The organism is Limnothrix sp. HT2024 (genome assembly GCF_059138625.1).
Genome location: NZ_CM181121.1, coordinates 2,216,806 through 2,274,476, shown reverse-complemented (window position 1 = coordinate 2,274,476; position 57,671 = coordinate 2,216,806). Strand labels below are relative to the sequence as shown.

Below are 57,671 nucleotides of genomic sequence, written 5' to 3'. Positions count from 1 at the left end.
CTCCCCTGGCCACCCAGCAGGCCCGCAAGGATTTGCAAGTCCAGATTGAGGAATGGAGCGGATTGCTGTTGGTGGCGGGCGGTGCAGCCATGGCCACGTTCAGCGGCTATTTGATGTATGTGATGGTCTCGGAAATTCGTGAGACTTGTCTCTATTGCTTGGGGTCGGCGTTCTTTTCCCTGTCGCTGTTTGGCCTGGCCCTCAGCAGTCGCCGTTGGGATGATTTAGGGAAACCGATTTTCACGGCGATCGGGCTGGCCATCATCACGCTGGTGGGAACCTTGGGGGTTTATGCCACTCCCAGCGGATCCAGTTCCAACGGATCGGAAATGTTCACCATCAAGACCAATTCCGGCCCAGCGGAAATTGCTTTAGCCGAGCATCTCACCCAAACGGGGGCGCAGGAATTCGGAGCCTATTGGTGTCCCCACTGCCATGAGCAGAAAGAACTGTTTGGCAAGGAGGCGGCCGCGAAGTTGCCCTACGTGGAGTGTGATCCCAACGGCAAGAACGCCAAACCGGATCTTTGTCGGGCGGCGGGTATTCGCAGTTTCCCCTCCTGGAAAATTGGTGGCAAGCTTTACGAGGGAGTAACGCCGCTCGATCGCCTGGCGGATTTGTCCGGCTATCAGGGCGATCGCACCTTCCGCCAAGGAAGCCTTCAGGAACTGCCGAACCGCGCCGCCCCGATCCCAGAACCCGCTCCTAGTCCTTAAACCCCAATGCCCTTTAGCCCAACACCTGAGTTCAGGAGGTTGGGCGTTTTAGATTTTGGGGGCCATGATGGGGAATTGGGCCTGGAATCTTGAAAAATTTGCAAATGCTTCGCCGGATCAGGCAACTTTTCGCTAGAAAAGCTAAAACAGACGGCATTTGCGTCAGCAGCGGCTAGTTAGCTTCTCCTTAGTCCCCCTTAGCACCACTGAGCTAGTGTCCATCTCGGTGGCACTGGACGCGGAACGTGGCGAACTCCAAAACTGGTTTCCGGTGCTGGGTTCCGGTGCTGGGTGCAAATGCCATGCGATCGCGCGTAGGAGACTGGAGCTGCCCCAAATTGGCTGGGATTGTCACGATCAAGGTTCGTTCCCCGAAGCCGTTAATTAAGCCGTAACGAAGCCAATCCGAGAGAGTGAGGTATCTATCACGATCCGTAATCTCTGAAGCGTTACGATTGAGACCGGGAGCAGTCGGCTAGAATCCAGAAAAGATCGTCAAACATCTTGTCGGGGGCGGCCACTTTTGACCTGGCCCATTTGGCTTGACTCGATCCAGTATTTCCGATCAGGGTGGCGTGCCAACGGCTATTCGCGATGTTCTGTTTAGGCATTTTGTTTAGGCGTTTCGTTTAGATGCTCCGTTTAATAGTCCTCGTGATTTGATTGCTCGATTTAATCACCCAAGCTTGATCACCCATCGATCAACCAACCCTGATCACTCTTGAGACCTCTGACAGTGGCTGCTATGCAGATTTGTCCCCAGTGCCAATGTGAAAACCCTGATGACAACAAGTACTGTCAGCAGTGTGGTGCCTCGCTCGATCGACTGCTCTGTCCGGAATGCGGCACTGAGAATCCCGTCGGTCAGCTCACCTGTAGTGACTGTGGCGAGGTGATCGGGACAGTTCTGCAAGCTCTTTTGGTGCCGCCGGAGCCGGATGCCGCTTGGCCAAATCCCCCCGAGACCAATGATCCCGACCAGCCTTTTCTGCGCTACAAGCCCTTGACCCCGATTCGGGCAATTGATGCCAGCGCCCAATATCAAACCCAAGTGCTGGATCAACAGCCCTATCGACTGCGATTTTTCGATCGCTGGTTGCACCAACCGATCGAGGGCGATGCGGAACCCACCTTGCCCCCCAGCTCTCAACCCGCACCCAACGAACTCTCGATCGAGTCCCAAATTCCATCCATTGCCCAACCCTATCTGCTGCTCGATTCACAACTGGGCCAACGCTTGCCCCAGGTCTACGACACCTGGCAAGGAGAAGGCTGGCAAGTGCTGTTGATTGAGGATCGATCGGACTGGAAATCCCTGAGCGATCTGTGGCGAGATCCCGACACACCCACCCTGCAAGTCCTGCACGATCTCTACGAAATGCTCGACCTTTGGGAAGAGCTAATTCCCGTGCAATGTACCGCCAGTCTGCTGGTGCTCGACAACCTGTGTGTTGACGAAGACAGCGTTCTGAGCCTCAAGCGTCTGCATGACCCTACCGCACATCCGGAGCAGCCCACCGCCGCCAGCAGCCTCACACACTTGGGCGAAGCCTGGCTACAGTTACTGACCCAGGCAGAACACCCAGGAGCCGACTCCCTGATCAACCTGGCTCAACTGATTGCTCGGGGTCAATTCACTAGCCCCGACGTGGTGCGCCAGCACCTGCGGCTCATTGCCGACAACTTGGAGCAAAAATCCCCCGTAGCGGCGATCGCCGCCACCAGCCTGAGCGAAAGCGTGGCCATGCCTTCTGGCTCGGTTGTTCCCAACGGTGGCAACCCGCTCGCTAATCTTCCCCTCAGTAGCCTGCGGGATGACGATGAGGACGATACACCCACGATCGTCCTGCCCATGAAGTTGTCGAGTCTGGATGAAGCGGGGCGCACCGATATTGGTCGCCAGCGCGATCACAATGAGGACTACTTCGGCATTTACACCAACTTCCAGCGCCTGGAAACCCCCAACGGCAGGACGGTTCGGGCCCACAATCTCTACATCCTCTGTGACGGGATGGGGGGCCATGCCAGCGGGGAAGTGGCCAGCCACTTGGCGGTCAAAACCCTTCAGGACTATTTCCAAACCCATTGGCAAAATGAAATGCCCCCGATCGAGGCCATTCGAGAGGGCATCTTCATCGCCAACCAGGCAATTTACGACGAAAACCAAAGCGAACAGCGATCGGGCAGTGGGCGGATGGGCACCACCCTGGTTTTAGTCCTTGTCCACAATTCCAAGGTAGCCGTGGCCCACGTGGGAGACAGCCGGCTCTATCGGCTCACCCGCCGTCGGGGTCTGGAGCAAATCACCACCGACCACGAAGTCGGACAGCGGGAAATTCAGCGCGGCATTGATCCCGATGCCGCCTACAGCCGCCCCGATGCCTATCAACTCACCCAAGCCCTGGGGCCCCGCGATAACACCGGAGTGGATCCAGAAATCCAGTTTTTGGATCTGGATGAAGATGCTCTGTTGTTGCTCTGTTCCGATGGATTGAGCGACAACGACTTGGTTGAAACCCACTGGCAAACCCACTTAGCCCCACTGATTAGCTCGCGCGCCAATCTTGACCAAGGGGTTTCGCAACTGGTGGAGCTGGCAAATCAGCACAATGGCCATGACAACATCACGGCCCTGCTGATTCGAGCGAAGGTGCAGCCCAATATGGACAGCATGTTGATGTAGAGCTGGGCGCTGATTGACGTAGAACTGAGCACTGAACTGAGCAGTCGGCCAGGCTTCCTAAATGGTTTAACCAGCAGCCAGGAAGCCATGGTCGATCGAACGGGGAGCGAGCTGAGTTCCTAAAAGCTAAACTCCTAGAATAGGGTGATTTTGGGGTTTTCATCGATGCGAACGGTGAGCGATCGCTCGATTTGCCCCCGGTACTGGAGTTTCGAGATCCCATCCTCAGGATGAGTGACCGATCGCGCACGGATAGTCAACGAGGGCTGCCCCCCCACTCGTCCGGGGGAGTAGAGGTCGATCGCCGCTTGCTTGAGGGTGGCCACCAACGCCTCCGCTGATAAATCTGGCGAAACGGCGATCGTGGCGAGGGTTGCCCCCGTGTCATAAACCAGGTGGTAGGCGGCAGCTCCCTCAATGCGCGGCCGTTCCCGGAGGCTGAGGCCAAAACCAAATAGCCCCGCTGCCACCACGATCGTGAACGCGGTGACTCCCACCAGTCGAAACCGCCAGGCCCAGCCCAGCACAAACGCCAAAATCGTCAACAACAAAAACAGACCATCGGCCGCCAAAGTCCACTTGGCCCCCTCGATCGCCAGTTCCGTCAGCCCTTTGCCATCCAGAAGTTGACTGAAATCCATCGTTTGAATTCTCCTTACCTGTGCTGTTTTTGTAGACTGGCTGTTTTTTTAGAAATTGATCTTTGATTGTTGATCTTTGATTGTTGATCTTTTTGATCTTTGAGCGGTGTTTTGGCGATTGACGAGGATGCCTGAGAAGTAGCCTGAGGGACTAACCAAGCGCCAACAGTTGTGGGGGCAAGGAGCTTCCGCCCCTTGTCTGGGCCGGTTGATGAAACCCACAAAGCAGTAGTTTTGGCTTTTCAGACATCCTCTGATGGGATCTTTGAAAAGTTGGGAATACCCAAAAAAAGGGGTGGCTCACTGTCCACCCCTCAGACTCTATCGGTTTTGCTTCCATCGATGCAAGCGCACCACATGAGCGCAGCCGAATCAGCGCAACCGATTAGCTCCTCTGCATCCTGGCGATCGGGAACCGCTCTGCGATTTGGCCCCAATCCCCAATGACTGAGTTTTTAATCATCATCATCGTCATCGCCCTTGCCGAAGCGCTTGCCAATGCCGGGGGGCAGGGTGTCAAACGTCCGCTTGCCACCAACGATCTGTTTCGCCAATCCGGGCGGCAGGCCCAACAAACCACCACCCAAGTTGATGTTGGTGATGTTGGTGATGTTCGTAATATTGGTGATGTTCGTCACGTTGGTAGTAGAACCGCTGAGGCTACCACCCGTAGTGCCGCCGCCCGTGGTGCCGCCTGTGCTGCTGCCGCCGCCTGTGCTGCCGCCCGTGTTGGTGTTCGGCAGGCCAAAGATGCGGAAGTTGCTGGCAACCAATTCTGCTTCGGAGTAGATCTTCAGCGAGAAGCCCGAGGAAACCTTGACGATCGAGAAGAAGTTGCCGTCTTCGTCGCGGCCCTTTTGGGTCACGGCTTTCAGCACATCGCCACCGGACTTGAAGCCCAAGTTCGCCGCCAGGGCAATTCGATCGTCCTTCGTTGAGAAGTCATAAATCGTCGCTTCGCCGGTCAAGGGGTCGATCGAGCTGCTGCCCGTCGTGGAACCGGTTGTGCCCGTGCCCGTCGTACCTGTGCCCGTTGTACCCGTGCCCGTCGTACCGGTTGTACCTGTGCCAGTTGTACCTGTGCCCGTCGTACCGGTGGTGGTTCCGAGCGTAGTCCCCGTGGTGGAAGTCGAACCCGTCGTGCTGCCCGTGGTCGATCCGCTCGTGCCGCCCGTTAAAGAATCGGAACCCGTAGTGGCCGTCACATCCAACTTGCCAAACAGGAACACATCCTTACCAGCGCCACCCCACAGGGCATCCTTACCGTAGCCACCCTCGATCGAGTCGTCACCTTCGCCACCCAGGATCGAATCATCGCCCTGATCGCCCACCAGGATATCTTTGCCAGCACCACCGACAATAAAGTCATTGCCATCGCCGCCAAAGATCAGGTCATCCCCAGCATTTCCCGTCAGGATGTCATCGCCACCGAAGCCAAAGATCTTGTCATCGCCACCCAGGCCATTGAACACATCTTTGTTGGAACCACCTCGGAAAAAGTCATCTCCCTGGCTCGGCCGGTCAGACAAGGGCGAATTCGTGAAATCCGCGTCCCGTTTTTCCTTGATGCCGAATTCCAGGAAGTGCTTAAACAGGTTCTTGACCTGTCCGCCCTTGAAGGCCTTGGAGAGGTCTTCGTTGAAGTCTAGGTAAAGATCTTGGTTGAACTTGGGTGAAGGGCTGAGACCCTTAGCAAAACCAACCGCTTGGAAGTGGGCAAAGGCGCTGCTGAATTGGCCGCTGGCGACCGCCGCTGCGGCATCCGGATTAGCTTCCAGATAATACTTACCATCAAAAAATGTGCCGCTGTTGCGTCCTTCCTTGACCCCAACAGTCAAGAAGTGCTTGTAGCTGTAGGAAAACGACAGATTGTTGAACAGAATGAACCCGTCAACATCACCGTTGGTCTTCAGATATTCATTGGGGTTGAAGAAGTAGCTGCCCACCCGCCGCTCTTGAACACCGGCTTTGATGAAGTGCTCAAAGGCGCTGCGGAAGCCGCTGGCTTTCAGCGAAATCTTCAGGTCAACGTTTAACTCCAGATATGCCTTTGGATCGAAGACCAGCGAAGGGGCGCGATCTTCAAACTGCCCAACCGTTAGAAAGTGCTGATAGGCGCTCTTGATGGAGCCACTTTGCACAGCGGCGACCACATCCGGATTTTGATCCAGATAGAACTTTTCGTCGAAGCAAAGGGACGGGTCGATCGCGGCTCCCGTTGTGGTTCCGGTGGGGTCGGGGGTTGTACCCGTGGTTCCCGTCGTGCCCGTGGTTCCCGTCGTACTGGTGGTTCCCGTCGTACCGGTGGTTCCCGTCGTACCTGTAGTTGTACCGGTGGTTCCCGTTGTACCGGTGGTTCCCGTCGTACCCGTAGTTGTACCGGTCGTACCGGTCGTACCGGTTGTTCCCGTGGTTCCCGTGGTTCCCGTGGTTCCCGTGGTTCCGGTCGTTCCCGTGGTTCCGGTCGTGCCCGTGGTTCCCGTGGTTCCCGTGGTTCCCGTGGTGGTTCCAGTCGTACCGGTCGTGCCTGTGGTTCCCGTGGTTCCCGTGGTGGTTCCGGTCGTACCAGTCGTGCCCGTGGTTCCGGATGTGGTGGTTGGGGTGGTGGAGGTTGGAATAACCACAGTGTCCGTGGTGGGTGTTGTAGCCATGGTTTTTGATGTCCTCAGATATTGCTGATTAAGTCCCTAGATCTCGACTGGATGAGACAGATGAACGGGCTTGTTCACCTGCCATTTCGATCGCAGTCCATGGGCTGGGCAATCGTATTTCGAGCGATCGGGAAACAATGATTTGCTAATGGTGCGTTATTTCACAGCCCACAGCCTGCATCGAAATAATTGCGATACACCCAAGTGCTTAGGATTGAAATTTCCTATAGCCGATCGATTCAGTCCAGTTACTGAGTCGATCAGTTTGCTGTTACGAGCTTTTGGCATCTCTGCCTTGTCAGACGAAGGGTTCCCAAATTGGTTCCCGTTCAATTTCTAAAATTCTGGATATTTTTTTGCATGGGACTGTGACCATAATTTTTTTGAATTACTGTGAAATGCATGATAGTTCCCGCAAAAAGTTGGGTAATCTAAGGAAATTTGCAAGATTATTTTTAGCGGGATTTTTTAAGATCGCAACCACAAGACTGTGCTGCAAGAGAGCGATTCAAGCCTGGCAATAACTCCCAACTTCTACAGGATGATTGACTGCAAGATCGGACGCTTATGCCAGGTTGAAAACCGGCTAATGGCCCCGTGACTGTTGACCCCAATTTGCTGATCCCCATCTTTGCCCAAGCTGATGTTCTGAAGGGATGTTTGGGGTAGGGTGGAATGGGCAGTTAACCGGATGAGCCGGGCTTGTGGAGTTGCGCTGTGGATCGGTTGGACTATCGCGGAGCGCTGGTGGTTTTAGCAGATGGGATGGGAGGCCAGTTGGGCGCGTTTTACCGATCGCTCCTGGGAGATCCGGTGCGATCGATCGGTTCGGGCTATTGGGAATTTGGGCTAACGGGCGGTCTACGCTTAGGAATTTTTCGGCCCCAACCCGACCAGATGGAACGCTTTCAGGGCGCAACGGGGGGCTTTTGTCTCTGCTTGGAAGTGATGGATCTGGATCAAGCGATCGCCCTGGTGAGCGATCGGGGGGCCACCTTGGCGGGGTCAGTGCGCATTGCGAGCCACGGCCGGGAAATTGACGCGATCGACCCGGCGGGCAACCGTCTGATTCTCTATGAGCCGCAGGAGCCACGTAAGTTAGCCAGTTCGTAGATTGAGGGGCCTAATGAGCTGATCCCTGCGCCGCTAAAACCTGCTCGATCGCCCGAGCAGCCCCATCCTCCGCCACCGACGGCGCAACCCATTGGGCGATCGCCTTAACCGGTTCCGGTGCATCCCCCATGGCCACCCCCAAGCCGGCATAGGCGATCGCTTCCAAATCATTGAAGTTATCGCCCACAAACATCACCTGCTCCGGCCGTAAACCCAACTGTTGCTCCGCCAAATGCCGTACCGCATTGCCTTTGTTCACGTCCGGGTGCACCACTTCCAAAAAGGTGGACACAGACGTGGTGAGGTAAGCTTCCTGGGCACAGTAGCGCTGGCGTAGTTTTTCCAAAAGATCGCGGGTTAACTGGCGATCGGGACTGAGGGCCAACACCTTGGTGGGGTCAGGGCCTTGATCCAGCACCTGCCGAAAATCTCCCACCTCGATCGGGGTCACACCCGTGCGATCGGCATAGTCTTGGCTGGCCGGTGTCAGTTGGCGAATCAGCAAGCGATCGTTCACATACAAATGCACCGACAGGCGATCGCCCCAGGCCGGCTCCTCCAAAAAGTCAACCACCTCCCGTGCCAAAGTCCGATCCAGCGGACGGTGAAACAGCGGTTTGGACTTGGGGCGATCGGCTGGTTGGCTGTGGTCTGGTTGATCCATCCAAGCCCCCTGATAGGCAATCAGCGGCAGGGGGGTTTGAATTTCCCGATGAAACCGTACCGCCGAACAGTACATGCGCCCTGTGGCAATGGTGACAGCCAAACCCCGGGACTGAGCCGCTTGGATCGCGGCCAAAACCGGGGGATTAATTTGATTATTTCGACCCGCGATTGTGCCGTCAATATCCAACACAATCAACCGAATTGCACGGGCCAAATGATGGGGAAATGGCTGCTGTCCGCCACTGCCCGATTGCCAAGCTTCTGTAAACACCATCGGAAGGCCCCTCGCCCTGAAGTCACGGCTTGAACGCTCCAAAGTCTAACGCTCTCCCCAGGGCCAAACCTAGCCAAGAACGGTCTCTGGCAGGGGGAGAGCGATCGAAACTATGGAGCATTCAGCGACGACGCGCAGCCGTGAGACTAGGCCGCAATGGCGAATCGGGAATACATCAATGGTGAGTCTGCGAGTCCAAACAGTGGATTTGCCAAAAACCTAAACTTGGGTCGCCGCGCCACTCGCAACCATCCAAAGCCTTCGCTAAAGTGGTTGGTCGCGAAAATGGCCACTATTGCGGATTGGATCCAAAAGGTTCTTGGCCAACGCCAAGGTTTTCATAACTCCCTTCCAGGGAAGCCCACAGGGATTGCAGTTCATGAAAAGCTGCCTCGGGTGAGAGCTTGCCGTTGGTCTCCAAGTTGCAAATGAAGCCAACTCGTTGGGCAAACTCTTGGAGGTTCGCGTTAAAGACCAAATTCTCGGGGCGAACTACGCCGCGATAGGTGGAGCAAGGAGCGATAAAGGTCGCATGGTCTTTCATGGGATAACCTCCAGGTCATACACGATTTGTGAATGGACGAAGAGGCGATCGCGAGCTTCCGGAAGATGTTAGAGCAGAGGGTTAAGGTCTGATTGCACCTGGTTGGAGGATAACGCTTGGCGATCGCGGTAACGGCGTGAGTTGGGCGCGAACGAAGCTTTCTTAAGGGCTTCTTAACCTAAGTTTAACCTGGTTTTGGAATTTTGGGCCTGAATTTGGAAAATTTGTCAAGCACCTGACCTGGACTGGGTTGAGGTTTTGCACCCGATCGAGCAATCAATCCCTGAAAGGGAGATTAAGGAACCGATCGGAAAAATATCCGACCGCTGGAGGAATTGATTAGTTTCAGCATCCCTGAAATTACGGAGAAACACTGCGATCGCGATCGTCCCCCAGCCCGATCGACATCATCACGTCCCCCTTAGGATTTTGGTTTTGCACTCTGGGCTGTGCGCCCTTAGGCTTTTCTCCCCTCACTCCAGTCAATCAGGATCGTTCAAGACCTGATTCACCAACGCTTCAAGCGGCGTTTCCGTTAGGGTTTCAGGGCACGAAAAGCCGAGAACAATTAACCATCATGGAGGAAACCGTGGCTTTTCGATGGGCCTTGGCCCAGTTCCTTAAGGATTCGAGACGATTCGTCAAAAAGATTAGAAAGCTCGGGAATGATTCTGATTATTTCGGTTAACCGTGAACCATCACGGAGAGCCTTACGGGCCGTGGCGCTCCACTGAACTCAGCTCCCCGTTTGCCCTCCAAGGCTGTCCCATGGTCAATTAATCGCCGCCGAAATCCAACGATTGATGGCGACAGTATTTACAATTAGTAACTAAGTAACTGGTTCAGGCAACGTTCGCCATGACTTCAGCGATGACTCCTGTGTTTGATGCGACGGATCCCAAACGGGCCACGATCGAGGCACGGGCAGTAGCAGAGGATGTTTCCGCGCCGGTGTCGCCAAATCAGGGCCCCACCGACGACGAAGACATCGAGACCTATCGATCGCCCCACTACGACCCAGACGCGATCGACGCGGCCTATCGAGGACGCTGGTGGGCCGTGCTGCAACGGACGATCGCCGTTTTGTGGCCCTGCTTCACGTTTGCCTTTGCGATTTGGCGCGATCGCCAGAGCAACCAAGTCAAGCGCAACGAAGCCCGCCGCGCCCGCCAGTTACGAGAATTGCTGACCCAGTTGGGGCCCGCCTTCATCAAAGTGGGGCAAGCCCTTTCCACCCGGCCCGACCTCGTGCCGCCGGTTTATTTGGAAGAGCTGACCCAACTGCAAGATCAATTGCCGGCTTTTCCGAATGAAATCGCCTACCGGTTTATTGAGGAAGAATTGGGCGATCGCCCCGAGAATTGCTTTGCTGAACTCAGCGAAAAACCCGTCGCCGCCGCCAGTTTGGGGCAGGTCTATCGCGGCAAATTAAAAACCGGGGAAGCCGTTGCCGTCAAAGTGCAACGGCCCGGACTCACAGAGCAAATTACGCTCGACGTTTACATCATGCGTGGCCTGGCCAAATGGGCCATGAAAAACGTCAAGCGACTGCGAAGCAACTTAGTCGCCATTACCGATGAATTTGCGGCCCGCATCTTTGAGGAAATGGACTATTCCCAAGAAGGACGCAACGCAGAGCACTTTGCCAAACTCTACGGCTCCATGCCGGAAATTTATGTGCCCAAAATCTATTGGCAATACACCGGCAAGCGGGTGTTAACCATGGAGTGGATTTCGGGGACAAAGCTCACCAATTTGAAAGAAGTGGCCGCACAAGGCATTGATGCCACCCACTTGGTGGATGTGGGGGTGCAGTGTTCCCTGCGGCAATTGCTGGAACATGGCTTTTTCCATGCGGATCCCCACCCGGGCAACCTGTTGGCCATGCCCAACGGTCAATTGGCTTATCTCGATTTTGGGATGATGAGCCGAGTTAAAAAATATCAGCGCTACGGGCTAATTGAAGCGGTGGTTCACATGGTGAATCGCGATTTTGCTCGATTGGCGGAAGACTACGTGAAGCTGGAATTTTTGACTCCTGACACCAATTTGGAGCCAATTTCCCAAGCCCTATCCGGTGTGTTTAGCAATGCGTTGGGATCCAGTGTTTCGGAGTTGAATTTCAAAAACATCACCGATCAACTGTCAGGGGTGATGTATGAGTACCCGTTTCGGGTTCCGGCTTACTATGCTCTGATTATTCGATCGCTGGTGACCCTCGAAGGGATTGCGATCAATGTGGATCCGGAATTCAAAGTGCTTAGCAAAGCCTATCCTTACATTGCCAAGCGATTGCTGACAGATCCGGCTCCAGAACTGCGGGCTTCGTTGCAAGATTTGCTGTTCCGGGAAGGCGATTTTCGTTGGAATCGGTTAGAAAATCTGTTGCGCAATGCCAAGGACAGTGCTGATTATGATCTCAATGAAGGGATCGATCGGGCGGCGGAGTTTTTGTTTTCGGAACGTGGGGAATTTATCCGCCAACAGGTCGCCAATCGGTTGGTGGAGGCGATCGATGCAGCGGGCCAAAGTGCTTGGCGATCGCTCCTGGACAATTGGGGCAAGTTCCTGAACCGCAACCCAGGCAGTCCAGTAAGTTCCCAAGTGGGAACCAACTCCAGCAACCCGCGCGAAACCTTGGAGCGGTTGCAACGTATTTGGCAGTTGCTTCAGGAAACGCCGGGGTTTGATTCGATGAAGCTGTTGCAGTTGGCGGCGCGGATCCTGGTGCGGCCGGAAACCCAGCAGTTGGGCCAACAGATCGCCGGAGAGTTAGCCCAACGCGCGATCGCCCGGTTGATTCGGGAGGTGTTGGTGGCGCGATCGCCCCAGCCGATGACCGATTCCAAGGCGGCCGTCCCGATCGCGGCTTTGCGCTAGGCCATCATCGGGAAGATTTGGATCCCTTGGGACTGGTGCTCAGGGTTGCTTGAGGGTTACTTGAGGGGAAGGCGATTGCTCGATCGGGCGATCGCCTTCTGTTTTCAGGATGCACCCTCGAGAGGGCCGGCAACTCAGCATGAGTTGGCTCAGAAAGTCTGGAGCATCACTACTGGATTTGCTTTATAACCCAATAACGATAGAAAGATAAAAGACCATCAGCGGTTAAATTAAGAAACGGTTGACTGGCCGATCGCCCCCATTCCGGGAACCCGATCGCCCCAGCCCCAAAAACTGCACAATTAAATCAATTAACCGGATCCGATCCCAGATCGCTTGAGGTCGAATCGACTGAAATCGATCAGAAATCAACTGCAAGCACCTGTCATCACCCGTCATTGAGGCGATTGAGTGCCATTCGTGCCCCCAGCGCAACCAGCACCATTCGTGGGCTGGCGTTTGCATTTGAAATTGTTTTGAGAAAACTGGAGAAAAGGAGATTAAGCCGTGGTGGTTGCTGCACCCATTGGGGTTCAAGGAACAACGGATCGATCGGCGGCGATCGATGTGTTGATTGTCGGCGCGGGTTTAACGGGCTTGAGCGCTGCCCACCGCTTGGTTAATCACCCCGACAACCGAGGGCGATCGACCCTGGTGGTGGAAGCGCAAAACCGTGTGGGCGGCAACATCACCACCCGATCGGCCGATGGGTTCCTGTGGGAAGAGGGGCCCAACAGCTTCGCCCCCACGCCAGAGCTGCTGAAACTGGCCGTGGAAGTGGGTTTGCAGGATGAGCTGGTGTTTGCGGATGGCAAGCTGCCCCGATTTGTCTACTGGGACGGTCGGTTACAAGCCATTCCCATGAGTCCCGGCGCATTTTGGAATTCCACCCTGCTGAGCGATCGGGGCAAAGCCAGACTGCTGCTAGGTGCGGCGGGTTTTGTGCCCCCGATCGTGGGCGCAGCCATCTCGGCAAGGGGCGGCGAAGAAACCGTCCGTGAATTCTTCACTCGCCACCTGGGCCAAGAAGCCATGGAGCGCCTCGTGGATCCCTTTATTTCGGGGGTCTATGCTGGCGATCCCGATGCCCTCAGTGCGTCGGCGGCCTTCCGCAAAATGGCCGCCATGCAAGCGGTCGGCGGTGGTTTAGGAGCCGGGGCCGCGCGGATTCTTTGGGCCAAGCGCCAAGCGGCCAAGCAAGCTCCCCCAGCCGATCCCCGCTTACCCAAGCCCAAGTCCGGGGAGTTGGGATCCTTCCGCGAGGGGCTGCAAGCCTTGCCGGAAGCAGTGGCAAGCGGTTTGGGCGATCGGGTCAAGCTGGGCTGGCAGGTGGAGACGATCGCCCGCGATCCCCAAGGCAATTACCAGGTTGCGATCGCCAGCCCCGATGGCCCCCAACAGATCACCGCGCGATCGATCATTCTGGCCACCCCGGCTCCGGTCACGGCTCAACTGCTCGAACCCCTCGCCCCCCGAGCCAGCACCGCCCTCAACGCCATTCCCTACCCCGCCGTTGCTTGCGTGATTTTGGCCTATCCCGAAACCGCCTTTGCCCAGTCCCTGCGCGGCTTTGGCAACCTGATTCCCCGCAGCCTGGGCCTGCAAACCCTAGGAACCATTTGGGCCTCCAGCCTATTTGCGGGACGCGCTCCCCAAGGTTGGGCCCACCTGATCAACTTCATTGGCGGCGCACAAAACCCCACCCTGATCAACAAAACCGAAGACGAAATCGCCCAGATGGTTCATGCGGACGTGCGGCGGATTTTGCTGAAACAGGACGTGGCTCCCAAGGTGCTGTCGGTCAAACTCTGGCGACGGGCGATTCCGCAATACACGATCGGGCATGGGGCCCGCCTGGCCACCCTGCACCAGGAACTGCAACATTGGCCCGGCCTCTTTGCTTGCAGCAACTACGAAGGCGGCGTAGCGCTGGGCGATTGCGTGCGCCATGGTTGGGAACAGGCCGACGCGATCGAGCAATTCCTCGGCAGTCGGGTCTAGGCACTCAGTCCCCTTCCACCCGATCGGGGGTCTATTTTGGGATTGCGTTGAATTGCGTTCAACCATTTCCCAAAGGGCGCACAGTTCTCCTTTCGCTGCGCGCCCTTTGTCCTGAGACCTGTTTGTTGATGCCTATTTCAACGCCAGTTCGGGTTAAGCGGGCAGCTCAATCTCCAACGCAGCCAGATTTGGGGACGGTTTCTTGAGTAGACAATCAGCCGTTGATTAACCCACTTTGTCAATCATCAACATCAAAGAATTCTTGGCGTTGTGGTGGGTCTTGGCCAAAAACTGTAAGCCATAGTCCCGCCACTGCTGGCTTAACCACCCCGCCTTTCTTCTGCTTCCCTGATCCCGAACTGACGTAATGTTAAGTCTGGTGGGGGCTGGAGCCAGATTCCAGAATTGGCGGTGTATGCTGCCTTTATTCGCAAAATCGTTAGCTAACTTGGTGCAGTGTTGAAATCAGTTTTGGTGGCCCTGGATCGATCGGCATTATCCGAGTCAGAAATTGCCATGCTGCGATCGTTCAATTTGAACGAGCAGTGCAAAGTGATTTTGGTGCATGTGATTCCGCCCAGCAGCACCGATTTGGATCAGCCGCTCGATCGCCCCCAAGGGGCTGCACCGGATTTGTATCGCGAGATTGAAACCCAACTGACGGCCTACCAAAAGCGCCTACCCTGTCCCAGCACCATTGAAATCATCAGTGGCGAACCCGCTGCGGAAATTGTCCGCTTGGCCAATATCCATCGCACCGACTTAATCATCATTGGCAGCCGGGGCCTCAGCGGCATCGATCGAATTTTGCAAGGTTCCGTCAGCAGTGATGTGCTGGAACAAGCGCCCTGTTCGGTGTTGGTGGTGAAGGCCAAAACTGCCACTTAAGTTGCGCCCGATCGCGCTGGAACTTGCCAGGGCGATCGCCCGTTTTTAGGTTCGCCTGTTTTTGGGTGTTGCCCGTTTTCAGTTTTCCATCGCCTATCCCCGTTTTTTCCCGCATGTCTGCGTTTCTTGCCCAACTGAACCCCGCCCAGCGCCGCGCCGTTGAACATTACCAGGGGCCCCTATTGGTGGTGGCGGGGGCTGGGTCGGGCAAAACCCGCGCCCTCACCTTCCGGATTGCCCACCTGATTCAACACCACCGCGTGGATCCGGATCAGATTTTGGCCGTGACCTTCACCAACAAGGCCGCACGGGAAATGAAGGAGCGGATTGAAACCCTCTTTGCCCAACAGGAGGCCCGATCGCGCTTTGGCAAGCCCTTTGACCTGTTGCGGCCCGAGGAGCAAACGCGCCTGAAATCGCAGGTCTATAAGGACACCATCAAGCACCTGTGGATCGGCACTTTTCACGCCCTCTGTGCTCGAATTCTGCGGTTTGATCTGGAAAAATTTCAACATCCCAAAGGCTATCGTTGGACTAAGAATTTCACGATTTTTGATGAATCCGATGTCCAAAGCCTGATTAAGCAAATTGTCACCAAAGATCTCAATCTGGACGATAAAAAATTTCAGCCCAGACAGGTGCGCTTTGCCATTAGCAATGCTAAAAATCAGGGTCTGTCGCCGGAAGAAGTGGAACGCAACGACCCCACTTTTCGCGGTCGGACGATCGCCACGGTTTATGATCGCTACCAAGCGGCTTTGGCGGCCAACAATGCCTTAGATTTTGATGATCTGATTGGATTACCGGTGCAGCTTTTTCAGCAAAATGAATCGGTTTTGGGCTATTGGCACAGCCGATTCCGCCATATTCTCGTGGATGAATATCAAGATACTAACCGCACCCAATACGACCTGATTCGGCTGCTGGTAACCAATGGGGAATCTTCCGAAAGCTTTGACCAGTGGAACCATCGATCGATCTTTGTGGTGGGTGATGCGGATCAGTCTATTTATTCGTTTCGAGCGGCCGACTTCACAATTCTGCTAGATTTTCAGGATGATTTTGGCGATCGACTGCCCGATGACGACACGCGGACGATGGTGAAGCTGGAGGAAAACTATCGATCGCGCGAAAACATTTTGCAGGTGGCCAACGAACTTATTGAACGCAACACAGAACGCATTGATAAAGTATTGCGGCCCACACGCGGAGCCGGTGACCCGATCGCGGTCTATGAATCAGACCACGAAATGGATGAAGCGGAGTATGTGGTTCAGAAAATTCGCAAGCTGGAGCAACAAAACCCCGAATTAAATTGGGGCAGCTTTGCTATTTTGTATCGCACCAATGCCCAATCTCGTCCCTTTGAAGATGTGTTGTTGCGGTTGGGAATTCCTTACACCATGGTGGGGGGATTACGGTTCTATGACCGCAAGGAAATTAAGGACACCCTGGCCTATTTGCGCCTGCTCACCAATCCCAACGATAGTATTAGCCTGAAGCGGGTGATTAATGTGCCCAAGCGTGGGGTGGGCAAGACCACGCTCGATCGCCTAGAGAATGCGGCCGATCAGTTGGGCGTGCCGCTTTGGGAAATTCTGAGTGATGAAACGTCGGTGAAAACCCTGGCCGGACGCACGGCTAAGCCCTTGTTGGAGTTTGTGCAAATGATCCAAACCTGGCAAGGCCAGGTGGATCAACAACCCGCCGCCACAATTTTGGATGGCATTCTTCAGGGATCGGGCTACGTGCGGGAATTGCAAGCGGAGGGCACGGATGAAGCGAGCGATCGCCTGGCGAATTTGGCGGAATTGGCCAACGCCATGACCCAATATGCGGAAGACACCAGCGACGGATCCTTGACGAACTTTCTGGAAAATGCGGCGCTGGCTTCGGATTTGGATGATTTGAAGGAGGGCAAAAACGCCGTGTCCCTGATGACGCTCCATGCGGCCAAGGGGCTGGAATTTCCGGTGGTGTTTTTGGTGGGGCTGGAACAGGGACTGTTTCCCAACTTCCGTTCCATGGACGATCCCCGATCGCTCGAAGAAGAGCGCCGCCTTTGCTATGTGGGCATTACCCGCGCCCAGGAGCAATTGTTCTTAACCCATGCCCAGGAGCGGCGGCTTTGGGGAGGAATGCGCGAGCCTTCGGTTCCTTCGGTGTTTTTGGGTGAGCTGCCGCCGGAGCACTTAATTGCCGAGGGGCGGAGCAATCGTCGATCGGGGCCCACGGCCTTGGCGGGATCGGCCAATCGGCGATCGGCTGCGGCCCGACCCACCCCCAAACCCAATCCGCGCCCGACCAAAACCACGCCGCCCCAAGCTTGGGAAGTGGGCGATCGGGTGATTCACGACACCTTTGGCGAGGGTAAGGTGATACATGTGTTTGAAAACGGGCGCAAGGTCACCATTTCAGTGCGATTTCCCGGCTTGGGTCAAAAAATCTTTGATCCCAACCTGGCTCCTCTCCAGCGTTTGGATTAGGCCACTGCCCGATCGTCAGTGCCGGAGTTTTTCTGGGGCGATCGACCCAGGGAGGGATCCCCGAAAAATAGCGAAAACCGGTTGATTAATCCTTAGGAAAACTCGCTGGAAACCCCGCAAGCGCCTGATCGCCCATTGGGCCGTGCGCGATCGCCCAAATCAGCTAAGATGGCATCAACTAAACGTAACGTCGCTCTAACTTAAGGACAATACTGGGTGATTGACTTCGGACGAGTCATGACCGCGATGATCGTGCCGTTTGCCCAAGATGGCAGCGTTAACTACACGATCGTCGAGCAACTGACGCGCAATCTCGTGGCGCACGGAACCGACACACTGGTGGTGTGCGGCACGACCGGTGAATCGCCAACCTTAACCTGGGACGAAGAATACGAACTGTTTCGCATCGTTAAGCAAGCGGCGGGCAGCGCCAAGGTGATGGCCGGCACGGGATCCAACTCAACCCGCGAGGCGATCGCCGCCACCGAAAAGGCCGCGAAGCTCGGTCTGGACGGTTCGTTGCAAGTGGTTCCCTACTACAACAAACCGCCCCAAGAGGGACTCGCCGCCCATTTCCGGGCGATCGCCGCCGCCGTGCCCGAGTTCCCCCTGATGCTGTACAACATTCCGGGACGCACGGGCCAAAACCTGCTGCCGGAAACGGTGGCCCAACTGGCGGAATTGCCGAATATTGTGGCGATCAAAGAAGCCAGCGGTAACCTTGACCAAGTGAGCGCCGTCCGTCGTCTGACTCCGCCCACCTTCAAGATCTATTCTGGAGACGATTCCCTGACCTTGCCCATGTTGGCGGTGGGGGCCTCGGGGGTGGTCAGCGTGGCCAGCCATCTCGTGGGCGATCGGATTCAAAGCATGATTCGCGCCTTTGAAGCGGGCCAGGTCAACGACGCATTGACAGAACATTTGGCTTTGTTACCCTTGTTTAAAGCCTTGTTCTTGACCACGAATCCAATTCCCGTCAAAGCCGCGCTAGAACTGTTAGGCTGGGAAGTGGGGGAACCGCGCCTGCCGTTGATCCCTTGCCCGGATCCTGTTCGCCAAGCCCTGAAACAGGCAATGGCGGAGTTAGACCTGCTGCCACAGTGAACTAGCAACAGTCGCTGACAACCAACGGGTGATCGATCGGTGATTGCTGGGTAACTGATGGACAATCAGCGAGCGATGAACCAAATGCGCGATCGACCCTTTCTTGATCGCCCCACGCCAATAGACGAAGGACAGCCCTAGGGCGATTACTGCACAAGCTATTGGGTCAAAGATTGAGCAAAATACTAGGTAGAAAGTACTGAGTAGAATGTTAATCAACGACTTTCAACTTTGCTCAGAACCAGCAATATCAGTTCAAAAAATTGCAAGTTTGTTGCCTCGATGAAGCTTTAAGTTGGTTTCAAATCGTTGATCGTTGAGTCACGGACTCTTGGATAAAATAAACCGCCCGATCGCTCAAGCCATTAACTCACCATCATCCCGATCGAGTGGCATAGGATTAAGTCATCCAAATTAAGTCATCCAAATTCCAAAACTTGGATTAGACTGAGAGCAAATTGGCACTGCCCAGCCCTTCAAGATTCGAGGGCCGCTTAAAATTAAAGCACCAGATTCCGGATTAACTAAAAGCTCTGACTAAAAATTTTGAATCAGCAGTTTGTTAAAGCAACTCAGTGCAACCGGTTCATAAAACAGTTCCATTAAAAAAATCCACTAAGCGGCTCAACTAAAATCTCGCTCACAACCCATTGCAAACCCCAATTAACCCATTCAACAAGCCCATTGCCGTTAACCATGTTAAAAAACATCCGATCGCTCAGCATGACTCAATCATCGTTTTCTCAACAACCTGTGAAATCTGCAAAATTTTCAACGGCTCATTGCGAGCAGGGAGCTGCAAGCTAATCATGAATCCGGAATATCTGACAGTGGCTTGTTTAATAAGAATGGGAGTCCCCGCATTTGATTGCTCTTAGAACTGCTGAGGGGTTCGATTTTTTGAACAATCTTTTGAGCGCTCTAAATAATCCTCATTTGGAATCCTCATTTGGAATCCTCATTTGGAATTCCCATTTGGAATCCCGATTTTGAGAGCAATCATTGTGTTGAATTTAGACTGATTGGCGGTGGCGAATTGGATCGATCGAACGGATCCACCGACCGATCTTGAAACAAGTTTTTTCCCCAGATGGTTACCCCTTGATGCAATTCATGAGTTTGGTGAATGTGTTGAACCTAGAAGATTCGGCACAGCATTTCACAGGATTTTGCACAGCAGATTTGCACAGCAGAATTTTGTACAGCAGGACTTTGCGCCGCTTTTCAGAAAGCGTCTTCTTGAAGAACTTTTGAAAAACCTTCAAGAAGGTTCTGCCAGCTTCGGGCCCCAATCCCGACCCAAGTTTCCCGCAGCAGCAACCCACCGCCGATCGTGTAATTCGGCTGGGGATGACGGGTTGATTGAGACAACCAGCTCAATCGTTTAACAGGCTGAGTACCGCCCATCACTAACCATCAAAAATCAGGTTTGCTCCTTTCCCAATGAGAGGACATGACGGTACTCCCCCATTCGTTGCTAACAGTCTGGTGACCGGTTCCAACGCTAAATAGTGAAATTTTTGGAGGCAAATGACTCAAGTTAGAAAGCGAATTCGTCAGCAAGCAGATTCCGAATCTTCCGTGGCTAACGGTGGCGAGCTGGCCAGCGAGTTGGCCCGTGGAATGAATCCCGAAATTTCCGCAACCCCGATCGCCCCTGGAAGTAAAAACGTGGCAGCAAAAGACGTGAAAGATAGCTCCCGTGATGATGTTCGGCGCTCTGCTCCTGGCGTAATTCGCAAGCGAAACTCCAACTCCCAAGCCACCCCCAAGAAATTGTTGCAAGCAGATCATGCTGCGACCTTTGATCAATCGTTTGCTCAATCAACCGATCGTACCTTTTCCCCCTCTATCCCTATGAGTCAAAACCTCGTGACCGCTCCCCCCAGAACTAACTTTTCGGCTGCTCAACCTTCGACCCAATTCATCAGCAACGGCAAGCCCGGAACGCTGAAAATTATTCCTCTGGGTGGCTTGCATGAAATTGGTAAAAACACCTGCATCTTCGAATATGAAGATGAAATCATGATGCTGGATGCGGGGCTGGCTTTCCCCACCGATGGAATGCACGGCATTCAAATTGTGCTGCCGGATATGACTTATCTGCGGGACAATCGCGAAAAAATTAAGGGCATGATTGTCACCCACGGTCACGAAGACCACATTGGCGGCATTGCCTTCCACCTGAAGCAAGTGGATATTCCGGTGATCTATGGTCCGCGTCTGGCGATGGCGCTGCTGTCGGACAAATTGGAAGAAGCCGGCGTGAGCGATCGCACGGAAATTCGCACCGTGGGCCCGCGCGAATTTGTGCGAGTGGGAACCAAGTTTCTGGTGGAATTTATCCGCAATACCCACTCGATGGCTGACAGTTTTTCGGTGGCGATTCACACGCCACTGGGTGTGGTGATTCACACGGGTGATTTCAAGTTTGATCACACGCCCGTTGATGGTGAATATTTCGATCTTCAGCGGTTGGCGGAATACGGTGAAAAGGGCGTTTTGTGCCTGATCAGTGATTCAACCAACGCGGAAATTCCCGGTTTCACCCCTTCGGAAAAGTCGGTTTATCCGAATTTGGAACGGGCCTTTGCAAAAGCACCGGGTCGCCTGTTGGTGACGACGTTTGCGTCATCGGTGCATCGGGTGAACATGATTTTGGACATTGCCCACAAGCAAGGCCGGGTGGTGTCGGTGCTGGGTCGATCGATGCTAAATACGATCGCCCATGCGCGCAACTTGGGCTACGTGAAATGCCCGGATGATCTGTTTGTGCCGATTCATGAGCTGCAAAATTACCCCGATCACAAGGTGGTGATTTTGACCACCGGTTCCCAGGGCGAGCCGCTGTCGGCCCTGACGCGAATTTCCAAGGGCGAACATCGCCAAATCAAGATTCGCAATGGCGATACGGTGGTGCTGTCGGCGAATCCGATTCCCGGCAACACGATCGCGGTGGTGAACACGATCGACCGGCTGATGATGCTGGGGGCGAATGTGGTCTATGGGCGCGACAAGGGGATTCACGTTTCCGGTCACGGCTCCCAGGAAGATCACAAGCTGATGATTAGCCTGACGCGGCCCAAGTTCTTCATGCCGGTGCATGGTGAGCACCGGATGTTGGTGAAGCACGCGGAAATTGCCCAGAGCTTGGGCATTCCGGCGGACAACATGGTGATCATCGAAAATGGCGATGTGGTGGAACTGACCCAGGATTCGATCAAGATTGGCGATCGGGTTCCTTCGGGGATTGAGCTGGTGGATGCGTCTCGATCGGGTGTGGTGAGCGATCGGGCCCTGCGCGAACGGCAACAGTTGGCCAACGAAGGCCTGGTGACCGTTGCCGCCAGCATCTACAGCACGGGTCAGTTGGCCTGCGATCCCCAGGTGCATATGAGCGGTGTGGTCAGCAGCATTGACCCATCCAAGCTGGCAGGAGCGATCGGGGCAACCTTGAAAAACTTCCTCAGCAACCGATTTGAGCGTTTTGTCACCAATCCAGCTCGCCGCAGCGATGACGATATCGATTGGGGCGGCCTGAAGGTGGAACTGGAGCGCGAATTCCAGCGGCTGTTGCGTCGCGACTTTGTGGGCACGCCTCAGGTGGTGGTGTTGGTGCAGCCGATCGCGGCTCCGATTTCTGTGCGGCGCGATCGCCCGGCTCCGGCTGCCCCGACGGGCAACGCTGCCGTTGCCGCTGCCGCCGACTCGATCTCCTCTGAGTCTCCCGCCACGCCTTCGGGTCGCCGCCGCCGCCGCACGGCTGCCAGCGTTGCTTCCTAAGGCCAACACCTGAAATCCGCTGATCGATTGGAACTGATCGATTGAAAGTTGTTGAAAGTTGTTGAAAGTTGTTGATCGATCGCGGCAATTTCTAACTTTCTAACTTCTAGTAGCACAGTAAGCTTCAGTGGCTGACTTCAGAAATCGTCCAATTCTTAATCAATTTTGGTTGAGAAATGAGATGATCCAGCCCCCGAAGACTGCTGTGCTACTGCATTGTTGAATCTGTTATCAACCTGTGTCAGTACCCCAAAGCACTCCTCAAATATCCTCTCAGGGACTTCCATTTAAGGGGCTTGGCCAGTCACGCAGAACGTTAAAATTCCGAGAATCCGATCAAGCTGATTGAGGTAATACTCATCTAAATCAATTTCTAAAATTAGTCTGCTGTCGTGATCGCGTAGCCCTAAAAACTTCCAAGTGGTTCCGGTGGTCACCACTCCATAAATCGATGGAATCGGATCATTGGCCTGCTGATTGAATCGCCAAGCTGCGACCATTTCAGCCACACATTGCCCCAAACCACTATTGATGTTTTCACGCTTGGCTTCTACCAATACGGTTACGGGTGATTTCAAGAGCAATAGTTCGGGCGATCGCGCCACTAAAAAATCGCAACGGCCGTTCAATCCACAGCTCGGATCAATATCAAAATCAATCCCAGAAAATAAGCTAATTTGCCCCGCCAGTTGTCGCCGTAGCTCCACCAAGATAGGCGCAATAATCCATTCCGATCGGGCCTTTTCCGTATTACTGGCTAGGGCCAAAGGAACATTTTCTTGCAGCAGTTCCCGCAGGCGATCGCTCGGATGAATCGGCGGCACTGGCTCAAAATGATGAGGTCGATCGTATAGATTCAGGGAAAATTGGTCGATCGCCTGGGCCAAACTAAAGTCGCTGTATGCCATAACCCGCTCTCGATCGATGAGGTATTGCCGGCCGCAAGGGATTAGCTCCATTGCTCGCGCTGCCCCCTGTTGGCTCGTTCTTCAATAGGGCATGGTCACGATCGTACAGCGCTTCCAAAGGGTTGCGAGCCACCGTTGATCGCGAGTCATCGCCATACCTCACAAAGTTGCGGCTTCGATCGAGTTAGCGAGCTTATCCGCAATGCCCGCAATCCAGCGCTCGTCTTGGTTGGTGTAACTGCGGGGGGCGTTGGCTCCCAAAATCAACACGCCCCGATCGCCCAAAGGCTGCACAATCACGCCCTGGGTATTTTCGGGTAAATAGTCAAACTCAATCCGGCCGGGATAAACCTTCAAATCCACAAGGTAGATCGGCTGCTGTTTATCGATCGCCCGCTGGACGATCGGCCCCGGTTTGACGATCGCTTGCGGGCCCAAAACACCGCGCCGGAGCAATGTTTGCCCCGCCGCGCGATCGCCCCGGTAAACCACCACCGATCGGGTCACCGTGTTGGTTAGCAACAGGTGGGAAGCCCAGGCCAATTCCACCTGCAACGGGCGATCGAGATCGGGCGCTAGCTCAAACCCTTCCGACCCCGTTAGTGTCACCGCATCCGGCAACTTGGGTTGCACCCGCTGCCAGAGCAACCCGGTCAAAATCAAGAAAGCACAGGCGATCGTCCCTGCCACGTCCGATCGCGCCTGCCACTCGCTGATTTGAGGAGTCCAGAGCCGATTCACAAACAGCCCCACCCCGATCGCCATGCCCACCGCGATCGGCAAATTTTGCAGCCAACGATTGGTTTGCGATCGCGCCATAGCTGCCGGGGGCCCGCCGGGCCCCTAAACCTCGTTTGCGTCCAGGATGCGTTGGAACAGGTAACCCGTGCCCCGCGCCGTCAAGATCAGTTCCGGATTGCTGGGGTCTTCCTCCAGCTTGGCCCGCAGTCGAGAAATGTGAACATCCACCACGCGCGTGTCCACATGGCGCTCGGGCGTGTAGCCCCAAACTTCCTGCAAAATCTCTGCCCGCGAGAATGGTTCGCCCGATCGCGACACCAACAGCTCCAACAGGCTAAATTCCATCCCCGTCAGCCGAATGCGCTCATCGCCCTTGTAAACCTGGCGCTTATTGGTGTCAATGCGAATGTTGGCCACCTGAATCACGCCGGAGCTGGGAATTCCGGAGGCGTGGTTTTTGTCCACCCGTCGCAGCACCGAACGAATCCGAGCTTCCAACTCCTTGGGCGAAAAGGGCTTCACCACATAATCATCGGCCCCCAATTCCAGACCCGTGATTCGATCGGCCACATCGCCCAGCGCCGTGAGCATAATGATCGGAATATCCGATTCCTTGCGGAGTTCCTGGCACACGCCATAGCCATCCAGCTTTGGCATCATCACATCCAACACCACCAGATCCGGCCCCGCCTTCCGAAACACGTCCAGGGCTTCTTCGCCATCGGCAGCCGTGACCACCTCATAGCCAATCATAGACAGGCGGGTTTCTAGAATACGGCGAATGCTGGCTTCGTCGTCAACAACCAGGATTTTTTCTTTGTGACTATCCAAGGAGAGGCCTCCTCCAATGGCTTTAACTTCTGCGTGAACTTTTGCGTGTTTTTGAATCGCTATCTTTCGGCTTTTATCGCTTTATTGTACCGAGGACATTTAAAGAGGCAATTCTAACCGCCGTTTCTCTTCCGTTTTGGAGATTATCAGTCGATCGCGGCGCAGGTTGAGGGCTGATTTCGGCAAAATGGATTGACAAATTGCCCACTCTGATGTGCGATGGGAGCGCATTTGACTCCAATTCTTTGAAGTCCGGAAGTGTAACTGATTGGGAATGCACCCTTTATTAAAAACAAGCGGGGTGTCTGTCGCCATGTTGCAACGAAATTGAAACAATTGCAGAAATTTCTTAATTTGTTGTGCTTTTGTGGATTCTTCTTCCGTGGGTTGCCATTCTAGGGATGGCCATTCCTGGAGTGGCCCTTAAAAGGCAAAGGAATTACTAGGCTGGGGGAACTGAATTGAACCAGCGCCAAATGGGGTGAAAAACGGCCGCCAAGGGCTGGATCAAAGGGGAGACGATCGCATGGCGAAGGTAAAAACCCGCTACGTTTGCAGCGCCTGCGGAGGCGTGGAAGCCCAAATGTTCGGGCGCTGTCCCAGTTGTGGCCAGTGGGGCACTCTGGTGGAAGAGGTGTTGGCTCCGGAACCCAGCGCCACGGGCCGAGCCGCCGTGGCCGCCACCACCCGATCGCGCAAGGGATCTCGCCCCCAAGAGCCGGCCAGCCCGATCGCGGCTCGTACCTTGGCCGAAATTCGCGATCGCCCCCGATCTCGCTGGGCTTCTGGGTTTCGAGAACTCGATCGAGTTTTGGGCGGGGGAATTGTGCCCGGCTCCTTGGTGTTGATTGGCGGCGATCCGGGCATCGGTAAATCAACCCTGTTGTTGCAAACGGCTAACCAACTGGCTCGATCGCGCCGAGTCCTTTACGTTTGTGCCGAAGAATCGGGACAGCAGGTGAAGTTGCGGGCCCAGCGATTGGGGGTACAGGCTCCGGCGGCGGAATTGATCTCGGGCCAGCTCCCGGAGGAATCACCGGACGATCGCGCCGATTTATACCTGCTGCCGGAAACGGATTTAGAGCCAATTTTGGCGGAAATTGAAAGCTTGCGACCGGCGATCGCCATTATCGACAGCGTGCAGGCGATTTATTTGCCCGCGCTGGCTTCTGCACCGGGATCCGTGGCCCAAGTGCGGGAATGTACTTCGGCCCTGATGCGGCTGGCCAAGCGGCAGGATGTGGCCATGTTGTTGGTGGGCCATGTGACCAAGGAGGGGGCGATCGCCGGGCCCAAGGTGCTGGAGCATTTGGTGGATACGGTGCTCTATTTTGAGGGCGATCGATTTGCCAGTTTTCGCCTGTTGCGATCGGTTAAAAATCGCTTTGGCGCAACCCAGGAGTTGGGTGTGTTTGAAATGGTCGATCGGGGGCTGTTGGAAGTGGCCAACCCCTCCGCCCTCTTTTTGGGCAACCGGGATGAGCGCGTCCCGGGCACGGCGACGATCGTGGCCTGCGAAGGAACCCGCCCGATCGTGGCGGAACTGCAAGCCCTCGTCAGCCCCACAAGCTATTCCTCGCCCCGCCGCGTCACCACGGGCATGGAATATAACCGGCTGCTGCAAATTTTGGCGGTGCTGGAAAAACGGGTGGGCGTGCCCCTGTCGCGGCTCGATGCCTACGTGTCCACCTCCGGCGGCCTGAGCGTGGAGGAACCGGCGGCGGATTTGGGGGTGGCCGTGGCCCTGGTGGCCAGTTTCCGCGATCGCATCGTTGATCCGGGCACGGTGCTGATTGGCGAGGTGGGTTTGGGCGGCCAAGTGCGCCCCGTTTCCCAACTGGAATTGCGGCTCAAGGAAGCCGCGAAATTAGGATTTAAACGGGCGATCGTGCCCAAGGGTTCCGATGTGCGAATTCGGGGAATGGAACTGATCCCCGTGGGGCGGCTGGTGGATGCGATCGGGGCGGCCATGGCGCGATCGATGGCGGCCGATGCCGCTCCCGATCCGGAAACCAGCGATCTCAGTGAGCAGCCCGTGGGTTAACCCAAAGCGCCTAGGGGTTGGTTGCTGACCCGATCGCGCGGAATTTTGCGATCGAACAAACTGCCCAAAACGGCCGCCGGGCGAGCACTGTGGGGCCAAGCAAACGCATGGCGAAACGCTGCTTCTTGGCAGGCTTCCAACTGCTCAAAATCAATCACATCCAAGGTCAGCAGGGTTTCGTATTCAAAGGGTAACCGCACATTATGCAACCCCGCATTGTCGGTGCAAATGGCAATTTCAACCCCCGCCTCAAAGCAGCGATCGAACACGGTTTTCAGTTCCCGTAAATCGCTCATGGTTCCCGTTTTGAGATAGGTGGTGGGGCACACTTCCAAACATTGTCCCCGGCGGGCCAAATCGGGCAACAGTTCGGGATATTGCAGGGGAATTTGAATCCCATGGCCAATTCGCATCAACAGTGGCAAGAGGTCGGGACATTGCCCCATGGGCGTTTCGTAAACATGGCCTGTGGTTTTGAGACCGAGCGATCGCGCCAATTCGTATAGCTCAATCCACTCATGCAATCGATCGCCATACAAATCGTCCCCACCCGCCAGGTCGATCGCGCAAACATAGTCCCGTGATTGGGCTGCTAGCTCCACGATCGCCCGATTCACCTCATAGGGCAACTTGACATGCATACATAAAATTTGGCTGGTGACGATCGGGCAATCCACCACCTGGCTGGCCTGGCCCACCGTTTGCACAATGTCAGCCATCCGATCGATCCGCTCTCCCATCGGCAAATGCTCAGGGGTGCGCAGATAGGGCGTGTAGCGCAACTCCAAATAGGCCAGATTTTCAAAAATGTAGGCCCCCCGAATCAGGCGATAGATGAAATAGGGCAACATTTCCTGGGTCTGCACACTTTCCACCAACGAATGCAGCTCCAAATACTCCGCCAGGGTTTTGCGAGGACGGGTGTAGAAATCCTCAAATGCCCCATAGTCTGGAAATTGGGTCGTTAAGTCCGATCGATGCCGTTCAAAATAGCGCCACAGCACCCGAGGCACGACCGAACCACCCAAATGCCGATGCAGTTCTGCATGTAATGCCATAGAAGCGTCCCCGAGAGTACTGAGTCTTGCGAGCGATCGCGATCGAAGCTGGAAATCGTCCCGATCGGGCCCAGGGCCTATCGTCAAATTGCCCAAAACCCGAGATCTGCCGTTAGCGGATCGTGGGGAGCAAGGGGCTTAGGGCCTATCGTCAAATTGCCCAAAACCCGAGATCTGCCGTTAGCGGATCGTGGGGAGCAAGGGGCTTAAGCCCCTTGTCTAAGACGATTGGGGAACGGAAAACCAACCGTTTCAGCATCACCTCGAAAAATGACGACAGGGCCCAAGAACCGGCGATCATTTCGATATTTTTATTGTTGCTTAAGAAAATTAAATCGGGCGCGATCGCCCGAGCCTATATCCCCCCGAGCGATTTCACCCAGTCACCGCCTCGATCGCCCGGTTGACACCTTTACACCTCGATCCTGATAATCGTCGTTTGTGTAAACTCAAACACCGCTAAACCGTTGGCTAACGTCGTTGTAATTGGGGCCCAGTGGGGCGACGAGGGCAAAGGCAAAATTACAGATCTCCTCAGTCGGTCGGCCGACGTGGTAGTTCGCTACCAAGGGGGGGTCAATGCCGGACACACGGTCGTTGTTCAAGACCAAGTGTTCAAACTGCACCTCATTCCGTCTGGCATTTTGTATCCCGAAACCGAGTGCATCATTGGCTCGGGCACGGTCATTGATCCGCAAGTGCTGATTGAAGAACTCGATCAGCTCGTGGCGTTGGGCATTTCAACGGACAACCTGTTGATTGCGGAAACGGCCCACGTGACCATGCCCTATCACCGGCTGATCGATCGCGCGGCGGAGGAAAAACGCGGTAACTACAAGATTGGGACGACGGGGCGCGGCATTGGCCCGACCTACGCCGACAAATCCGAGCGTACCGGTATCCGGGTCATGGATTTGATCGATCGCGAGGCGCTGCCAGACTTGCTGCGCTGGACGATCGCCCAAAAGAACGTCATTCTCGAAAAGCTCTACGACCTGCCGCCGCTGGACGCGGAAGCGGTGATTGAAGAGTATTTGGCCTATGGCGATCGACTGCGGCCCCATGTGATCGACGCATCGCTCAAAATTGCCGACGCGGTGAAGCAAAAACGAAACGTCCTGTTTGAAGGGGCCCAAGGGACGCTTCTGGATCTCGACCACGGGACTTATCCCTATGTCACCTCTTCCAATCCGGTGGCTGGGGGAGCCTGCATCGGGGCAGGCGTGGGCCCCACCATCATCGATCGGGTGATTGGCGTGGCCAAGGCCTACACCACCCGCGTTGGCGAAGGCCCCTTCCCCACGGAAGCCCTGGACGAAACCGGAGAACATTTGGGCGAACGGGGGGCCGAGTTTGGCACCACCACGGGCCGCAAGCGCCGTTGCGGTTGGTTTGATGCGGTGATTGGCCGCTATGCCGCCCGGATCAATGGGCTGGATTGCTTGGCCATCACCAAGTTGGACGTGCTGGATGAGCTGGCGGAAATCAAAGTTTGCGTGGCCTACGAAATCGACGGCCAACGCTGCGAAAATTTCCCCGCCGGGTCACACCAATTCGCCAAGTGCCAGCCGATTTATGAAACCCTGCCCGGTTGGCAAACGTCCACCAGCGGTTGTCGCAACCTGGAAGATTTGCCCAAGCAGGCGCTGGACTATCTGAAGTTTTTGGCGGAGTTGATGGACGTGCCGATCGCGATTGTTTCCTTGGGAGCCAGCCGCGATCAAACGATCATCATCGAAGACCCGATTCACGGCCCCAAACGTGCCTTGCTGTACGAAAACGGCCAGGGTTAACCCGCAAGACCAGACTTGTAACCCCCTAGGGACAGGTTTGCTAGGGGCAGGCTGGAAACCTGCCCCGATGACAATCTCTTCCCGTTTTTGATCATTCCCGATCAAAATCACCTTGTGAAAGCAGTTCCTCAAGATTGGGGAATGGGGTTGAATTTCTGTTAATATTCTCTGGCTTTCTACGCCGACGATAGCTCGATCGCCCGCCGATTCTTGCTTGACTAAGTGCGATCGATCCCACAATAGGAGAACCATCCATGAGCCTTACTTTTGAAGCCCAAGTCCGACCCGAAGGCAGCAAGCCCGGTGCTCTGCGTCGCGAAGGTTTGATTCCGGCGAACCTCTACGGTCACGACGGTGCAAACTCGGTGTTGCTGACGATCAATGCCCGGGATTTGGGTTACATGCTGCGATCGGTTAAGGTGGGCGAAACTCCGGTTGAACTCACGATCGCTGATTTGAACTGGAAGGGTTCCGTGGTGCTGCAAGAAGTGCAGAAGCACCCCTGGAAGTCAGCCATGGTCTATCACGTCAGCTTCCTGGCTGCTAAGGGTTAAATCGCCTGGCAATCGGACGGGATGCTTGATGAAGCGAAGGTAGGGCAATTGAGTTTCGATTGCCCTACTTTGTGTTTTGAACCCATGTTGAACCCATGTTGAACTGGGAACCCTGGGCGTTCAACCCGTTTGATTGAGAGTTTTAGAGCGTTTGTTGCATTGCATTCGTTGCATTGAACCTGTTGAATTCAAGCAGTGAAATTGAGCCAGTCCCCCTCAGGAGTTTTGTGCATGGATTCGACGCTGCCGCCCTTGGTGCAACAGATGCTTCAGCCGGAGTTCTATCCCCATCCGGTGCAGGAGCCGATCGCCCTGATTCAAACCCACGTTTCCTTTGTGTTCATCACCGGAGACTGGGTTTATAAACTGAAGAAGCCGGTGAATTTTGGCTTTTTGGACTATTCCACCCTGGAGCGGCGTAAGGAATTTTGTGCTCAAGAAATTGCGCTCAACCAACGCAGCGCAGCGGAACTCTATGTGGGCGTAGTTCCCATTATTCAAACGGGCGATCGCTACCAATTGGCGGAAATGGGTGAAGCCGCCCAAACTGAGGCCGAAAACTCAGTGGTGGAATATGCCGTCAAAATGCATCAGTTTCCTCAGGAAAATTTGATGAGCGCCCGGTTCGATCGCGGCGAAATCACCGAAGCAGACATCATTGAGCTGGCTCGGGTGGTGGCGGAATTTCACCGCACCGCTCCCACCAGCGATTACATCAATTCCTTTGGGGAAATCCCCCAGATTAAAGTTTCCTTTGATGAAAACTTTCAACAGACCACGGGCTATATTGGCGGGCCCCAAACCCAAGCGCAATTTGACCTGACCCAAAGTTGGACAGAAACATTTTTTGCGGAAAATGGGGCACTATTCCAAAGTCGTGTGGCCGGTGGGTTCATTCGCAATGGCCATGGCGATTTGCACTTGGGCAATATCTGTTGGCTGAACGATCGCCCGCTGTTGTTTGACTGCATTGAGTTCAACGAACCTTTTCGGTTTGTGGACACGATTTACGATGTGGCTTTTTTGGCCATGGACTTGGAAGCGCGGGGCCGCATTGATTTGGCCAATGCCTTTGTCAATGAGTATGCGGAGCGATCGGGCGATTGGGCTGGTTTGGCCCTGTTGCCGCTGTATCTGAGCCGCCAATCCTACGTGCGAGCCAAGGTCACCTCCTTTTTGCTGAACGATCCGGCAATTCCCGAGGCCGATCGGGCCGCCGCCCACGATCGGGCCGCTGCTTACTATCGCCAAGCGGCCAGCTATGCCCAACCCCGATCGGGTCAGGTGATTTTGATGTGTGGCCTGTCGGGATCGGGTAAATCAACCGTGGCTCGGCAATTGGCTCGCCAAACCAACGGGATTCAGATTCGATCGGACGCGGTGCGCAAACATCTGGGCGCTGTGCCCCTGGATCAAAAGGGACCGCAATCCCTTTACAGCGCCGAAATGACCGCCAAAACCTACGATCACCTGCTGCAATTGGGGCTGGATTTGGCCAGTCGGGGCGAAACGGTGATTCTTGATGCCAAGTATGATCGCCAGGCCTTGCGCCAAACGGTGATTTCCGCCACCCAAGAACGGGAATTGGATTTGGAAATTGTCCATTGCCAAGCCCCGATCGAGGTGCTGCGCGATCGGCTCAATCAGCGAACCGGCGACATTGCCGATGCCACGGCTGATCTACTGGCGGCCCAAGTGGCGGCCTTCGAGGCCTTCAGCAATGAAGAGCGCCTTTGGGTGCGCGAGGTAGACACAGCCCGGGGGGGCGATTTAAAGTTGCAGTAGCTGATTTTCCCGGTGGCGGCTGTTGGCCCTGCGCAAGTTACCTGCGGTCATTGGTGCTGAGTGAATTGGTGCTGAGTAATCTGGCTCCCAATTCGCACTCAGGACTTGGCAAATTTGGGCAACGGCCGCCCCGATCGCGACAATCCCCAGACCCGTGAGCTATCTGTATCAAGGCTTAGTTTGGTTCTTGCTGTTTTGGCTTGCCCTGGTGGGGGTGGGCTACGGCACGCTGTCAGCTTTGGTGCTGGCGACCTTTGGTGGTGCTGCTGGATCGATTATTTCCGTGTGGTGGCAGCAGCCGGCCGCCGATCCGGTGGTGACGCGGCGAACGTTCGATCGGGTGGAACGTGCGCCGCGTCCCTATCCTTACGAAACCCTGGAATCTTCGCGCCTCAAGCGCCAGGGTCGTCGCCGTCGCCAAATTGGCTGGCTAGATCAGTGGTTGCGGGTGCGGCCTCGCTAGGTTGATAAAACGGCTCATCGGTATTACCCAGCGGCAGGAAATTTTTTCAGGGTGAGTGCCTTGTTTTCAGGGTGAGTGTATTGTCTTAACCCAAGTGCTCTGACTGAGAGCTGACCGTTGTTACGGAGTTCAACAGTCGGCAGCACCCACCGAAGAGGAAACAAGCAACCGTGTGGCAATGGGGTCAATGGCGCGATCAACGCCTGCCTTGGCAAACGCGCCAGGTCGCGGATGTTTTGTTGGTGGCGGCGGTGGCCGGTGGCTTGCTGTTGGCTCGTTCTTGGGGCTGGCTCCAGCAGGCGGAGTTGGTGGCCTATGACTGGCTGATTCGGGCCCGATCGACCCCACCCCTGCGCGATCGGGTGGTGATTGTGGGGGTGGATGAACCGGATATTCAATTTTTGAAGATTTGGCCCGCCCGCGATCGAGACCTAGCCCAACTATTGGAAACGCTCGTGGCGGCTCGTCCCGTGGCGATCGGGCTGGATATTTACCGAGATTTGCCCCTGCCACCGGGCAAGGAACACCTAGAGGAAATTTTCCAGAACAGTCCCGTCCCGATCGTCGGCATTCGGCTGATGCCCGACTCGGAAAAAAAGGGAATTCTGCCTGCGCCGGCCTTGGCTCGCTATCAGCAAATTGGGTTTAACAACATCATCATCGATCCCGATCGGCTGGTGCGCCGCCACATTCTCTATTGGTGGCATACGGATCCAAAAACGCGCCAACGCCAAATGCATCAGAGCTTTGCCTTTGTGTTGGCCCAACTGTATTTGCAGCAGCGTCAAATTACCCTGACCAAAACCGAAGATCCGAATCAACTGCAACTGGGGCGGCTGCGGTTGTCCCCGATCGACCCCAACAGTGGCGGCTATCAGGGCATTGATGCCGGTGGTTACCAAATCCTGGCCGATTGGCGGGGCCCTTCCAGAACCGTGCCGGTGGTTTGGTGGCGGGACGTGGTGCAGGGGAAGGTGTCGCCCGTGCAACTCAGTGGGCGAATTGTGGTGATTGGGGCCATGACCGAAAGCCTCAAGGATTATGCCTACACGCCCTACAGCAACCAAGGGCGGGATTCGGCCCAACCCATCTTTGGCGCGGAATTGCAGGCCCAGGCGATCGAGCAACTGTTGGAGTCCGCGATCGAGGGGCGGCCGCCCATTCGCACTTGGCCCGACTGGGTGGAACAGGTTTGGATTTTGTTGTGGACCGCGGCCGGGGCGATCGCCGTGAAGCGATCGCGCTCCATGGGCCAAGCGGCTTTCCACCTGGCCTTAGCCCTGTTAGGAATCGGCAGTTTCACCAGCCTGAGTCTTTGGTGGGGATGGTGGATCCCGATCGTGCCGGTGGCCCTGGGCACGCTGGCCAGCGCCGGGGGGCTGTGGCTATTGGCCTTTCAGCGGCAACAGGAACAGACCCGATCGACCCTCTTTTTTCAACAGGTCTTGGCCGCCATTCCTGAGCCACTGTTTGTGAAAGACCAAAATCGGCGCTGGATTGCTGTGAATCCCGCCTTTTGCAACTTTACGGGGCTAACCACCACCGATCTGTTGGGGAAACGGGCAGAGGATGTGTTTTCTCCTGAGTTGGCCGCTGCCCTCACGGCGGAGGATCAACGGGCGATCGACCAGTTGGGGCCCGCCGAAACCCAGTTCGCCTGGCCCGATCCCTTTGGTCGGGAACGAATGGTGAGCACCAAGCGCACCCTCCACCGCGATCGGGCCGGGAATCAGTTCCTCGTGGGGGTGATGCGCGACATTACCGAGCAGTGCCGAGCCGAAGCGGAATTACGCCGCACCGCCGCCGAACTGCGGGACTACACCCAGCAACTGGAGCTAGCCCACGATGTGTTGCAATACCAAGCCCGTCACGATGGCCTCACGGGATTGGTGAACCGCAAATATTTTTATGAGCGCTTGGATGTGGCGCTGCAACAAGCCCGCCAGGATCGGTTTATGAGTGCGGTTTTATATCTGGATCTGGATGGGTTCAAGGCCGTGAACGACACCTTGGGCCATCGGGCTGGCGATCTGTTGTTGATTGAATGCGCCCAACGCCTCACCCAAAACCTGCGGGGCAGCGACACGATCGCCCGATTTGGTGGTGATGAATTTGTGGCGCTGTTGCCGGCCATTCCCCAAGGGGACGTGGCGGCCAGGGTGGCGGAAAAACTTCTGGCCGCCGTCAGCAAGCCCTATCGCGTTGAGGGCTGCGATTGCCAAATTACGGTCAGCATTGGCGTGGCCCTGTTTCCCGACGATGCGGAAACGGCCGATCAACTCATTGAATATGCCGATTCCGCCATGTTTGCGGCCAAGGGGATGGGAAAAAATGCGTTTTGTCTCTACGGCGAGCCACCGGCCCAGCCCGATCGGGTTCTGAGAGGCTAGTAGCGCGACATCCTTAAAATATTGGGTCAAAGTTGCGGAGCCAGTCGTGGTAACAAGGGGCTTGAGCATCTTGCTGCTGAACGATCAGGTGACGGTAACAGCCATGTCATTTAACCCAGTGAATTAAGGCAGCCATGCTAGTAGGCACAGCCTGAACCGCTTGGCCAGGCTGCACCAGTTTTCAGGAGAGGCCTAGCTCGAGAACTTCGGGCCCAAGCCGATCGCCCCGGCATAGACCGCCCGATCGCCCAGTTGATCCTCAATGCGCAGCAGGCGGTTATATTTCGCCACCCGTTCGCTCCGACAGAGAGAACCGGTTTTGATTTGACCGGCGCGCGTGGCCACGGCCAAATCGGCGATCGTCGTGTCTTCCGTTTCGCCGGAACGGTGGCTAATCACCGATCGCAGGCCGCTGCGGGTGGCCAGGTCGATCGCCTCCAGGGTTTCCGTCAGGGTGCCAATTTGATTCAACTTAATCAAAATGGCATTGGCCGCCTTCAGCTCAATCCCCTTTTGCAAGCGCGTCGGATTGGTCACAAACAGGTCATCGCCCACCAGTTGGGTGCGGCTGCCCAGGCTGGCATTCATGGCCGCCCAGTTGTCCCAATCGTCTTCGCTCAGGCCGTCCTCGATCGACACGATCGGGTACTGGCTTGCCAACTTGTCCAAATAGGCGATCGTTTCCGCCGGGCTGTGGGTTGCCCCATCAAAGGCATAATTCCCACCCTGGTACAATTCCGTTGAAGCCACATCCAGCGCCAGCGCCACTTGCTCGCCCGGTTTGTAGCCGGCCTTCTCGATCGCCGCAATCAGCAAATCGAGCGCTTCTTGGTTGGAACCCAAGTTCGGCGCAAAGCCACCCTCATCGCCCACACCCGTCAGCAGGTTTTTATCCTTCAGCACCTTGCTCAGGGCCGCAAACACTTCCGCCCCCCAACGCAGGGCCTCCGCAAAGCTGCTGGCCCCATGGGGCACAATCATGAATTCTTGGATGTCCACATTGTTGTCCGCGTGGGCCCCGCCGTTGATCACGTTCATCAAAGGCACGGGCAACACGTTCGACAAGGGGCCGCCCAGGTAGCGATAGAGGGGCAACCCAGCGGTGGCCGCCGCGGCCTTCGCCGTGGCCAGCGACACGGCCAAAATGGCATTCGCACCGATTTTGGACTTGTTGGGCGTGCCATCCAGCTCAATCATGGCCAGGTCAATGCTGGCTTGATCAAGCGCATCCATGCCGTAGAGTTCCGGCGAAATTTGCTCTTCAATATTTTCAACGGCTTTCAGTACGCCCTTGCCACCGTAGCGGCTGGGGTCGTCATCCCGCAGTTCGTGTGCTTCAAAAGTACCGGTGGATGCGCCGCTGGGAACCTGAGCCAGGCCGGTTACCCCCGATTCGAGGGTGACTTCGGCTTCGACGGTGGGACGACCCCGCGAATCCAAAATTTCTCGCGCGTGAATTTCGACGATCCCCGTGTCGGTCATTTCCATGCGTTTTCTCCAAATCCAAAAGCGAACTCGATGCGGGCCGTTGGGATGGGCATTGTGCCCCGCGATCGGGTGGCCAAGTGCGATCGCCCCATCCAGCGGTCAATTGCCAGAATCAGAATAAGTCTTCATGGGTCGTTTGCGCGGGTTTTGCGCGTGAGATCCCGTGAACCTGCTGGGATGCTTCTAGGCGGCTCTGGTGCTTTGATGGCAGCGAGCTTTGGGGTTTGGACTTGGGCAAATCAAGGCCGGAGCACTTGAATCCCAACCTTAAACCTCAAAAGTCGGAACTCTCAAAACTTCAGCCCCGAGGCCGGAACACTGAAACTGACCATTACCGAAACTGACCATTGTTGACCTTGGATGATTTTTTTTGCTGCATCAACCATTACGGCTTGGGCAGCCAATTGGGGTCTGAAATAGGCTTCGGTGGGACTTCCGTCAGTTAATTGAGCGGTATCGGATGATTGAGCGGTATCGGACTGATTCTGGCTCTGTCGTAACCGTAAGATCGGCCGATCGCCCCAAAACTTTAGGGATCGATCGGGAGCTGATGCTATAGATCGCCCTGATCGCCCCGATCCCCCCGATCGCCCCAGGAGCAATCTGCCCCAGGTGGATTCGCGAACGGGGGATCGATCGGGCACGTTAGAAAGTCAGTCCGTTGGTTGGCTGAGGCGGGTTGGCTGGGGCGAATTGGCTAGGACTGATTTGCTGAGACTGGCTTCGCCAAAATCCCCTACACTGAAACTGCTACTTTGCTCGATCGCTCGAATGCTGGTTAAAGCCAAGCCCCAGCCCCTAGCCCCCCGTTGGCAAAAACCCCGATATTCCAGTTGGGAACGGCAGAAGGACGTGACGATCGCAATCGGGCGATTTGTCTCGGCCCTGTGGTGGGATCGCGTTCGCAAACAAAACAGCAGTGAGCAACGCAGTCGCCGGGCCCAGTGGTTGGCCCAAACCCTGGTGAACTTGGGGCCCGCGTTTATCAAAGTGGGACAGGCCCTGTCCACCCGCCCCGATTTGTTGCCGGGGGAATATATCACCGCCCTCAGCCGATTGCAGGATGCCGTGCCACCCTTCAGCACGGATCTGGCGATTGCCACGATTGAAGCCGAGCTGGGCCAATCCGTTCAAGAACTCTTTGCGGAATTTGAACCGGAGCCGATCGCGGCGGCCAGTTTGGGGCAAGTCCACCGGGCCCTGTTGCCTGGGGGCGATCGGGTGGTGGTCAAAGTTCAGCGCCCGGGTCTGGAGCCGCTGTTTGATCTAGATTTCAAAGTGCTACGGCGTTTAATTCACTGGAGCGAGCTGCTCTTTCCCTGGACTCAGCAATACGATCTGGAGTCCATTTATCAAGAATTTTTCCGGATTCTCTATCAAGAAATTGACTACGTTCACGAGGCCCATAACGCCGATCACTTTCGCCAAAATTTCCAAGAATTTCAAAATGTTCGAGTCCCCAAAATCCATTGGCCTTACACCACTTCCCGCGTGTTGGTGATGGAATATTTGCCGGGAATTAAGGTGGATGACTGCGAAGCGCTTGAATCCTGTGGCATTGACACCAAAAAACTGAATCAATTGGGTGTTTGTTGCTACTTAAAACAGCTTTTGCAAGATGGCTTCTTTCAGGCAGATCCCCATCCGGGAAACCTGGCGGTGACCCAAGATGGATCACTGATTTTCTATGACTTTGGCATGTTTGTGGAGGTGAAATCCCTCGCCAAAGAACAGATGCTGCAAACCCTATTTGCGGTTTTAAAAAAAGACAGTGAATCGGTGCTGGAATCCCTAATTTCCATGGGACTGATTGAGCCAGTTTCGGATATGCGACCGGTGCGGAAACTGCTGCAATTTACCCTGGAACGGTTTGCGGAACGGCCGGTGGATGTGAATGCATTCACGGAAATGCGCCGGGAAATTGCCACGTTATTTGAGCAGCAACCGTTCCGACTACCGGCCCAAATGACTTACATTTTGAAGTCGATTACAACGCTGGATGGCATTGCGCGGCGACTGGATCCGGAATATAACCTGATTGCGCTGGCGAAGCCCTTTGTGAAGCAGTTTGCGGGCATTGATCCCAATCGATCGCTCGCGGAAGGCCCGGGGGCCAGCAAAACCCAAAAATGGCTGGGCTTGGCTAAGTTGGCTCTGGATACGGTGCAGGCGCAACTGAGCAAGCCGAATCCAACGGTGCTGGCAATTCAGCGACTGGAGCAACGAATTGAGCGGGGTGAGCTGGAGTTGCGGGTGCGATCGACCGAAACCGATCGGGCCCTGAAGCGCCTGAACCTGTCGATCGAATGTTTGATGTATACCTGCTTGGCGGGCTGTTTGTTAATTAGCGGAGCGGTTTTGGTGACGGGGCCCTTGGCCCACTGGGCGGCCTTTGTGTTTGCGGGGTCGGGAGTGGCGGTGGTGTTGCTGGTGCGGGCCTTGGTGCGGCTGTCGGTGCGCAAGCGGCTCGATCGGTTCATTGAGTAGCCATGGCCGATCGAGAACGGATTCTGGGTCTTGATCCGGGGCTAGCCATTTTAGGATTTGGGGCCATTAGCGTTCCCGCCGTTGGGGATCCGGCTTTTGGGGGTGAGGGTTCGTTGGGTTGGCGATCGAGCGATCCGGCGGCGATCGACCCAGTGGCGATCGAATTGATCGACTTTGGAATTATTGCCACCCCTGCCGGCCAGCCCATTGGCGATCGGTTGGTGACCCTCCACGACGATTTGCACGCGGTCATTGACCAAATTCAGCCCGATCGGGTGGCGATCGAAAAGCTCTTTTTTTATCGGATGGGCAACACGATCGCCGTAGCCCAAGCCCGTGGGGTGGTGTTGCTGGTGTTGGCTCAACGGCAACTTCCTTGGGTAGAATTCACACCGGCCCAAATTAAGCAAGCCCTCACCGGCTACGGCAACGCCAAGAAGCCTGAAGTACAAGCCGCTGTGGCCCGGGAGTTGGATTTGGCCACCTTGCCCAAGCCGGACGATGCGGCCGACGCTTTGGCCGTGGCGATCGCCGCTTGGGGGGCAGAGGCTGCCAATCGCGGCTAGGGGCCAATCGGCTCACGGGTAGAACTGTTTGGGTAGAACCAATCATGAGGGCCAGTTGGGTAGAGTCAATTGGCTAGAAACCAGTTGGTAGCAGGTTGTTAGAGTTGCGAAGTTGCGGGGCGAGATCGATGTTGCGAATCAGTCAGGGGCTGGAAACACCACAACTGATCACCTCGGGAAACGCTGCTCGCAAAAGCTGCCAAATTGATCGTGCGCTCCTGGAACCGGAACACCCCCAACATCAATATTGGATGGGTCAAGCCCTGCAATTGGCCGCCGCCGCCGGGGCCGCCGGGGATGTGCCCGTGGGGGCGATCGTCGTGGATGGACAAGGCCAGGCGATCGCGCAGGCCGAAAACCGCAAGCAACGGGATGGCGATCCCACGGGTCATGCGGAACTTTTGGCGCTCCAACGGGCCGGGCGATCGCGCCAAAATTGGCATCTGAATGATTGCGTTCTTTACGTCACCCTGGAGCCTTGCCCCATGTGTGCGGGGGCGATCATTAACGCTAGACTTGGGTTGCTTGTTTTTGGGGCGATCGATCCCAAAGCGGGAGCCATTTGTTCTGTGCTAAATTTGCCCGCCAGTGCCGCTTCTAATCACCGATTGCCGGTTATTGGAGGTGTCTTGGGCCAGGGCTGTCAACAACAATTACAAGCCTGGTTTCAACGGAAGCGTCCCGATCGATTCTGCACCCAGCCTGCGGAAAATATCTGAATAGTATCTTGGAGTACTTGCCAAGCGCCAATTGTTCTGGTCACAAAGAACTTTAGCCTCTTATTTTTTGTTGCTAGATCCGTTAATCTATAAACTTTTAATATGCCGGTTTTGATTTTTCAAATAGTCCTAATTAAAGAGGCCTGGCTTGCATCAATTCGGGATGAATTTTCCTTCACTCATTAACTCCGAGAAACCTAAGAAAATGTCTGAAAAGCCAAAATTGCTACTCTGTACGCCCCAGTGATCGACTTAAACAAGGGGCTTAGGGCCTGTCGTCAAATCGCATGAAACCTTGATTCCGCCGTTGGCAGATCGTGGGGGACAAGGGGCTTAAGCCCCTTGTTACAACGACTGGGACATGAAAAATCAATCGTTTCCGCCCGATCCTAGGAAATGACGACAGGCCCTAATCCCCTTCCACGACTATTGGTGCTTGCTCGTGCCAAAGAATCCTTTTTAAACATCCTCTAAGGGGCTGATCTGGAATGAACAAAACTGAAAAGGGCAGAAAGCTGCTGTTGGATGATCGTAACTACTTGTGAAGAGATTAAGTGCTTTTAAGAAAACCTTATTCTGAAAATAATAAAATTATTGTTCACTGCTGAAATGGCGAAAGTTTGATGATGGCTGCCGCAAATCCCCCAACCTGTGATCAACTATGCATAGATGATCGATCGCCAGCCATCTCCCCAACCTCTGAGGCATCGGAACTCCAATCGTTTGCAGGCCCCCACCCGATCGTCAACAGTGCCAGACAAAACCTGAGCACCGGCCCCGACAAGCCAAAAACTACAGGCTAAAAACTAAAAGATGCCTGGAATCCTTCTTGGAATCCTTCAAGGTATAATTTGACTTCGCTGAGACTTGTGTTGGGGGCAAAATGGCGACTATTTCTAAGAAAATTTGTTTAGTTGGCGATTTTAGTGTTGGTAAAACCAGTCTAATTCGTAGGTTTGTTGATCGTCAATTTAGTGACCAATATTTGTCAACGGTTGGCGTTAAGATCTCCAAAAAACTAATTGATTCCACTAGCCTTAAGCTGCCAGAAGGCGACAAGTTTCAATTAATGGTCTGGGATATTGAAGGACGCACAGATTACAAACCGATCGATGTATCCTATCTCCGTGGCGCGAGTGGAATCATTATTGTTTCTGACAGCAGCCGCATGGAAACGGTAGAAAACCTAGACCGTCACCTACAAATGTTTCAGCAAGTTAATCCTAAGGGATCTGTCGTGATTGCCTTTAATAAGGCAGATCTCATTGAACCATCGATGCTGACTAAGGTTATGGGGCTGCATAGCTTTGCCCATGAATCTCAAGTGGTGGCGACCTATGCCACTTCTGCCAAAACGGGTGATAATGTTGACAAGATGTTCCTAGAGCTATCGCAATCGATGCTCAACGGGTAACCGAAGGAGAGCTAAAGTCTTCAAGGTCTTCAGGGATGCAACAGTTGGCATCCAAAGTGGGTAATTTAAAGTCAACTTTGCTGTTGCTGCGACCTCTTGAGCAGAATGAAATTATCCTTGCCTCAGCATATCCAATTGATTGTTGTGAACGAAGCCTTCCAGGTGGTTTCGGTTCAGGGCGATGTGGCCCCTCTGATCGATTCAGGATTGCTGGAGATGTTGGTGGAGTCTGCGGATGAGGGAGCGATCGCCCCGATCGAGGCCCCAACGGATGGGGCTGTGGATCACGCCCCAGGCCACTTGGCATCCACTGCCCCAGGTCTCAGCCCTGAGCAACTGGCTGCGCAATTGCTGGGACTGGAGATTTATGAACTGTTCCCAGAACTCTTTGGAATTGATGAAATTTTGGTGGAGGTGGCAGCGGGCGATCGCCCAGAATTCAACATCAAGGGCATTGGCCGTGTCACCGCCAATGGCTCCCCAATCTATTTTGATATTCATATCACGGCGCACCCCAGCCCAACTGCTGAACACTATTTAATTTTCTTCTTAGAAGATGTAACCGATCGCATGAGCTTGGAGCAAGTGCTGGTTCAAGCGACTAATGAAAAACATCTGTTGATTCGGAATTTGGAGGAAACCAAGCAACAGATTGATCAAATTATTTCGGCCATGAGCGAAATGCTGTTTTTGGTTTCAGAAGCAGGATTAATTCGGATGGTGAACCCGGCCACTCGTCACCTGTTGGGTTACGAAGCTGAGGAATTAATTGGTCAGCCCATGTCGGCGATTTTGGCGCGCCGAGATGCCCCATCGGCTCCAGAGTCAGGGCATCTGTTGGCGGCGGAGGAAGGGGAAGCGGTTTGCCAAACCAAGACCGGCGCGATTTTAGTGATTGCCTTTTCCCGATCGCGCCTCACCAACACCCTAATGGGACAGTTGGGGCGTGCAGAAATGGTTCAAGATTTTCTGTATGTGGGACGCGATGTTACGGAAGAAAAACGCCGCCAGCGATATCAATCGGTTCAACATTTAATTACGCGAATTATTTCTGAGTCGAATATTGCCACCCAAGCCCTGTCGGCAGTGGTTCGAGCCTTATGCCAGGAATTTGATTGGCAATTGGGAGAATTTTGGTTAATCGATCGCACGGAAGTTGGCAGCGGAAATCCATCTGCCCATTGCATCGATCACTGGCTTTCTCCCGTACTAGAAATTAGCCATGATTGGAAGCCAGTACGTTGCCTGCGCTTGAATGAAGATCACAGCTTCCTCTCGCAGGTTTGGCAAGCAACGAAGGCTAAATGGCAACAAAATCTCCCGAATCAAGCGGTTCCGGCGGGAACGTTGGAAATTCAGAACCTCAACTTCAAAACCGGGTTTGGATTTCCGATTAAAACTGGCGATCAAGTGTTGGGAATCTTGCTGTTTTTCAAGCAAGCTTCTCAACTTGTGAGTCCTGATCTGTTGAATCTGGGCGAAAGTTTGGGCAACCAGTTGGGTCAATATGTGGAACGTCGCAAGGCTGAAGAAGCTCTGCTACTCGAGCAAGAGAAATCTGAGCGCTTGCTATTAAATATCCTGCCGGAAACGATCGCCCATTGCCTGAAGCGCAATGCCAGAACGATCGCAGAACAGTTTGCCGCTGTCACCGTTTTGTTTGCAGATATTGTCGGTTTTACGGAAATTGCTTCAAATTTGAGCGCGATCGAGCTGGTGGAATTATTAAATGAAATTTTCTCGGAATTTGATCAGCTCACAGAAATTCATGGCCTAGAGAAAATTAAAACCATTGGCGATTCCTACATGGTGGTCGCAGGATTGCCCACCCCTCGTGCTGACCATGCTCAGGCGATCGCGAATATGGCCCTGGATATGCAGTTAGTCATGAGTCGGTTTAACGACAGACAAAAACGCGATTTTCAAATCCGTATCGGGATCCATAGTGGTTCCGTTGTGGCAGGTGTGATTGGCCTGAAGAAATTTATTTATGATCTTTGGGGAGATACGGTCAACACCGCCTCGCGGATGGAATCGCACGGCATTCCAGGGAGAATTCAAACCTCAGCCGCCACCTATGCCCTGCTCAAAACTTCTTACCAATTTGAGCATCGTGGCTTAGTTCATATCAAAGGTAAAGGCGATATGGATACCTATTTTCTGTTGGGTCATATGCCCTAAATAATGATTCGTGGTGGTGATTGGTGATGGGAGATCAATTGGCCGATCGACTTGATCAACTTAGCCCTAAAAACGATGGGCGCTGATGATGCAAGCTGGTAGTGTTGGCTAGCCGCTTCCACCGAATTCCTTTACAATGCAGGGCGGCCCCCAATTGTGATTGAATCTCCCAAAGTCAGAGGATGTCTGAAAAGCCAAAATTGCTACTCTGTACGCCCCAGTGATCGACTTAGACAAGATGCTCAAGCCCCTTGTTCTCACGACTATTGGTGCTTGCCCGTGCCAAAGAATACTTTTTAAACATCCTCTCAGAAAATTCCATCACCGCTACCGATGATTGCCATTAACGATCGCTTGATTTTCAGTCCCCGATCTTTGCCGTTGTTATGACCTTGCCCTCAGAAGATTCGCCCCTTTATAACCATCCTTTGCCACAAATTGAGACGTGGCTGCTATCCCAAGGTTGCACCCAAGATCGCGAAGCATTGCATTGTTGGCATATCCAAAAGGATGCTTGGCAGGCAACGCTATATCTAGAAGAAGATCGCCTGACGGTTTATTACTTGAATGCGGAGGGATCTGGAGAGTCTACCCAGCGATCATTTAAATATTCTTTGAGTCGGCGGGATATTGAAGATGCAATTTTCTCAGGGCCTTGAATCAGAGTTTCGCGCTGGAATCTTGAACCAGAGCTTTACACTAAAGCCTTGAGTGAAACTCTTGAAAATAGCTGGCGAGCTTGAGGCTTAACCCATCATGCTTAACCCATCATTATTTGGGTGTGAACTATTTGGGTGTGAACTTTGAGTGTGAACTTTATTTGGTGCGCACTTTGCCGTAGCGTCGATCGCGCTTTTGATAGCTCATGAGGGCTTGATGGAAAGCGGCGCGATCGAACTCTGGCCACAGAGTTTCGGTGACGTAAAGCTCTGCGTAGGCAATTTGCCACAATAGAAAATTGCTGACCCGCATTTCACCGCTGGTGCGAATGATCAAGTCGGGATCGGTGAGTTCGCGCGTGTACAGGTGTTGTTCAAAGAGCTGTTCATCAATGGATTCGATCGCCAGGTCACCACTTTTGACCTGAGCGGCGATCGCCCGGCAGGCCTGCAAAATTTCTTGCCGTCCTCCATAGTTGGTCGCTACGGTGAAATTCAGAGCGTTGTTGTGGCTTGTGAGGTCTGAAGCATGGGCAATTTCTGCCTGCAAAGAATCGGGCAGCGCGTGGATATTGCCCACAAACCGAATGCGCACCAACTCTTCAATCAACTCTTGAAGTTCTCGCCGCAGAACTTTCTCAAAAAGCATCATCAAAAAGTCCACTTCTTCGGCGGGGCGACCCCAATTTTCCGTCGAAAAAGCGTAGACCGTGAGGGCTTGAATTCCCCAATCTTTGCAGCAACGAATTAAGTCTTTAAGGGTATCAACTCCCCGGCGATGGCCCATGATGCGTGGGAGGCCGCGCTGCTTTGCCCAGCGGCCATTGCCATCCATAATCACAGCAACATGGCGAGGCAACAGCGCTCGATCGAGATCGGCGGGCAATTCACGCGATAGGAGTTGTTTTGCGGTCATATGAATCGACGCAAGATAAAGTCTTCACCCCCTTTGCGAATGGAGAACGCAATGGGAGGTGAATTTGAGAGCAGTTGTGCAGGAAGTCTCGTTCAGATTAGCGCGTGTCAACAAAAATTGCTGGCTTGCTTCCCATGAGCATACCCGAACGATCGCAACTCGACGCTCTCCCCAGGCGGCCCCACTGGTTAGGGGCGTTGGCTGGCGAATCTAGGGGGCGGCTGGGCCGTTTGAATTGAGGGCCGGCATGGGTGGTTGAAAGGCGGAGCTTGCATCGGGCCCTGGCATCTATCGCCGTTTGCGCCACAGGCCGGTGAAGGATAACAACTGTCGTCGCAAGTGCCGCAGGGACGTGACTCGCTGTTCCCGATCGCTGGGCGAGGCGAGCTTGGTTTTCAGAATTTCCCGCAGGCGACTGCTGGCGATCGGGCGTTCCAGTTGGCCCCGCTCCGCCACGGAAATCGACCCGGTTTCTTCGGAAACGACGATGCAAAGACAGTTGGCCATCCGTTCTGTCACGCCCATGGCTGCCCGGTGGCGAGTTCCAAGCTGGCGAGAGGCTTGGCGATCGGATAGGGGCAAAATGGCTCCCGCTGAAGTGACCCGATCGCCCTGAATAAAAACCGCTCCGTCGTGCAACAGGGTGGAGGTCTGGAAAATGGTTTGCAGCAGCTCTTTCGAGACTTCCGCATCCAAACGCACCCCGGGCACGGAAAAATCGCGCTCATCGATCGTGCCGCTGGTTTCCAAGACCAACAGGGCCCCGGTGCGGTTTTGGGACAGTTCCCGCACCGCATCTACCAGTTCATCGATCGTGTTGTCGGCACCTGGGGCCGTGTCGGGCGATCGAGACAACAACTCCCCCACTTGGCCCCGGCCCAACTTTTCCAGCAAGCGCCGAAACTCCGACTGCAACATAACGGCCATGGCCACGGCCGCCCCAACCGTCAAATTGCCCAGGAAAAAACTCAAGAGCGACAGCCCCCAACGTTGGGCCACCGCCGCCGCCAACATCAGTACGACGAACCCGCGCACCATCCACAGGGTTCGCCGTTCGCCGACGACGGCCAACAGGGCATACGTCAGGAGCAAAACTAGGCCGATATCGATCGCTTGCAGCAGCAACAGCGGGTCTCGGACAACTCAAGAATCGGTCTACGAAATGGCGCAGGCCCCCCATGCGCAGGCCCCCAGTGGACAACCGTTGATTAACCCTGGGGGCAAAACGGGGGGCGGGAGGTTTAGCTCAGCTCTTGCAGCCGATCGGGCAGGCGATCGAACCGCAGCAAGTCTTCATCCGTTTCCCGTTCCAGAATCAGATCTGCCTGACCATTGCGCACCAAAACCGCCGCCGGTCGGGGCACACGGTTATAGTTCGAGGCCATGCTTGCGTTATAGGCCCCCGTGGCCAACACCACCAACACATCCCCCGTTTCCAGGGCTGGCAGTTGAGCATCGCGAATCAGCACATCGCCCGATTCACAGTGCTTACCGGCTACGGTAACCGTTTCCGTGCAAGGGGCGCTCATCCGGTTCGCCACCACCGATCGATACAAGGATTGGTACGTGATCGGTCGGGGATTGTCGGACATGCCGCCATCCACAGAAACGTAGGTGCGGATGCTGGGAACCGTTTTTTGGCTGCCCACTCGATAGGCCGTGAGACAGGAAGACCCCACCAGCGATCGACCCGGTTCGCACAGCAACTTGGGCAGGGGCAACCCCGCTCGATCGCAGGCTGCCGTGATCCCTTGGGCGATCGTTTGCACCCACTGCTCAATGCTCGGCGGGTCATCGGATTCCGTATAGCGAATGCCCAAACCACCGCCCACATTCAACTCCGCCACCGGCAGCCCCAACTGCTGGGCCTTCACGAACCACTGCACCAGGGTATCGGTTAAATCGCTGTGGGGTTGCAGCTCAAAGATTTGAGAGCCGATGTGGGCATGTAGCCCAATGCAGTGCAAGTGGGGCTGCTGGGCCAAAAACTCCAGTACTTCATCCACTTGGGTTGGATCAAAGCCAAACTTGCTGTCAATGTGCCCTGTGCGGATGTATTCGTGGGTGTGGCATTCAATGCCGGGCGTGATCCGCACCATCACCCGGATTGGCTCCGAAGCGGAGAAGCTAGCCAAGGTGTGCAGGTCAAGCCAGTTGTCGGTGATGATGTTGCAGCCCGATCGCACGGCCAATTCCAGCTCAGCCCGGGATTTGTTGTTCCCGTGCAAATAAATCTTGGTGGCCGGCGTGCCCGCTCGCAGGGCCGTGAGGATTTCGCCCGCCGACACCACATCCATGCCCAAGCCTTCCGACTGGGCGATCGCGCAAACCGCCAAACAGCTCCAGGCCTTGGAGGCATAGAGCACCTGGGATTCTCCCGCATAAAACTGCTTGAATGAGTCTCGGTATTGGCGACAGGCGGCCCGCAGTCCTTCCTCATCCAGGATGTAGAGAGGCGAGCCAAACTGTTCCAGCAGCTCCACCACATCGCAACCGCCCACTTCTAAATGGTCGCGATCGTTCACGCGGGCCGTCAGGGGCATCAACAGTTGGTTGGGTGATGGCTCAGGGCCGCCTTCGGATTGGGGGTGGAGATATTGCAGGCTGGAGGTTTGGGAATCCGTCTGATCTGCGTGACTGGTTTGGGGGCGAGCAGCGGGCGTAGCAACCATCGGTTTGTAGCAGTGCGGGTTGGGTGGTTATGGGGAATTGGCAAACGTTGGCAACCATTGGCAACCACAGAACCGGCGATCTCCATTAGATGCGCTTCCGATGATCCTCTGATGCTCCGATGGGCGATCGATCCAGAGTGACCGATCCAGGGCGATCGGGACACAACCCGATCGATCACCAACCTACCGACACCGAATCTACCGAGCTGACGAATACGAACATCAATCCAGAGCCGATGATCATGGTTGCCAACGTTGCAAAACTCGCGATCGAGACCAGAGGTAAACCAGCGGCCAACCACAGCACCTGAAGGAGCGATCGCCGTGGATCTAACCATTTCGGCCCCCTGGCCTATCCGGTTAGTTTACTATTGCGCGGCCTAGCCTGCGTGGCTCCCCAGGGTCTCAATTGATCGAGTATTGTTGAAATCAACGAGCCGATCGAACCCCCAACACAAGATCCCCACCTCTGATCATGATTTCTTTGGAAACCTATCCCGGTCTCTATCTGTTTCAGTTGCTGTTTGTGCTGTCCTTCACGGGCGTGATGATTTGGCAGGCGATCGAGTCCATCAAAACGATTGATCAATAACCAGAGTCGATCGCTAGCGTCGATCACCGAAATTAATCAGTCGATCGTTAATCATCATTGATCGATTGATCAATGGTTTAGGGAGTTAGTCCAGCAGCCCTAAACCGGCCCAAAAGAAGGGGTTTAAACCCCTTGCCCCGATGATTTGCTTAGAGGCCGTGGTAGATCCGGTTCGATCAAAATCGATCGAACTTGATCGAACCCGCAAATTGCGATCACCAACGGTAGCCCAAGTTCTGACGAGGGTTCCGGAGTTTTTCAAATTGCTGAATCGGGATGACAGGATTTGAACCTGCGGCATCCTGCTCCCAAAGCAGGCGCGCTACCAAGCTGCGCTACATCCCGGTGTTTTTGGCCAACGTTGATGGTCGGCGCTGGTGGCTTGAACGGGAGAAAGTTCGCCCGCAGCCACAAACATGGCCATCATATCACAAACGCTGTGAATGCTGAGGCGAGACAGACTCAGGGACTCCAACCACCGCCCGCTCAGCCCTAATCTGGATACCAAAACATGCCCTTAATCCCTTCCGGATCGGGCATGAACCCCAGACCTTTGTAGAAATCCACCACGTGGGGATCGGCAAAGAGCGTAATGTTGCTGATGTCTTCGCGGCGTAACTGCTCGATCGTTTGGCGCATCAACGCCTTACCAAAACCTCGGCCCTGAAAATCTGGATGCACTACCACATCCCACACGGTGGCATTGAACGCATGATCCGACGTGGCCCGCGAAAAGCCAATCAGTCGTCGCTTCGCGCCTCGCTGCTCCCACATGGACAGCACCAGGAAACTGTGTTGAATGGCTTTTTTCACCTTGCGCAGGGGCCGGCGGGCCCAGCCCACCGCATCGCAAAGCTCTTCAAGGTCGTACAGATCAATATCGCGATCGGTACTAAAGAAAATCCGAATCTCGCCCGTTTGCGGATCTCGCTCCAGGGGTTGATAGCCGGGAACCGCCTCGACCGTTGCGGCCGGGCGATCGCCCTGTGTTCCAAATAAGCTCTTCCAAAACCCCATGTGAGCCTACACGATCTGTCTTAACACTTGCCAGCGACAGCCAGTACCCGAGACCAATTCGTCGCAACGACGATGCATCCATGGGGCTAATCACTCAACCGGCAAGGGGCACGATCGCTCTGCACCGTGCGGTGATTACCACGCCATGGTTGGTTGAGGTTGGTTTAGAAAACGCTGTGATTGCGCTCTATTGTGCCATGGGTTGCGCGAAACTTGGATCATTCCCGGCAACTGGCAATCCAAGACTGGAAAGAAGCCACAGCAACCCCGGATTCAGACCAACATTCAGGAGCCGTTGATTAACCTCAGCGATCGATTCAACGGTTTCGCCACTGCCCGGCCAGCCCAGCCATCTGCCGGTTTGGCGCTTCTGTGGTTCAAGGGACGGGGTTGCCCACCGAGCCGCCAATTTCTATGCCAATATAGGTTTTAATGGGGACTATAAGCCAAGTTCCTTGGCCTGCCATCGATTGAGATAATCAGGCCATCTAAAAAGTCCCGTTAAAGTCGCGTTGCGGAACCGGCGATCGTGCCGTCACCCTTGCTTGCTCTGACGCTTGCCTACGAAGCTGGCTGGCTCTGAAGGGTGCTCCCACTCGCGATCGCCCACCGTGGTTATGGTGCGAAAGGCGGCCGGTTGGGTTGTGTCAGCCTGGGTCGCGGATGAAGCCAACTTCACCGCCACCAAACAGGATGTTTCCCAATTGCGGCATTTGTTAGCAAATTGCGGCAATTGTTAGTGAAATAGTGACGGAATGTCAAGATGGATTCAAAGCGCTATCAGCGGTAAAACACGGTGGCAGGTGCGGTTTCATCCGGTATGAGTTCGGGTCTCAAGCCCTCAACGCTCGACTTGCTCAAGCGCTTCAACCGGGCCTTTCCGCAATTTTATGAGCAGTTTGTCAGCAGTGAAATTCAACTGCAAAATCTGCGCTTGGCCTATCAACTCTACAAAACGCGCCAAGCGGTCATTGAACTGAAACCGGAAGGGGGCAAAAGCGCACTGCACTTTGCCTATCGCAACCAATCCTTTCTGCTCAGTGACATTTTTGGGGTGCTGGCGGCCTATGGCCTGACGATCCACAGCTTGAGCCTTTATGGGCAAATTCACCCGCCGATGCTGGTGTTTATCAAGTTGGTGGTGTCGCGGGGCAGCAAGGCCCTGACGGAGAAGACTTCGGAAAATGTTTGCCGCGCCATTCGCGAAGCTCTGGCGGGCCACTTTGAAGTGGAAGAGATGCTGGCGGTGGAATTCAACCTGGACGCAGGGTTGGAGCAGGTGGAAACGGAGTTCTATGTGGATCCGGTGTTCCATTTGCCCGCTCTGTTGATTGAGGCGGATAACCAGCCGGGGTTGTTCTACAAGGTGATGTATGCCATCTGGCAAGAGGATTTGCTGGTGGTGAATGCCAATTTGCTGGTGTGGCGGGGACGGACAAGGCTGATTTTGTATCTACTGGGCCCCAATGAGAGCTTGATTCCGGAATATCTGGGTCAACGAATTGCGGAAGGGGTTCGTCAACGTCTGATGGGGTGCTAAGTTGGAAGCCCAAGGGGAATCACCCATCCGGGTATTTCCCCCCCAATCTCTGACGATCGCCCTTGGCCGTCTCAGAGTACCAATGGCACAATGGGGCGATTATTAGAAATTTCCTTCCTGAAGGGGAAATGGGGGCGTTAAGGCGGCGCTGGCGGTTGACTTTTCCGGTTTTTTGGGCCGGTGGGTCTGCGCAGATTGCCTTAAGGTCAGTTACTTGATCGGGTGGCGTTTTTGGCGCGATCGTGATCGGTGATTGTTCCGCGTTTGCCCATGAAAGCGCTCCCGCGAAAGTTCTATTGAAGCTGGTCTGATATTGAGGGTTAGCTGTTTTGGGTTCAGGATCTCACCGCGTGCTGGAAGAGTCGCAACTGAGCGATCGCGATCTCATTGAGCGCATTAGCGCCGGAGCGATGGATCGCATCCTGTTGTTTTTGGCCTTTAGTGCCATGCGAACCGGTGGCCACCGCCACGGGGCATTTTTGGATGCGGCGGCGACGGCGGCAAAATGCGCCATTTACCTGACTTATTTGGAGCAGGGGCAAAATCTACGCCATACGGGCTATTTGCACCACATTGAGCCAAAGCGGGTGAAGGCGATTGTGGAGGAGGTGCGCGAGGCCTTGACGGAAGGCAAGCTGCTGCGGATGTTGGGATCCCAGGAGCCGCGCTACCTAATTCAGTTGCCGGCGGTTTGGATGGAGCGGTTTCCCTGGAAGCCGGGTCAGCCCCGCATTCCGGGGACGAGCCTAACCGGTGAAGAAAAGCATTATTTGGAACGGAAACTGCCGGATCAGTTGCCCGATGCTCAGGTTCTGAACTCGTTCCAGTTCATGGAGCTAATTGAGTTTTTGCATCGCCGATCGCAGGAGCCATTCCCGATCGAGCAGCAAATGCCCCTGAGCGAAGCCCTGACGGAACATATCAAGCGGCGACTGTTGCACTCGGGAACGGTGTCGCGGCTGGACTCGCCTTGGGGAATGCCGTTCTATGCCTTGGTGCGAGCTTCCTACTGGACTCCGAAGGATTCCGAAGCCCGAAGCTACACGGCGGTGGAGGATACGGCGACCTATTTCCGATTGTTGCGGGAGTGGGCGGCGAATCCGGAGAAACAGCAGGCCATGCGGGCGATCGAGGAGTTGGATATTGCGCCCGATCGGCTGGGGGAAGCGATGGCGGATTTGGATCGGGTGCTGCGGGAATGGGCCGATCGACACCATACGGAAGGTGGACAGCCGATCGTGGTGCAACTGGCGGCGGGCGATCGCATTGACCACCTGGATCCCTAGGGAGCAATTCTTGATAGATCAGCCTCTGACCATAGGCGATCGGGATCGTTAGGAAACGGATGAGCCTTTCAGGGGCTTAATTCGGCCATTGGCATCGGGCTTGACCGGCTCAAACAGTTGGTGGGCGGTGGCGAAGGAACCGTAGCGATCGGGGTTGGCCGTAATTGCCGCTTGCAAGCAATTGGCGGCGCGATCGAGGGCTGTTTGTCGTTCCCAGTCACTGCAATCCGATCGCTGGGTTTGCAGCAGGTAGCAACAGGCTTGGCAGAATTGCAACTCCGGTAACGAGAGGCCGCGCTCGGCCGCCTTCAAGTAACTCCTCAGGGCCGCTTCCGGTTGTCGTAGCCGGAGCTGGGCCAGGCCACGGTTATACCAAGGGGTGGGCTTGGTGGGATCGCGCTTGATGGTTTCGTCGTAGCTTTTGATTGCCGCTTGCAGTTGCCCGATCGAGAAGAGGGCATTGCCCCGATCGTACCAAGCATTGGGTTGTTCAGGGTTCAGGGTCAAGGAGAGGTCATAGCTGGCGATCGCCTCACGAATGCGCCCCAACTGTCGCATCAGGCGGCCGCGATAGTACCAGGTGTCCGCATCGGCCGCGTCAAAAGTAATGGCTTTTTGGTAGCTTTCGAGGGCCCCTGCCAAATCGCCTGCCCAACGCAGGGAAATCGCGCGATTATGCCAAATATTGTGGTCGCCATCCCGCAAGCCGAGGGCTTTGTCATAGCTGGCAATGGCTTCATCGTGGCGCTTGAGATTGTCTAGGACGATCCCGCGCTGATACCAGGTGGCAGCGCTGGCGGGTTCCAACTCCAGGGATCGCTCATAGCAGGTGAGCGCCTCGCTGTCTCGATTGAGCTTGCGTAAGACCACGCCGCGATTGTGCCAGGCGCGAGGACAGGTGGGATTCAGTTCGATCGACCGGCTATAGTTATGGGCGGCCGCTTCCCAATGGCCCAGCCGAAAGTGGGTTACGCCCAAATTATTCCAAAGACGATGATCCAGCGGTGCAAAGTTCAGCGCCTTTTGATAACTGGCTAAGGCTCCCTCCAATTGCCCAGCACCATCAAGGGCCGTGCCCCGGTTATACCAGTAGTGGGGATTTTGCGGCTCCAGCACCAGCGCCCGATCGTAGTAGGTGATGGCATCCTGGAGGCAGCCGGTGCGAGCCAGGGCATTGCCGCAATCATTCCACAGGGCGCTGCAATTGGGCGCGAGGCTAATGGCTTGGCCAAACAGCTCGATCGCCTCTGTCCATTGCCCCGATCGACAAAGCCCTAGGGCCAAAGTATAGGATTCCAGGGCGGCAGGCTGGAGAGCAGTGGTGGCATCGGGGGAATTCACAGGATTGTTTCCATCCCAAAAGCGCGTTGAGGGCAGCTTGGAGCAGGGGGGAGCGTGGCCAACCCCCGTAGGCTGGCTAAGGTATTCTGTGGCCCTTGGGGGCAATCCAAACAGAAAATTAGCTTCATTCTACGTGGGCATTTTACGTGGGATCTCGGAGGGGCGCTTGTTCGTGCAACGGAATTTCACAGCCATCACCCCTAGCTTGGGTTAGGTTGCCCTGGGGCTGGTGTACCCAGCAACCGAAGATTTCGGTTCGAGACGGCCGGCCGGTTCAGTCGGCTAGTTCGTCTATTGTTTCAACTGTTTCAACGATTGATAATGTTCATGTTAGGGGTTGAGCCGGTGATAACACAATTGCGTGGTGGTTTGGTCTTGTCTTGCCAGGCCCCGATCGATTCCCCCCTGCGGGATCCCCAGATCATTGCCACCATGGCCCAAGCGGCTGTGTTGCGGGGCGCGGTAGGTATCCGTTTAGACACCCCAGAACATGTGATGGCCACTCGATCGCGCTTGGGGGCCGATGTACCGATTATTGGCCTTTGGAAGCAGGTGTTACCCGGCTCCTCCGTTTACATCACGCCACGTTTTGCCGATGCCGCCGCGATCGCCGCCGCCGGAGCTGACATCATCGCTATTGATGCCACCCTGCGATCGCGCCCCGAAGGGGACACCGCCGCTCAACTGATCGATCGCATCCATCAGGAATTGGGCAAACCGGTAATGGCCGACATTGACACCTGGGAAGCGGCCGAAGCCGCCGCCCAAGCGGGAGCCGACTTGGTGGGTACAACGCTGTATGGCTACACGGAAGCGACCCAAGATCAGACCCCGCCGGGATGGGATCTGTTAACGCAAATGGTCACGCGCCTGACAGTGCCTTGCATTTGTGAAGGAGGCATTGCTTCGCCGGCCATGGCCCGGGCTGCGATCGATCGGGGAGCCTTTGCCGTCGTTGTGGGAACCGCCATCACGGGGATCGATCTGCAAGTGCAAGCCTATCAACGGGCGATCGCCCTGGAATAGCCTGGATACCGGATAGCTCTGGTCTTGGCTTGATTATTTTGATCGCTTCGATCGCTGCCGAAAGAGATCAACGGCAATATTTTGGTTTCAGCCGCTGACGGATCTTCAAGATTGCATTTCCAAGATTGCATCTTCAAGATTGCATCTTCAAGAAGAATGGGGCGATCAGCTCGATCGCCCCATCACTTCACAACTTGATTTCAACCAAAGGTTGCATCACACCCGGCTCAGCGGGATTGAACCAAGTCGGGCTGGACTGGGTTGAACCCCAATCACGGCCCAGCTCGATTCATCCAATTGCACCGGTTAATTACACCAACGCAGGCACAGCCGCCGGAGTGGGCCACCGCTTCAGGGATCGACCAAATTCCGCCAACTCCACCATCAACGCATCGAACTGATCCGGAGTCAGGGATTGGGGCCCATCCGACAAAGCCTTCTTCGGATTCGGGTGGACTTCAATCATCAGCGAATCGCAGCCCACGGCCATCGATCCCTTCGCCATCGTGGGTACGAAGTGGGCCCAGCCCGTGCCATGGCTGGGATCCACCATGATCGGCAAGTGGGTGAGGCGACGCAGCACCGGCACAGCAGCCAAATCCAGATGGTTGCGGGTGTATTGGCGATCGAACGTGCGAATTCCACGTTCGCAGAGGATCACATTCGGGTTACCCGCCGCCATGATGTATTCTGCGGCCATCAACCATTCCTCGATCGTGGCAGACATCCCCCGCTTCAGCAGCACCGGCTTATCTTGGGCCCCAATCTGCTTTAGCAGCGAGAAGTTCTGCATATTGCGGGCCCCCACTTGCAGCACATCCGCCACTTCGTAGATCTTCTCGATGTCGGCCGTGTCCATCACCTCCGTGATGATCCCCAATCCCGATGCAGCCCGAGCCGCCGCCAACAGTTCAAGGGCGCTCTCGCCATGGCCCTGGAACGCATAGGGCGAAGTCCGAGGCTTGAAGGCCCCACCCCGCAAAAATTGGGCCCCGGCCGCCTTGACTCGCAGGGCCGTTTCCACAATCATTTCCTCGTTTTCCACGGAGCAAGGGCCCGCCACCACCGCGATCGGGTGGTTTTCGCCAATCGTTACCGGGCCGTTGGGGGTGGGAATCGTCACCTCGCTGGCTTCCCCGTGGCGATATTCCCGGCTGGCCCGCTTGAACGGCTGTTCCACCCGCAGCACCTGTTCAATCCAGGGACTAATTTCTTCCATCCGTTCGGGATCCATGCTGGCCGTGTCGCCCACCAGACCCAGCACCACCTTATGTTTCCCGACGATTTTTTCGGGATCCAAGCCCCAGCTCTTGAACTCGTCCGCAACGCGATCGATCTCTTCAGCGGGTGCGCCCGCACGCATCACAATGATCATGATTGAAGCCTCTGTTGATGGGATTTTGAGCGTTTTAGGAGTGTAGCCAGGCTAGCTGGCAGACCAAAGCCGCGATCGAAACGCCGCCAGGCCCCCCACGCGCTTGCCCAAGCCCCGCCGTCGAACTGATAACACCACCTGCGTTCCTGACACCCTTGCCCCCGCTAACCCGTTACGGATTGGATCCCACATCCCTAAAGCGCGCGGAGCCGCCAGGTATCCTGGCAGCCCCGTTCGTCCTCTCTAGTGTAATTAAGATTTTTCTTTGTTTCGGGCTGACTGGGCTGCTCGCCAACCTTCAACCATTCGGCCAAAGTTCACCCGAAACTCCCCGATTCCCCACAAACTTCCTGGCGCTGTTTCATCCCATGACGAAGACAACACCCCATAGCTCAGACCCAACACCCCCAGCACCAAGAATCCTAAGCTGGACGAGAAAACCAGCACGTTGGGTAAATGGACTTCCGTTTGTGTGTTGACAAAGTAGGCCCCGATAAAGCTGGCGAAGCTCAAAACCGTTGGGACACCACAAAACACCACCATCCGTTTGGCCATGCGCTTACTCACCGAATCGGGAATCGCCATTTCCGATCGCGTGTAGACCCGTTTGGGAGCGGAGTCCGGCTGGGTGGTTTTGGCGGACTTGGCTGGTGCTGGCTGGGCTTTGGTGGAAGGCGGCAGCGGGTTCAGCTTGCGCGGAGCCGGTGTCGTCGCAGGGGGTGGCTCAGATTCAGCCTTGGCCTTGCGGCGTTTTCCCGGTTCAAAGGGCAAGCGATCGCGCGGCGATGGAGAGGGAGGCTCGCCTGACACGATAAATAGCGCTCCCTAACCGCGAATGCCGAGTTTCTTGATCAGCGCTTGGTAACGCTCACGATCCTGCTTCAGGATGTAAGCCAGCAGGCGCTTACGGCGACCAATGATTTGCAGCAGACCACGGCGAGAGGCGTGATCTTTCTTGTTCTTTTTCAGGTGTTCGCTGAGTTGCTCGACGCGCGCCGTCAACAACGCCACTTGCACATCCGCCGAGCCGGTATCGGTGCCGTGGGTTTGGAAGTCATTGATGACGGTTTGTTTGCGCTCTTGTTGCAGGGGCATGACGAATTTGCTTGGGTGTTGCTAAGTACAGACAGCAGCTCTCTAGAATATCACGCCCAGACCGGAGCGCAAGGGGACGATCGCTCGATTGCGATCGCCCCCGGGTTCACAGCGGCCGGAAAGCCCAAAGCCGCCCGGAAGTTGCCTCAAAAACCGCTAGACCGTGACTAGGCAGACCCCCTAAAAGTCGCCCTCGGCGCTAGCTGCCGCCGTGGCCGCATGATCCAACTTGAGCACCAACACGCCCAACGGAGGCAAGCAGAGGTCGATCGAGTAGGGGCGATCGTGGAACCACCATTC

The 57,671-nt window shown here is 55.2% G+C and carries 46 protein-coding genes, 1 tRNA gene and 2 pseudogenes (2 of these 49 only partly in view); 29 read left to right on the top strand and 20 right to left on the bottom strand.

All coding sequences use genetic code 11. The features are described from left to right. Positions 1-716, top strand: the 3' portion of a protein-coding gene (locus AC2IAX_RS09075; RefSeq protein WP_494387238.1) for a vitamin K epoxide reductase family protein. Its footprint begins 259 nt before the window's first position; only the last 716 of its 975 coding nucleotides appear in the window; the start codon falls outside the window, past its left edge; it ends in the stop codon at positions 714-716. 745 nt (positions 717-1,461) lie between these two features. Then, entirely contained in the window at positions 1,462-3,399 is a 1,938-nt protein-coding gene (locus AC2IAX_RS09070) for a serine/threonine phosphatase (protein WP_494390336.1), read from the top strand. 134 nt (positions 3,400-3,533) lie between these two features. Here the strand turns inward: AC2IAX_RS09070 and AC2IAX_RS09065 are convergent, their stop codons facing one another. Both AC2IAX_RS09065 and AC2IAX_RS09060 read right to left on the bottom strand, forming a co-directional pair. Further along, entirely contained in the window at positions 3,534-4,040 is a 507-nt protein-coding gene (locus AC2IAX_RS09065) for a DUF2518 family protein (RefSeq protein ID WP_494387237.1), read from the bottom strand. Between the two features lie 455 nt (positions 4,041-4,495). Then, positions 4,496-6,691 (bottom strand): calcium-binding protein, encoded by a 2,196-nt coding sequence (locus tag AC2IAX_RS09060; protein WP_494390248.1) that lies wholly within the window; start codon positions 6,689-6,691, stop codon positions 4,496-4,498. A gap of 717 nt (positions 6,692-7,408) precedes the next feature. Here AC2IAX_RS09060 and AC2IAX_RS09055 point away from each other — a divergent pair. Continuing rightward, positions 7,409-7,804 (top strand): VOC family protein, encoded by a 396-nt coding sequence (locus tag AC2IAX_RS09055; RefSeq protein WP_494390247.1) that lies wholly within the window; start codon positions 7,409-7,411, stop codon positions 7,802-7,804. A 10-nt stretch (positions 7,805-7,814) separates the two neighbouring features. On the opposite strand, the gene AC2IAX_RS09050 is transcribed toward AC2IAX_RS09055, so the two are convergent. Beyond that, positions 7,815-8,744, bottom strand: a complete 930-nt coding sequence (locus AC2IAX_RS09050; RefSeq protein ID WP_494390246.1) for a Cof-type HAD-IIB family hydrolase — start codon at positions 8,742-8,744, stop codon at positions 7,815-7,817. A gap of 292 nt (positions 8,745-9,036) precedes the next feature. Beyond that, entirely contained in the window at positions 9,037-9,288 is a 252-nt protein-coding gene (locus AC2IAX_RS09045; protein WP_494390245.1) for a DUF7219 family protein, read from the bottom strand. 870 nt (positions 9,289-10,158) lie between these two features. Here AC2IAX_RS09045 and AC2IAX_RS09040 point away from each other — a divergent pair. The 6 genes from AC2IAX_RS09040 to AC2IAX_RS09015 all read left to right on the top strand — a co-directional run bounded on the left by AC2IAX_RS09040 (position 10,159) and on the right by AC2IAX_RS09015 (position 22,430). Further along, entirely contained in the window at positions 10,159-12,168 is a 2,010-nt protein-coding gene (locus tag AC2IAX_RS09040; RefSeq protein ID WP_494390335.1) for an ABC1 kinase family protein, read from the top strand. Positions 12,169-12,675: 507 nt separating this feature from the next. Beyond that, positions 12,676-14,169 (top strand): protoporphyrinogen oxidase, encoded by a 1,494-nt coding sequence (gene hemG, locus AC2IAX_RS09035; protein WP_494390244.1) that lies wholly within the window; start codon positions 12,676-12,678, stop codon positions 14,167-14,169. A gap of 456 nt (positions 14,170-14,625) precedes the next feature. Further along, entirely contained in the window at positions 14,626-15,057 is a 432-nt protein-coding gene (locus tag AC2IAX_RS09030; RefSeq protein WP_494390243.1) for a universal stress protein, read from the top strand. A gap of 113 nt (positions 15,058-15,170) precedes the next feature. Then, the gene (gene pcrA / locus AC2IAX_RS09025) at positions 15,171-17,543 is read left to right on the top strand and encodes a DNA helicase PcrA (RefSeq protein ID WP_494390242.1); all 2,373 of its coding nucleotides are present in this window, start codon (positions 15,171-15,173) and stop codon (positions 17,541-17,543) included. 216 nt (positions 17,544-17,759) lie between these two features. Next, a complete protein-coding gene (gene dapA / locus AC2IAX_RS09020; RefSeq protein WP_494390241.1) occupies positions 17,760-18,647 on the top strand; it encodes a 4-hydroxy-tetrahydrodipicolinate synthase in 888 nt (295 codons plus the stop codon). A gap of 1,530 nt (positions 18,648-20,177) precedes the next feature. Further along, a complete protein-coding gene (locus tag AC2IAX_RS09015) occupies positions 20,178-22,430 on the top strand; it encodes a ribonuclease J (protein WP_494390240.1) in 2,253 nt (750 codons plus the stop codon). A gap of 287 nt (positions 22,431-22,717) precedes the next feature. Here the strand turns inward: AC2IAX_RS09015 and AC2IAX_RS09010 are convergent, their stop codons facing one another. The 3 genes from AC2IAX_RS09010 to rpaB all read right to left on the bottom strand — a co-directional run bounded on the left by AC2IAX_RS09010 (position 22,718) and on the right by rpaB (position 24,910). Continuing rightward, complete coding sequence (locus AC2IAX_RS09010; RefSeq protein WP_494390239.1) at positions 22,718-23,338, bottom strand: hypothetical protein; 621 nt, start codon at positions 23,336-23,338, stop codon at positions 22,718-22,720. A 159-nt stretch (positions 23,339-23,497) separates the two neighbouring features. Further along, the gene (locus AC2IAX_RS09005; RefSeq protein ID WP_494390238.1) at positions 23,498-24,157 is read right to left on the bottom strand and encodes a cofactor assembly of complex C subunit B; all 660 of its coding nucleotides are present in this window, start codon (positions 24,155-24,157) and stop codon (positions 23,498-23,500) included. Positions 24,158-24,181: 24 nt separating this feature from the next. Continuing rightward, positions 24,182-24,910 (bottom strand): response regulator transcription factor RpaB, encoded by a 729-nt coding sequence (rpaB, locus tag AC2IAX_RS09000; RefSeq protein ID WP_099531901.1) that lies wholly within the window; start codon positions 24,908-24,910, stop codon positions 24,182-24,184. A gap of 526 nt (positions 24,911-25,436) precedes the next feature. Between rpaB and radA the strand changes: the two genes are divergently transcribed. After that, complete coding sequence (gene radA / locus AC2IAX_RS08995) at positions 25,437-26,954, top strand: DNA repair protein RadA (RefSeq protein ID WP_494390237.1); 1,518 nt, start codon at positions 25,437-25,439, stop codon at positions 26,952-26,954. Here the strand turns inward: radA and AC2IAX_RS08990 are convergent. Further along, the gene (locus AC2IAX_RS08990) at positions 26,951-28,012 is read right to left on the bottom strand and encodes an adenosine deaminase (RefSeq protein WP_494390236.1); all 1,062 of its coding nucleotides are present in this window, start codon (positions 28,010-28,012) and stop codon (positions 26,951-26,953) included. The two genes, radA and AC2IAX_RS08990, sit on opposite strands and share 4 nt — an antisense overlap. Before the next feature lie 215 nt (positions 28,013-28,227). On the opposite strand from AC2IAX_RS08990, the gene AC2IAX_RS08985 reads away from it, so the two are divergent. The 6 genes from AC2IAX_RS08985 to AC2IAX_RS08960 all read left to right on the top strand — a co-directional run bounded on the left by AC2IAX_RS08985 (position 28,228) and on the right by AC2IAX_RS08960 (position 34,997). Further along, positions 28,228-28,419, top strand: a complete 192-nt coding sequence (locus AC2IAX_RS08985) for a hypothetical protein (protein WP_494390235.1) — start codon at positions 28,228-28,230, stop codon at positions 28,417-28,419. A gap of 60 nt (positions 28,420-28,479) precedes the next feature. Next, entirely contained in the window at positions 28,480-29,805 is a 1,326-nt protein-coding gene (locus tag AC2IAX_RS08980; RefSeq protein WP_494390234.1) for an adenylosuccinate synthase, read from the top strand. Between the two features lie 254 nt (positions 29,806-30,059). Beyond that, positions 30,060-30,359 carry a 50S ribosomal protein L25 gene (gene rplY, locus AC2IAX_RS08975; protein ID WP_494390233.1) on the top strand — a complete coding sequence of 100 codons (300 nt, stop codon included), beginning with the start codon at positions 30,060-30,062 and terminating at the stop codon, positions 30,357-30,359. A gap of 231 nt (positions 30,360-30,590) precedes the next feature. Next, a complete protein-coding gene (locus AC2IAX_RS08970) occupies positions 30,591-32,144 on the top strand; it encodes a bifunctional aminoglycoside phosphotransferase/ATP-binding protein (RefSeq protein WP_494390232.1) in 1,554 nt (517 codons plus the stop codon). Between the two features lie 154 nt (positions 32,145-32,298). Beyond that, complete coding sequence (locus tag AC2IAX_RS08965; RefSeq protein WP_494390231.1) at positions 32,299-32,607, top strand: hypothetical protein; 309 nt, start codon at positions 32,299-32,301, stop codon at positions 32,605-32,607. A 170-nt stretch (positions 32,608-32,777) separates the two neighbouring features. After that, positions 32,778-34,997, top strand: coding sequence for a CHASE2 domain-containing protein (locus AC2IAX_RS08960; RefSeq protein WP_494390230.1), 2,220 nt, complete (start codon positions 32,778-32,780; stop codon positions 34,995-34,997). A gap of 192 nt (positions 34,998-35,189) precedes the next feature. Here AC2IAX_RS08960 and eno read toward each other — a convergent pair whose 3' ends face one another. Continuing rightward, entirely contained in the window at positions 35,190-36,479 is a 1,290-nt protein-coding gene (gene eno / locus AC2IAX_RS08955; protein ID WP_494390334.1) for a phosphopyruvate hydratase, read from the bottom strand. A gap of 777 nt (positions 36,480-37,256) precedes the next feature. Here eno and AC2IAX_RS08950 point away from each other — a divergent pair. From AC2IAX_RS08950 to AC2IAX_RS08920, 7 genes and pseudogenes are all read left to right on the top strand, one after another. Then, the gene (locus tag AC2IAX_RS08950) at positions 37,257-38,972 is read left to right on the top strand and encodes an ABC1 kinase family protein (protein WP_494390229.1); all 1,716 of its coding nucleotides are present in this window, start codon (positions 37,257-37,259) and stop codon (positions 38,970-38,972) included. 2 nt (positions 38,973-38,974) lie between these two features. After that, positions 38,975-39,538 (top strand): crossover junction endodeoxyribonuclease RuvC, encoded by a 564-nt coding sequence (gene ruvC, locus AC2IAX_RS08945; protein WP_494390228.1) that lies wholly within the window; start codon positions 38,975-38,977, stop codon positions 39,536-39,538. 128 nt (positions 39,539-39,666) lie between these two features. Continuing rightward, positions 39,667-40,257 (top strand): tRNA adenosine(34) deaminase TadA, encoded by a 591-nt coding sequence (gene tadA / locus AC2IAX_RS08940; RefSeq protein WP_494390227.1) that lies wholly within the window; start codon positions 39,667-39,669, stop codon positions 40,255-40,257. Positions 40,258-41,140: 883 nt separating this feature from the next. Beyond that, positions 41,141-41,671, top strand: a complete 531-nt coding sequence (locus AC2IAX_RS08935; RefSeq protein WP_494390226.1) for a Rab family GTPase — start codon at positions 41,141-41,143, stop codon at positions 41,669-41,671. Between the two features lie 105 nt (positions 41,672-41,776). Continuing rightward, positions 41,777-42,670 (top strand): annotated as a pseudogene (locus AC2IAX_RS08930) (PAS domain S-box protein); the annotation flags it as partial. Positions 42,671-43,123: 453 nt separating this feature from the next. Next, positions 43,124-43,852, top strand: a pseudogene (locus AC2IAX_RS08925) (adenylate/guanylate cyclase domain-containing protein); the annotation flags it as partial. Positions 43,853-44,238: 386 nt separating this feature from the next. Beyond that, a complete protein-coding gene (locus tag AC2IAX_RS08920) occupies positions 44,239-44,511 on the top strand; it encodes a DUF3143 domain-containing protein (protein ID WP_494390225.1) in 273 nt (90 codons plus the stop codon). 157 nt (positions 44,512-44,668) lie between these two features. Here the strand turns inward: AC2IAX_RS08920 and uppS are convergent, their stop codons facing one another. From uppS to lysA, 3 genes are all read right to left on the bottom strand, one after another. Then, entirely contained in the window at positions 44,669-45,427 is a 759-nt protein-coding gene (gene uppS, locus AC2IAX_RS08915) for an undecaprenyl pyrophosphate synthase (protein WP_494390224.1), read from the bottom strand. A 288-nt stretch (positions 45,428-45,715) separates the two neighbouring features. Then, complete coding sequence (gene cdaA / locus AC2IAX_RS08910; protein WP_393012540.1) at positions 45,716-46,555, bottom strand: diadenylate cyclase CdaA; 840 nt, start codon at positions 46,553-46,555, stop codon at positions 45,716-45,718. Positions 46,556-46,668: 113 nt separating this feature from the next. Continuing rightward, positions 46,669-48,099: a diaminopimelate decarboxylase gene (gene lysA, locus AC2IAX_RS08905; RefSeq protein ID WP_494390223.1), complete on the bottom strand. Its 1,431-nt coding sequence runs from the start codon at positions 48,097-48,099 to the stop codon at positions 46,669-46,671. 119 nt (positions 48,100-48,218) lie between these two features. On the opposite strand from lysA, the gene AC2IAX_RS08900 reads away from it, so the two are divergent. Then, entirely contained in the window at positions 48,219-48,410 is a 192-nt protein-coding gene (locus tag AC2IAX_RS08900; protein ID WP_494390222.1) for a hypothetical protein, read from the top strand. A gap of 552 nt (positions 48,411-48,962) precedes the next feature. Here AC2IAX_RS08900 and AC2IAX_RS08895 read toward each other — a convergent pair. Continuing rightward, positions 48,963-49,036, bottom strand: a tRNA-Pro gene (locus tag AC2IAX_RS08895). A gap of 147 nt (positions 49,037-49,183) precedes the next feature. Beyond that, the gene (locus AC2IAX_RS08890; RefSeq protein ID WP_393012326.1) at positions 49,184-49,708 is read right to left on the bottom strand and encodes a GNAT family N-acetyltransferase; all 525 of its coding nucleotides are present in this window, start codon (positions 49,706-49,708) and stop codon (positions 49,184-49,186) included. 611 nt (positions 49,709-50,319) lie between these two features. On the opposite strand from AC2IAX_RS08890, the gene AC2IAX_RS08885 reads away from it, so the two are divergent. The 3 genes from AC2IAX_RS08885 to hetR all read left to right on the top strand — a co-directional run bounded on the left by AC2IAX_RS08885 (position 50,320) and on the right by hetR (position 52,534). Further along, on the top strand, positions 50,320-50,448 hold the full coding sequence (locus AC2IAX_RS08885; protein ID WP_494390221.1) for a hypothetical protein: 129 nt from the start codon (positions 50,320-50,322) through the stop codon (positions 50,446-50,448). 80 nt (positions 50,449-50,528) lie between these two features. After that, positions 50,529-51,248: a hypothetical protein gene (locus tag AC2IAX_RS08880; RefSeq protein ID WP_099531879.1), complete on the top strand. Its 720-nt coding sequence runs from the start codon at positions 50,529-50,531 to the stop codon at positions 51,246-51,248. A 350-nt stretch (positions 51,249-51,598) separates the two neighbouring features. Next, complete coding sequence (gene hetR / locus AC2IAX_RS08875) at positions 51,599-52,534, top strand: heterocyst differentiation master regulator HetR (RefSeq protein ID WP_393012322.1); 936 nt, start codon at positions 51,599-51,601, stop codon at positions 52,532-52,534. A gap of 48 nt (positions 52,535-52,582) precedes the next feature. Here the strand turns inward: hetR and AC2IAX_RS08870 are convergent, their stop codons facing one another. Continuing rightward, entirely contained in the window at positions 52,583-53,875 is a 1,293-nt protein-coding gene (locus AC2IAX_RS08870) for a tetratricopeptide repeat protein (protein ID WP_494390220.1), read from the bottom strand. Between the two features lie 327 nt (positions 53,876-54,202). Here AC2IAX_RS08870 and AC2IAX_RS08865 point away from each other — a divergent pair, with 327 nt between their 5' ends. After that, positions 54,203-54,901, top strand: a complete 699-nt coding sequence (locus tag AC2IAX_RS08865; protein ID WP_494390333.1) for an N-acetylmannosamine-6-phosphate 2-epimerase — start codon at positions 54,203-54,205, stop codon at positions 54,899-54,901. Positions 54,902-55,211: 310 nt separating this feature from the next. Here AC2IAX_RS08865 and aroF read toward each other — a convergent pair whose 3' ends face one another. From aroF to rpsO, 4 genes are read right to left on the bottom strand one after another with little or no spacing between them, the layout of a single operon-like run. After that, the gene (gene aroF / locus AC2IAX_RS08860) at positions 55,212-56,276 is read right to left on the bottom strand and encodes a 3-deoxy-7-phosphoheptulonate synthase (protein ID WP_494390219.1); all 1,065 of its coding nucleotides are present in this window, start codon (positions 56,274-56,276) and stop codon (positions 55,212-55,214) included. A gap of 51 nt (positions 56,277-56,327) precedes the next feature. Beyond that, positions 56,328-56,468, bottom strand: coding sequence for a hypothetical protein (locus AC2IAX_RS08855; protein WP_158234325.1), 141 nt, complete (start codon positions 56,466-56,468; stop codon positions 56,328-56,330). A 60-nt stretch (positions 56,469-56,528) separates the two neighbouring features. Continuing rightward, positions 56,529-57,086: a PAM68 family protein gene (locus AC2IAX_RS08850; RefSeq protein WP_494390218.1), complete on the bottom strand. Its 558-nt coding sequence runs from the start codon at positions 57,084-57,086 to the stop codon at positions 56,529-56,531. A gap of 15 nt (positions 57,087-57,101) precedes the next feature. Then, complete coding sequence (gene rpsO / locus AC2IAX_RS08845; RefSeq protein WP_099531875.1) at positions 57,102-57,371, bottom strand: 30S ribosomal protein S15; 270 nt, start codon at positions 57,369-57,371, stop codon at positions 57,102-57,104. A gap of 15 nt (positions 57,372-57,386) precedes the next feature. Here rpsO and AC2IAX_RS08840 point away from each other — a divergent pair, with 15 nt between their 5' ends. Beyond that, entirely contained in the window at positions 57,387-57,542 is a 156-nt protein-coding gene (locus AC2IAX_RS08840) for a hypothetical protein (RefSeq protein ID WP_494390217.1), read from the top strand. Between the two features lie 9 nt (positions 57,543-57,551). On the opposite strand, the gene glgB is transcribed toward AC2IAX_RS08840, so the two are convergent. Beyond that, a protein-coding gene (gene glgB, locus AC2IAX_RS08835) for a 1,4-alpha-glucan branching enzyme (RefSeq protein WP_494390216.1) crosses the window boundary here: on the bottom strand, positions 57,552-57,671 show its final stretch. The gene runs 2,184 nt beyond the window's last position; the window shows 120 of its 2,304 coding nt (coding positions 2,185-2,304); the start codon falls outside the window, past its right edge; its stop codon occupies positions 57,552-57,554.

Excerpts from the sequence above, each read along its gene's own strand:
- AC2IAX_RS09050 (WP_494390246.1), bottom strand. The coding sequence starts at position 8,744 with ATGGTGTTTACAGAAGCTTGGCAATCGGGCAGTGGCGGACAGCAGCCA.
- uppS (WP_494390224.1), bottom strand. The coding sequence starts at position 45,427 with ATGACCGCAAAACAACTCCTATCGCGTGAATTGCCCGCCGATCTCGAT.
- rpsO (WP_099531875.1), bottom strand. The coding sequence starts at position 57,371 with ATGCCCCTGCAACAAGAGCGCAAACAAACCGTCATCAATGACTTCCAA.
- lysA (WP_494390223.1), bottom strand. The coding sequence starts at position 48,099 with ATGGTTGCTACGCCCGCTGCTCGCCCCCAAACCAGTCACGCAGATCAG.
- AC2IAX_RS09005 (WP_494390238.1), bottom strand. The coding sequence starts at position 24,157 with ATGGCGCGATCGCAAACCAATCGTTGGCTGCAAAATTTGCCGATCGCG.
- AC2IAX_RS09015 (WP_494390240.1), top strand. The coding sequence starts at position 20,178 with ATGACTCAAGTTAGAAAGCGAATTCGTCAGCAAGCAGATTCCGAATCT.
- tadA (WP_494390227.1), top strand. The coding sequence starts at position 39,667 with ATGTTGCGAATCAGTCAGGGGCTGGAAACACCACAACTGATCACCTCG.
- AC2IAX_RS08900 (WP_494390222.1), top strand. The coding sequence starts at position 48,219 with ATGGGCGATCGATCCAGAGTGACCGATCCAGGGCGATCGGGACACAAC.
- AC2IAX_RS09070 (WP_494390336.1), top strand. The coding sequence starts at position 1,462 with ATGCAGATTTGTCCCCAGTGCCAATGTGAAAACCCTGATGACAACAAG.
- AC2IAX_RS08890 (WP_393012326.1), bottom strand. The coding sequence starts at position 49,708 with ATGGGGTTTTGGAAGAGCTTATTTGGAACACAGGGCGATCGCCCGGCC.
- rplY (WP_494390233.1), top strand. The coding sequence starts at position 30,060 with ATGAGCCTTACTTTTGAAGCCCAAGTCCGACCCGAAGGCAGCAAGCCC.
- pcrA (WP_494390242.1), top strand. The coding sequence starts at position 15,171 with ATGTCTGCGTTTCTTGCCCAACTGAACCCCGCCCAGCGCCGCGCCGTT.
- AC2IAX_RS08865 (WP_494390333.1), top strand. The coding sequence starts at position 54,203 with ATGTTAGGGGTTGAGCCGGTGATAACACAATTGCGTGGTGGTTTGGTC.
- AC2IAX_RS09060 (WP_494390248.1), bottom strand. The coding sequence starts at position 6,691 with ATGGCTACAACACCCACCACGGACACTGTGGTTATTCCAACCTCCACC.
- AC2IAX_RS08950 (WP_494390229.1), top strand. The coding sequence starts at position 37,257 with ATGCTGGTTAAAGCCAAGCCCCAGCCCCTAGCCCCCCGTTGGCAAAAA.
- AC2IAX_RS08855 (WP_158234325.1), bottom strand. The coding sequence starts at position 56,468 with ATGTGGGATCCAATCCGTAACGGGTTAGCGGGGGCAAGGGTGTCAGGA.
- AC2IAX_RS09045 (WP_494390245.1), bottom strand. The coding sequence starts at position 9,288 with ATGAAAGACCATGCGACCTTTATCGCTCCTTGCTCCACCTATCGCGGC.
- AC2IAX_RS09065 (WP_494387237.1), bottom strand. The coding sequence starts at position 4,040 with ATGGATTTCAGTCAACTTCTGGATGGCAAAGGGCTGACGGAACTGGCG.
- AC2IAX_RS09010 (WP_494390239.1), bottom strand. The coding sequence starts at position 23,338 with ATGGCATACAGCGACTTTAGTTTGGCCCAGGCGATCGACCAATTTTCC.
- AC2IAX_RS08935 (WP_494390226.1), top strand. The coding sequence starts at position 41,141 with ATGGCGACTATTTCTAAGAAAATTTGTTTAGTTGGCGATTTTAGTGTT.
- AC2IAX_RS08970 (WP_494390232.1), top strand. The coding sequence starts at position 30,591 with ATGGATTCGACGCTGCCGCCCTTGGTGCAACAGATGCTTCAGCCGGAG.
- AC2IAX_RS08990 (WP_494390236.1), bottom strand. The coding sequence starts at position 28,012 with ATGGCATTACATGCAGAACTGCATCGGCATTTGGGTGGTTCGGTCGTG.
- eno (WP_494390334.1), bottom strand. The coding sequence starts at position 36,479 with ATGACCGACACGGGGATCGTCGAAATTCACGCGCGAGAAATTTTGGAT.
- radA (WP_494390237.1), top strand. The coding sequence starts at position 25,437 with ATGGCGAAGGTAAAAACCCGCTACGTTTGCAGCGCCTGCGGAGGCGTG.
- AC2IAX_RS08920 (WP_494390225.1), top strand. The coding sequence starts at position 44,239 with ATGACCTTGCCCTCAGAAGATTCGCCCCTTTATAACCATCCTTTGCCA.
- AC2IAX_RS08880 (WP_099531879.1), top strand. The coding sequence starts at position 50,529 with ATGAGTTCGGGTCTCAAGCCCTCAACGCTCGACTTGCTCAAGCGCTTC.
- AC2IAX_RS09040 (WP_494390335.1), top strand. The coding sequence starts at position 10,159 with ATGACTCCTGTGTTTGATGCGACGGATCCCAAACGGGCCACGATCGAG.
- ruvC (WP_494390228.1), top strand. The coding sequence starts at position 38,975 with ATGGCCGATCGAGAACGGATTCTGGGTCTTGATCCGGGGCTAGCCATT.
- aroF (WP_494390219.1), bottom strand. The coding sequence starts at position 56,276 with ATGATCATTGTGATGCGTGCGGGCGCACCCGCTGAAGAGATCGATCGC.